A 55,250-nucleotide genomic window follows, 5' to 3' on the forward strand; every position below is an offset into this window, starting at 1 on the left:
CCCGGAATTCCCTACGCCAGAAGCGCCTGCGCCTCGTCCGGCGACAGCGCGGCGGGGCGCTCGCAGGTGGTGGTCAGTTCGACCACCTGGCCGGATTCGGCGGCCTTGAGGATGCCGGTCATCACCTCGACCGCGTGCACGGCGAGGTCGATGTCGCAGCGGTGCTTGCGGCCCTCGGCGATCGCCTGCGCCATGTCGGCGAGGCCGGCGCAGCGGTAATTGGCGAGCGGGCCGTGCTTGGCGTGCTCCTGGTTCGGCTTGCCGAACGGGTGGCCGCGCTCCTCGAGCGGGGCAAGCGCGCCGTCGGTCCCGGCCACTTCCACCTTGCCGCCGAAGAAGTTCGGGTCGGGCACGAAGATCGAGCCGTTCTCGCCGTAGAGCTCCATCGGCGCGTGGCCGTGCGCCCAGACGTCCCAGCTGGCGCCGAGCGTGACGACGGCGCCGTTCTCGAACTGCAGGATCGCGTGGATGTTGGTCGGCGTGTCGACCGGCACGGTCTCGCCCTCGCGGGGGCCGCTGCCGATGGTGCGGGTCGGGAAGGTGGCCGAGGCCATCGCCGTGACCTTCTTCACCGGCCCGATCAGCTGCAGCAGGTTGGTGACGTAGTAGGGGCCCACGTCGAGCACCGGACCGGCGCCGGGCTGGAAGAAGAAGTCCGGGTTGGGGTGCCAGCTTTCCATGCCGTGGCTCATCACGTGGCAGGTGCCGCCGACGATCCGGCCGAGCTGGCCCTCGTCGATCGCCGCCCGCGCCAGCTGGTGCGAGCCGCCGAGGAAGGTGTCGGGCGCCGAGCCGACGCGCAGGCCCTTCTCCTCGGCCAGCCGCTTGAGCGCCTCGCCCTCCTCCAGCGTCAGCACCAGCGGCTTCTCCGAGTAGGCGTGCTTGCCGTGGGTGAGGATGTCGTGGGTGATCTGGTAGTGCACCGCCGGGATGGTGAGGTTCACCACCACGTCGATGTCGTCACGCGCCAGCAGTTCCTCCACCGTCAGCGCCTCGACGCCGAACTCCTCGGCGCGGGCGCGGGCGGCGTCCATGTTGATGTCCGCGACGGCGCGCATCTGGAGCGCCTTGAACAGCGGACCGAGGCGCAGGTAGGCCGCAGAAATGTTGCCGGCTCCGATGATGCCGACTCCGAGCTTGTCCATGTTGTCCGTCCTTCAGAGCGTCTTGAGCGTTTCCATCGAGCGGCGTGCGAAGCGCTCGTGATCCTTCGGGTTGTCGTGCTCGAGCACGTAGTGGTCGATGCCCTTGCCCTGCAGCTTCTCGTGCAGCGCCGGCCAGTCCATGATGCCGTGGCCCACGTCGGCCCAGCCGTCCTCGTCGGTGGCCTCGCCGTCGGGGGCGATGTCCTTGACGTGCACCGCGACGATGCGGTCGGCGTACTTCTCGACCCAGGCGGCCGGGTCGTGGCCGGCGACGCGCACCCAGCCGAGGTCGAGCTCGAGGGCGAGGTCGTCGCTGCCCGCGAGGATCAGGTCGAGCGGCAGGTCGTCGCCGTCCACCTTGTCGAACTCGAATGCGTGGTTGTGCCAGCCGAACTTGTAGCCGGCGTCCAGCACCGGCTTGCCGGCTTCCGCGAGGCGCTTGCCGAAGGCGGACCAGCCGGCGGCGTCGGTCGGGCGCATCTCGGGCGGGATCGCGGGGACGAGCACGGTCGACATGTTCATCGTCCGGGCGACCTCGATGGCCTTCTCCGGCGTGTCCTCGATCATCGGAAGGCCGAAGTGGCCGGTCGTCATCGTGAGGCCGTTCTCGTCGAGCTGCTCCTTGAGCTTGGCCGGGTCGTCGTAGAGCCCGCCGAAGCCTTCGACCTGCTTGAAGCCGAGGCCGGAGAGCATGGACAGCGTGTCGCCCAGCGGCGGGAAGTTGCGCGAGCAATAGAGCTGATAGGAGATGGTGGGCATGTCAGTCCTTTCTGTGTCTGGTCACGCCGTCGTGGCGGCGTGGAGGTCACGCCGCACGAAGGTGGGCGTGGCGTTGGGGTCGGCCGGGGTGAAGGTCACCGTGGAGGTGACGCCGGGGCCGAGGTGGAAGGCGGCCTTGTCGAAGAGGCCGGGGATATCGGCCTCGAAGGTGACGAAGAAGGCCATCGCCTGCGCCGTGACGGTGATCTCGTAGCCGGTCTCGGTGCGCGTGATCTCGTGGGCGAGCCCCGGCTCGGGGAGGTCGTAGCTCTTCCACGGGCGCGGGTTGACGATGTCGCCGGCCCGGGTGCCGTCCGAGCCCTGCCAGCCGATGGTCAGCAGCTCGTCCTCCGCGAGCCCGCCGACCTCGGCGAGCGTCACCGCCGCCGCGCCGACGCTCGCGCGCCCCGTGCCGATTTCGCGGGCGGAGCCGTCGAGCTTGGTGGCGTAGGCCGTCACGCTCAGCTCCACGGGCCCGGCCGTGTCGTTCACCCCGACGAGCCGGAAGCTGTCGCCCTCGGGCACGGCGACGACGCGGACCGGCGCGAAGAAGCTCTTCGCCATGTGGTGCAGCAGCTTCCAGCCGCCGCCGTGGTCGAGCGAGGACCAGGAGCAGACCGGCCAGGTGTCGTTGAGCTGCCAGTAGAGCGTGCCCATGCAGTGGGGCTTGAGCGAGCGCCAGTTCTCCACCGCCGTCTTGATCGCGAGGCCCTGCTGCACCTGGCTGAGCCAGACGAAATCCTCGAACTTCTGCGGGAAGCGGAAGTAGCGGAACATGGTCGCCGCAATGCGCTCGTTGCCGCCCTCGTTCTTCTGGTGGCTCTCGAAGACCGGGGCCGCGATGTTCCAGTCCTTCGGGTCCGCGAAGCGGCGGATCGCCGGCAGCGACGGGTAGGACTGGAAGCCGAATTCGGAGCAGAAGCGGGGCGCGACGTCGCGGTAGTGCTCGAAGTCGCGGTTCTCGTGCCAGACCGACCAGAAGTGCATGTCGCCCGCGCCGTCCTCGTGCCAGCTGTCGCCGAAGTTCATCGGGCCGGGGCAGGGCGACGACGGCCACCAGAGCGCGGTCTCGTCGGTCGCCTTGAGCTCCTCCTCGATGGCGCGGTTGAGCCGGTCGTAGTTGACCAGGTAGCGGTCGCGGTCCTTGACGCTTTCCGGGAACCAGGTCAGCGCGCCGACCAGCTCGTTGTCGCCGCACCAGAGCGCCAGGCAGGCGTGGTGGTGCAGACGGGCGACGTTGTCGCGGACCTCGGCGCGGACCTCGTCGAGGAAGTCGGGGGTCGAGGGGTAGAGGTTGCAGGCGAACATGAAGTCCTGCCAGACCATCAGCCCCATCTCGTCGCAGAGGTCGTAGAACCAGTCCGCCTCGTAGCGGCCGCCGCCCCAGACGCGGATCATGTTCATGTGCGCGTCGACGGCGGATTGCAGCAGGCCCTTCGTGGCCTCGCGGCTGATCCGGCCCGAGAGCGCGTCGGCGGGGATCCAGTTGGCCCCCTTCATGAACACCTCGCGTCCGTTCACCCGGAAGGCGAAGCGGCTGCCCGCCTCGTCCGGGTCGGTCAGCAGCTCGACCTTGCGCAGCCCGATGCGGCGGGCCTCGGATACGTCGCCGACCCGCACGACGAGGTCGTGCAGGGGCTGTCCGCCTTGCCCGGCTGGCCACCAGAGTTCGGGCGTCTCGACGGTGAAGCAAAAGGCCGCGCGACCGTCCTCGCAGACGGTCTCGAGGCTCTGCCCCGCGAAGTCGGCGCTGAGCGTCGCACCGTCCGCGCCCTCGACAAGGGCGGTGACGGAGACCGTCACGCCGTCGGCGTCGTGGTCCTGGCGCACGTCGAGCCGCGCGATGCGCGGGCCGGCCAGCGGCTCGAGCCGCAGCGCGCCGTTCACGCCGAAGGGGGCGAGAGCGATGTTCCAGTCCCAGCCGAAATCGCACTGCACCTTGCGCAGCATGTTGCCGTGCGGGATCGGCGAGTTGCTCGCCTGGTAGGGGATGTAGAACGGCTGAGCCGCCTGCCGCTCGGCGGCGGCGCGGACATTGGAGGGGAAGGCGATCTCCACCTCGTTCTCGCCCGCCCGCGCGACGTCCGACAGGTCCACCCGGTAGGTGCGGAAGCTGTTCTGACCCTCCAGCACCACCTCGCCGTTCCAGCGAACCGTCGCGACCGTGTCGAGTCCCTCGAGCACCAGCGCCATGGCCGAGTCGTCGAGCGTCACGGTGCGGCGCAGGGTCCAGTCGCGCTCGGCGATCCAGCGCAAATCGTACTCGTTGCGGCCCCAGTACGGGTCGGGGATCAGCCCCGCGTCGTGCAGGGCCGAGATCGCGTCACCAGGTAGGGTGGCCGCACAGCTGTAGTCGCCGGCGGCGTCCGTGAGGGTCCAGGCGCCCACGAGGTCGAGGGCGCCCGGGATATGTCGGGATGTCAAAGACGGACCTCACTGGACTTGTCGAACATCGACGCCTTCGCCGGCACCAGGCCGATCGGCAGCCGGTCGCCGGCGTGGACCACGGCCTGCCCGTCCATGCGGATGCGGAACCGCTCGCCCGCGAGCTCGGTGTAGACCAGCGTGTCCGAGCCCATCGGCTCGACCAGCTCGACCAGCACCTCGGTCTGCACCGGCGCGGAGGCGGCGAGTTCGCCGGTCACCACGTGCTCGGGGCGGATACCGATGGTGGCCGGGCCGTCCGACACCTGCGGCGCGGCGTACTCGTAGCCCTCCATCGGCAGCCGCAGCTCGCCGGAGGTGAAGACCCCGCCCTCGAGCCGGCCATCGATGAAGTTCATCGACGGCGAGCCGATGAAGTCGGCGACGTAGCGGTTCTGGGGGCGGTTGTAGATCTCGTCGGGGCTGCCAAGCTGCATGATCTTGCCGCCGCGCATGATCGCGATCCGGTCGGCGAGCGTCATCGCCTCGACCTGGTCGTGGGTGACGTAGATCATCGTGTTCTCGAGCTGGTTGTGCAGCCGCTTGAGCTCGACCCGCAGCTCGGCGCGCAGCTTGGCGTCGAGGTTGGAGAGAGGCTCGTCGAACAGGAACACGTCGACGTCGCGCACCAGCGCCCGGCCGATGGCGACGCGCTGGCGCTGGCCCCCCGAGAGGGCGCCGGGCTTGCGGTCGAGCAGGGGCTCGATCTGCAGGATCTCGGCGGCGCGGGCGACGCGCTTCTCGATCTCCGCCTTCGGCACCCGGGCGTTCTTGAGCCCGAAGCTCAGGTTCCCCTTCACCGTCATCTGCGGATAGAGCGCGTAGGACTGGAACACCATGCCGATGCCGCGCTCCGACGGCTCGGCCCAGGTGACGTTCTTGCCCTTGATGATGATCTGCCCGGCGGTGACCTCGAGCAGGCCGGCGATGCAGTTCAGCAGGGTGGACTTGCCGCAGCCCGACGAGCCGAGAAGGACCAGGAACTCGCCCTCGTGGATGTCGAGGTTGAGGTCCTTGAGCACTTCGACGGCGCCGAACTGGAGGTCGAGGTGGCGGATTTCGACGGAGTGGCCGGCATCGACCTTGGTCATCTCGTTCATGGGTTCAACCTTTCACAGCGCCGGCCGCGATGCCGCGGACGAACAGCTTGCCGGAGAAGAAGTAGATGGTGAGGGGGACGAGGCCGGTCAGCAGCGTCGCGGCCATGTTGACGTTGTATTCCTTCACGCCCTGCACCGAGTTGACGATGTTGTTGAGCTGGACGGTCATCGGGTACTGCTCGGCCCGCGTGTAGACGACGCCGAAGAGGAAGTCGTTCCAGATGCCGGTGACCTGCAAGATCATCGCCACGACGAGGATCGGCATCGACATCGGCAGCATGATCCGGAACAGGATGCCCCAGAAGCCCGCGCCGTCGACCCGCGCCGCCTTGAACAGCTCGTCGGGAATCGAGGCGAAGTAGTTGCGGAACAGCAGCACGAGGATCGGCATCCCGAAGATCGAGTGCACGATCACGAGGCCGGACAGCGAGCCGAAGAGCTGGATGCGGCCCCGGCAGCTGCCCTCGGCGCTGGTGAAGACGCCGCAGGTGGCCTGCCAGATATCGGTGAGGAAGCCGCCGGTGTCGCGCAGCATGATCACGATCGGGTAGAGCATCACCTGGTAGGGGATGAAGGCCCCGATGATGAGGATGGTGAAGAAGGTCTCGCTGCCTTTGAACTTCCACTTCGACAGCGCGTAGCCCGAGATCAGCGCGATGGTGATCGACAGCAGCACCGACGGGATCAGGATGCGCACCGAGTTCCAGAAGCCGCGGCTCAGGCCGTCGCAGTTCACGCCGGTGCAGGCCTCGGCCCAGGCCTTGACCCAGGGCTCGAACGTCACCTCCATCGGCGGCGCGAAGACGTTGCCCATGCGGATCTCGGGCATGCCTTTCACCGAGGTCACGAGCATCACGTAGAGCGGCAGCAGGTAGTAGATCGAGACCAGCGCCAGCGTGCCGTAGAGGAAGATGTTGGCCCGGCTGAAGCTGCGCTTGGGGCGGGGCCCGTGGGGGCCGTCGTCGAGCCGGTCGTGGACGGGCTGTTTCGCGGCGAAGGTGCTCGCGAGGGTTGCTGGGTTAGCCACGCTTGCGTCTCCCGAATTCGAGGTAGGCCCAGGGGACCAGGATGATGACGACGCTCAGCAGCATCATGGTGGAGGCGGCGAAGCCCTGGCCGAGGTTCTGGCCGCCGAACATCGTCTGCATGACGTACTTGGCCGGCACTTCGGAGCTGATGCCCGGCCCGCCCGAGGTCTGGGCGACGACGAGGTCGTAGAGCTTGATGATGCCCGAGGCGATCAGCACGACGGCGGTGACGAAGACGGGCCGCATCATCGGGATGATGATCCGCACGTAGGTCTTCCACGTCGGGATGCCGTCGACGCGGCTGGCCTTCCAAATGTCCTCGTCGATGCCGCGCAGGCCGGCGAGCATGATGCACATGATGAGCCCCGTGCCCTGCCACAGACCGGCGATGAGCAGGCCGAACATGACGATGTCGGGATCGTTGAGCGGATTGAAGGTGAAGCTCTCCCAGCCCATGCTGCGCACCACGCCCTGCACGCCGAAATCGGGGTTCAGGATCCACTGCCAGACGAGGCCGGTGACGATGAAGGACAGGGCGAAGGGATAGAGGAAGATCGTGCGGAACGTGTCCTCGAACCGGATCTTGCGGTCGAGCAGCGCCGCGAGGGTGAAGCCGATGACCAGGGTGAAGACGAGGCTGAAGATGCCGTAGAGCGCGAGGTTCTGGATCGAGACGATCCACTTGGCCGACGACCAGAGCCGCTCGTACTGATCCAGCCCGACCCAGTTGCGCCGGGGCAGGAGGCCCGAGGATGTGAAGGAATAGACCACGGTCCAGAGCGTTCCGCCCAGGAACACCACGAGCGCGGTGGCGATCATCGGGATCAGCGCGATCTTGGGCATCAGGTTGTGGAACAGGCGGAACGGCTTCCTGTCCGCCCTCGGCGACGAGCGCCGCGCGTGCCCTGCCTCTTCGGCTACGGCCATCGGTGTCTCCCGGAATAGTCGTTGTTTCGGTTACGGCTCGGGATGGGCCCGCGGAGGGCCCATCCCGGTCGTGCCGGGTCGATCAGTCCGCGTTGCGGATGATCTCGGCGTAACGCTCCTGGACTTCGGCCGGGGTCATGGACGGCGTGTTCCAGAACTCGGTCATCAGGTCGTTGGTCTGGGTCGTGGTGTCGGGCGACAGCAGCATGTTGCCGTCCGGCAGGGTCTTGCCGTCGGCCAGGAGCTGCAGGCCGACCTCGGTGCACTCGTTGACCGAGGTCAGGTCGACATCGCCGCGGATCGGCAGCGAGCCCTTGGCCGAGTTGAAGGCCACCTGCACTTCGGGGGACAGCAGCAGCGCCGCCAGCTCCTTCTGCGCGGCCTCGACCTCGGGATCGCCGGTGACAGGGAAGTAGAAGGCGTCGCCACCGGTGGAGAGCACGCCCGTCTCGCCGAGACCGGCCAGGCAGGAATAGTCCTCGCCCGCGACCTCGCCGGCGACGGCGAACTCGCCCTGCGCCCAGTCACCCATGATCTGCGCACCGGCGGTGTCTTCGATCACCGCGTTGGTGGCCTGGTTCCAGTCCTGCACGTCCAGCCCCTCGGCCAGCTCGCGCGCCGCGCCGAAGGCTTCGAAGACGCGGGTGTACTCGGGGCCCATGACCACGTCGGCGTCCTTGTCGCGGTTCACCGCGAGCCAGGCTTCCTCGCCGGCCAGCGCGATCGCCATCACACCGAAGGCGCCGCTCTGCTGCCAGGACTGGCCGCCCATCGCCAGCGGAACGATGCCCGCTTCGCGCAGCGCCGGTGCGGTCTCCATGAACTCGGACCAGTTGGTCGGAACCTCGACGCCGGCCTGCTCGTAGGCGTCGTTCGACAGCCACATCCACTGCCAGGAGTGGATGTTCACGGGAGCGCAGTAGATGCGGCCCTCGTAGGTGCAGGCGTCGAGCAGCGAGGAGGGGTTCACGATGTCCTTCCAGCCCTCGGCCTCGGCCACGTCGGTGAGGTCGAGCATCAGGCCGGCCTCGATCAGCTCTTCCGCCTGGCGGCCGTGGTTGAACTGGAACGCCGCCGGCGGGTCGCCACCGATGATGCGGCTGACCATGACCGGGCGCGCGGTGTCGCCGCCGCCGGCGATGGCGCCGTCAATCCAGGTGTGCTCGGTGCGCTCGTTGAGGGCCTCGGCGAACTTGCCGACGGCGGCGGCTTCGCCACCCGAGGTCCACCAGTGCATGACCTCCATCTCGACGGCCTGGGCCGTCCCCGCAGCACCGATGATTGCCGTTGCGGCAAGCAGCTGAGTGGTGAGTTTCACGATTTTCTCCTCCCTGGTTCTAAATCGTTGTCGGCGAGGCTATAACGATTTAGAAATACCTGACAACATATTTTCTGATCCCTGAAGAAAGTGCTGCGAAACGCGGGCGAGGCAGGGGTCGCGAGGGAGGAGGCGTGCTCGGCGCAGGTCGCGCATGTTGAGGGTTTGAGCGACAAATTATCCGACGACGAGGCTGCAGGCGCGCCGGTCAAACCGACGCTGAAGACGATTGCCGAACTCAGCGGCCTCGCCGTCCCGACCGTCAGCCGCGCCCTCAACGATGCCCCCGACATCGGCGTGCGCACCAAGAAGCTGGTACGCGAGATCGCCGACCGAATCGGGTACGTGCCCAACCGCGCCGGCCTGCGGCTGCGCACCGGGCGCACGCAGGTCATCAGCCTCGTGATCTCCACCGAGCACGAGATCATGAACCACACCGCGCGGATGATCTCGTCGATCGCCGGCGGGCTGCGGGGCAGCCAGTTCCACCTCAATGTCACCCCCTACTTCCCCGACGAAGACCCGATGAAGCCGGTGCGCTACATCGTGGCGAATCGCCTCGCCGACGCGGTGATCCTCAACCAGACCCAGCCCGAGGACCCGCGCGTCGCCTACCTGCTCGAGCAGGGCTTCCCCTTCGCCACCCACGGCCGCACCGTCTGGTGCGACCGCCACGCGTACTTCGACTTCGACAACGAGGCCTACGGCAGGCTCGCGGCCGAGCGCCTCATCGCGCGCGGCCGGCGTCACATCACGCTGCTCGCCCCGCCGCTCGACCAAGCCTACGCGCAGCACATGATCGCCGGCGCGACGGCCGCCGCCGAAGAGGTCGGGGCGCAGCTGACGGTGATCGAGGAAGCCTCGACCAACAGCCCGCACGAGCAGATCATCGACGTCATCACCGCCCACGTCCGCGCCAACCGCGACACCGACGGGATCGTCTCCTCGTCGGCCTCCGGCGCGATGGCCGCCGTCGCCGCACTCGAGGCGGAGGGCCTGCGGCTGGGCGAGGACATGGATGTCTGTGGCAAGGAAAGCCTGCCGATCCTGACCCTGTTCCGCCCGCAGATGATCGCCATCGAGGAGAAGGTCTGGGAGGCCGGCGACTTCCTCGCCCGCGCCGCGATGCAGGCGATCCTGCACCCCGCCAAGCCCCCGCTCCAGGGACTCGACATCCCGACCCGCTGAGGCGAGGGTATCCCGGAAACGTTTTCAGTAGCTGTCACGGAGGAATGTGCATGCCATCGCAGATCAAGGGCCCGGCGCTCTTTCTCGCCCAGTTCGCGGGCGACGAGGCACCCTACAACTCGTTGAAGTCCATCGCTGAATGGGCGGCCGGCCTCGGCTACAAGGGGGTCCAGATCCCGACCTTCGACCCGCGCCTGTTCGACCTCGACAAGGCCGCCGAAAGCCAGGACTACGCCGACGAGGTGAAGGGGATCTGCGCCGAGGCCGGTGTCGAGATCACCGAGCTGTCGACCCACTTGCAGGGCCAGCTCGTGGCGGTGAACCCGGCCTACGACACTGCCTTCGACGCCTTCGCCCCGGCCAGCTTCCACGGCAATCCGAAGGCGCGGCAGGAATGGGCCGTCGACCAGGTGAAGAAGGCCGCCATCGCCTCCAAGCGCCTCGGCCTCAGCCACACCGTCAGTTTCTCCGGCGCGCTGGCCTGGCCCTACCTCTACCCGTGGCCGCAGCGCCCCGAGGGGCTGGTCGACGAGGCGTTCGACGAGCTCGCCCGCCGCTGGAAGCCGATCTTCGACCACTACCAGGAGCACGGCCAGGATATCGGCTTCGAGCTGCACCCCGGCGAAGACCTCTTCGACGGTGCGACGTGGGAGATGTTCCTCGACAAGGTCGGCGAGCACCCGGCGGCGATGATCAACTACGACCCGAGCCACTTCGTGCTGCAACAGCTCGACTACGTCGCCTTCATCGACCTCTATCACGACCGCATCAACGCGTTTCACGTGAAAGACGCCGAGTTCAACCCGGATGGCCGGCAAGGCGTCTACTCGGGCTTCCAGGGCTGGGCGCAGCGCGCCGGACGGTTCCGCTCGCTGGGCGACGGGCAGGTCGACTTCAACGCGATCTTCTCCAAGCTCACCCAGTACGGCTACGACAGCTGGGCCGTGCTCGAATGGGAATGCTGCGTGAAATCCGCAGAGCAGGGCGCCGCCGAGGGCGCGCCCTTCATCGCCGCCCACCTCATCGAGGCGCCCGCGCGGGCCTTCGACGACTTCGCCGGCGGCGAACGTGACATCAACCAGATCAAGGGAATGCTGGGACTATGAGCCATCGCGTCAGACTTGGCATGGTCGGCGGCGGGCAGGGGGCCTTCATCGGCGCCGTGCACCGCATCGCCAGCCGCATCGACGACCGTTTCGAACTGGTGGCGGGGGCGCTGTCCTCGACCGCCGAGAAGGCCGCCGCCTCGGCGAAGGAGCTCGGCATCGCGCCCGACCGCTCCTACGCCGACTTCCGCGAGATGGCCAAGGCCGAGGCCGCCCGCGAGGACGGCATCGAGGCGGTGTCCATCGTCACGCCCAACCACATGCACGCCGACCCGGCGATCGCCTTCCTCGAGGCCGGCATCCACGTGATCTGCGACAAGCCGCTGACCGTGTCGATGGAAGAGGCCGAGCGCGTTCGCGCCGCCGTCGAGGCGTCGTCGGCAAAGTTCGTGCTGACCCACAACTACACTGGCTATCCGCTGATCCGTCAGGCCCGCCAGATGATCGAGCGCGGCGACCTCGGCACGATCCGCGTGATCCAGGCCCGCTACGCGCAGGACTGGCTGGCCGAGGCCCCCGAGGAGGACAACAAGCAGGCCGCCTGGCGCACCGATCCCAAGCGCGCGGGTGGCGGCGGCGCCATCGGCGACATCGGCACCCATGCGCTCAACCTCGCCACCTTCGTCACCGGGCTCGAGCCCGAGGCCCTGCTGGCCGACCTCGAGAGCTTCGTGCCGGGCCGCGCGGTCGACGACAATGCCCACATCCTGCTGCGCATGAAGGGCGGCGCGAAGGGGATGCTCTGGGCGAGCCAGGTCGCGGTGGGCAAGGAAAACGGCCTGACCCTCGGCGTCTTCGGCGACAAGGGCGGTATCGAGTGGGATCAGGAGAACCCGAACTACCTGACCTTCACCCGCTTCGGCGAGCCGCGCCAGATCATCACCCGGGGCGGCGCAGGCCTTGGCGGCGGCGCCGGCGACTGGACCCGTGTCCCGCCGGGCCATCCGGAAGGCTACCTTGAGGGGTTCGCCAACGTCTACACCGATGCCGCCGACCTCATCCGGGGCAAGGGCGACGGCGCCCTGCTGCCCGGGATCGACGCCGGGCTCGAGGGCATGTGGTTCATCGAGGCCTGCATCGAGAGCAGCCGCAACGGCGGCACCTGGGTCAAGCGCTGAGGCTCACCCAGCGCCATCGACAGCCCCGCCCGCCGGCGGGGCTGTTTTCGTTTCCCGCCCCCGGTATGACGGAGACGGGAGGACGCTGACGATGACGAACAAGGTTGACGAGTGGTACGCCAAGGACCGGCCGTGGCGGGCCGAGCTGCTCAAGCTGCGCGAGGTCCTGAAGACCACCGGACTCGGCGAGGCCTTCAAGTGGAACGGCCCCTGCTACACCGGCGGCGGCGGCAACATCTGCGCCGTCTGGTCGATGAAGGAAAATTGCGCCCTCGCCTTCTTCAAGGGCGCGCTGCTGACGGACAGCGAGGGCGTCCTCGCCGCGCCGGGGGCCAATTCCCGCTCGATGCGCACGATGCGCTTCACCAGCGTCGCGCAGATCGAGGCCCGGGCCGACACGATCCGCGCCTATGCCGCCGAGGCGATCGCGCTGGAAGCGGCGGGGGCCAAGGTGACGTTCGATGCGGACGACCTCGAGCCGCCCGGAGAGCTGACGGAGGCGCTCGAGGACGATCCGGACCTGCGCGAGGCGTTCGATGCCCTCACCCCGGGCCGGCGGCGCGGCTGGATGCTCCATTTCGCCGGCGCCAAGCAGGCGGCGACGCGGGCGCGGCGGGTCGAGAAGGCCCGGCCGCTGATCCTCGCCGGCAAGGGCTACAACGAGCGCTGAACCGGCGGGGGGAGCGCGGCGTTTGCCTGTCAGCACAGCGACAAGGAGCACCCCGTCATGCCCAGTACCCGAACGATACTCGGCCTCGCCGCGGCCGCCACCGCAGGCTGGGCGCTCTCGCGCATGAGCGCGCGTCCGCGCGATGCGGGCGACGGCAACTTCGTCCGCGACGCCGGTCCCAAGGAGATGCGCGACCCGCCGCGCGAGTGGGACCGGGTCGACGAGCAGGTCGACGAGAGCTTCCCGGCCAGCGATCCGCCCGCGACCTACTGACGGACCGGGGGCCGGCCCCCGGACCCCCGGGATATTTCCAGGACAGAGAAAGCGGGCGCGCTCAGACGATGCCGCCGCCCGCGCCGCTGGCTTCGGGCCGCTCGGCGGCGACGCGGTCGCGGTAGCCGGAGGCGCGGAAGGCGGCGACGGGATCGATGGCGGCGCCCTTGTCGGAGCGCGCCTTCGCGAGGATCGGCTCGACGTCGGTGCGGAAGGCCCGCTTGAGCTCGGCCGTCGCCATCAGCGCGTCGTTGGCCTCCTGCGCCCCCTCGAGCGCGGCGCGGTCGACCAAGAGCGCCTGCGCGTAGGCCCGCTGCACCTCCATCGCCGAGACCATCAGGCTCTCGATCGGGTCGGTGACGTTGTGGCTCTGGTCCAGCATGTGCGCCGGGTCGAAGCCCGGCTTGCCCTCGGCGGCGACGAGTTCGTTGAAGACGAGGAAGAGGCGGTAGGGATCGATGGCGGCGGTGTCGAGGTCGTCGTCGCCGTACTTGGAATCGTTGAAGTGGAAGCCGCCGAGCTTCTTGGCGTGAATCAGCCGGGCGACGATCATCTCGATGTTCACGTTGGGCGCGTGGTGGCCGAGATCGACGAGGCAGAAGGCGCGCTCGCCGAGATGCTGGGCGATCATCAGGTTGGTGCCCCAGTCCTGCACCACCGTCGAGTAGAAGGCCGGCTCGTACATCTTGTGCTCGGTGAAGAGCCGCCAGTCGTCGGGCAGGCCGGCATAGACCGCGCTCATCGCCTCGAGGTAGCGGTCGAACTGGCGGGTGAAGTCGACCTGGCCGGGGAAGTTGGACCCGTCGCCGACCCAGACGGTCAGCGCCGTCGAGCCGATGGCGCGGCCGATCTCGATGCATTCGAGGTTGTGCTCCACTGCCTGCCGGCGCACCGCCGGATCGGCGTGGGAGAGCGAGCCGAACTTGTAGGACAGCGCCTGGCCGGGGCTGTCCTGGAAGGTGTTGGAGTTCATCGCGTCGAAGCCGAGACCGTGCTCTTCCGCCTTGGCGCGCAGCTCGGCCGGGTCGGCCTTGTCCCAGGGGATGTGGAGCGAGACATTGGGCGTCGCGCCCGTCAGGCGGTGGATGACGCCGCAATCGTCGAGCTTGTCGAAGACGTTCGCGGGCTCGCCGCGCCCGGGGAAGCGGGCGAAGCGGGTGCCGCCGGTTCCGACGCCCCAGGACGGGATCGCGACGCCGTAGGCCGCGACCCTGTCCTTCACCTTGTCGATGTCGATGCCGCGCCGGTCGAGCCGCTCCCCCAGCGAATCGTAATCGACCGCGAGATCGGCGGCGCGGCGTTCGTTGTCGTCCTCGATCAGGCTTGCCTTGATCATGTCGGTCTCCTCCCCCGGAAAGGTCAGCGCGTGAACGCTTCCTTGTTGCCCGCGTCCACGTTGATGATGTTGCCGGTCGATTTGGCCGACAGGTCGGAGGCCAGGAAGTAGGCGGCCTCGGCGATGTCCTCGGGCAGGACCGAGCGCTTCAGCAGCGAGCGGTTGCGGTACATCTCCTCCAGCCCCTCCTTGTCGGTCTCGTAGGTGCTGGCGCGCTGGTCGAGCCACTCGCCCGACCAGATCTTGCTGCCCTTGAGCACCGCGTCGGGATTGACCGTGTTGACCCGGATGCCCGCGCCCGCGCCCTCGAGCGCGAGGCAGCGGGCGAGGTGGATCTCGCTGGCCTTGGCGGTGCAGTAGGCCGAGGCGTTGGGCGAGGCGGCGAGGCCGTTCTTGGAGGCGACGAAGACGACGGAGCCGCCCAGACCCTGCCGCTGCATCAGCTTGAAGGCTTCGCGGCTGACGAGGAAGTAGCCCGTCGAGAGGATCGCCATGTTCTTGTTCCACAGCTCCAGCGTGGTCTCCTCGATGGGTGCCGAGGAGGCGATGCCGGCGTTGCTGACGAGGATGTCGAGCCCGCCGAAGGCGACGGCGGCGTCGGCATGGGCGGCGGCGACGGCGGCCTCGTCGGTGACGTTCATCGTCACCGAGCGCACGGCGTCGCGCCCGAACCGCCCGGCGAGCTGCGCCTCGGTGTCGGCCAGCGCGGCCTCGTCGATGTCGGCCAGCATCACGCAGGCGCCCTCCGACAGCAGCCGCGCGGCCGTGGCCGAGCCGATGCCGCCCGCGCCGCCGGTGACCAGCGCGACGCGCCCGGCGAGCGACTTCGGCTTGGGCATGCGCTGCAGCTTGGCCTCCTCGAGCAGCCAGTACTCGATGTCGAACGCCTCCTGCTCGGGAAGCCCCTGGTAGGTGCTGACGGCGGACGCGCCGCGCATCACGTTGATCGCGTTGACGTAGAACTCGCCCGAGATCCGCGCCGTCGCCTTGTCCTTGGCGAAGGTGATCATGCCGACGCCGGGCACGAGGTAGACCACCGCGTTGGGGTCGCGCATCGCGGGCGAGTCGGCATGTTTGCAGCGCTCGTAGTAGGCGGCGTAGTCGGCCCGGTAGGCTTCCACCGACGGCTTCAGGCTCTCCACCACCGCGTCGATGTCGGGCCGGGCCGGGTCGAAGTCGACCACCAGCGGGCGGATCTTGGTGCGCAGGAAGTGGTCGGGGCAGGAGGTGCCGAGGGCGGCGAGCGGCTCCATGTCGTTGGAGTTGACGAACTCGAGCACCGCGTCCTGATCGTCGAAATGGCCGACCATGTGCTGGTTGCCCGAGACCATCCCGCGGATCGCCGGCATCAGCGCGGCGGCGACCTCGCGGCGCTTGTCGGCGGGCAGGCTCTCGTGGCGCGCGCCGCCGAAGGCGGGCTTGCCCTCGGCCTGCGCGGCGAACCAGTCGCTGGCCTTGTTGATCGTCTCGAGGGTCAGCTCGTAACAGGCCTTGGCGTCGTCGTCCCAGGTGAAGAGGCCGTGCGATTCGAGCACGACGCCCTTGGCGTCGGGGTTCTTCTCGCAGAATTCCTCGAGCCACAGGCCCAGTTCGAAGCCCGGCCGCTTCCAGGGCAGCCAGCCGATCTCGTCGCCGAAGATCCGCTGGGTCAGCTCGCGCGAATTTTCGGCGGCCGCGATGGCGATGATCGCGTCGGGGTGCATGTGGTCGACGTGGCGGCGCGGCACGTAGGCGTGGAGCGGCGTGTCGATCGATGCGGCCCGGGGATTGAGGCCGAAGGTGCAGTGCGGCAGGTAGCCGACCATCTCGTCCTCGTGCTCCGGCCCGCGGTAGACGCCCTTCAGCGCGCGCAGCTTGTCCATGTAGAGCGTCGCGAAGCCGTCCATCTTGATCGAGCCGACGTCGCCGCCCGAGCCCTTGACCCAGAGCACCTCGACGCTCTCGCCCGTCAGCGGGTCCGTCTCCTGCGCCTTGGCCGAGGTGTTGCCGCCGCCGTAGTTGGTGATTCGCTTGTCCGAGCCGAGCAGGTTGGAGCGGTAGAGCAGCTTCTCCGGCTCGCTCATGGCGCGGGCCTCGCTGTCGTCCCAGAGGCTCTGCAGGCGGCTGTCGGCGGTCATGGCGGGGGTCTCCTCCGGTCGGCTGGGGCGGACGGCCCGCCTCGTAATCGCGCTCACGTTCGAGCGAATTCGCTCAGAAGTCAATCATCTTCGCTCACGTTGCGCCGTTTTGCAGCTGCAGCATGATTGAAGATGATCGAAAATGATTGACAGGCTGCGGCGCGCCGACGCAGGCTGAGGGGCAGGGAGGACGACGATGCACGAGAAGGAACGCCACAGGGTCATTCTGTCCGCTGTGCAGGATCGTCCGGTCGCCACGGTCGCCGAGCTGGTCGCGATGACCGGGTCGTCCGAAGCGACGGTGCGGCGCGACATCGCCGAGCTGCACGTCCAGAAACGCCTGCGCCGGGTGCGCGGTGGCGCCGAGTCGCTCAGCCCGCCGGCCTTCCCCGGCCTCGCGGGGCGGCCGTTCGCGGTGAACCAGTCGATCAACACCGCCCAGAAGCAGGCCATCGCCCGGGAGGCCGTGGCGCTGTGCGACGAGGGCGAGCCGATCATCATCAACGGCGGCACCACCACCTTCCAGATGGTCCACCCGCTCGCGACGCGGCGGCTTCAGGTGATGACGAATTCGTTTCCCATCGCCGAGCACCTGCTGAAGCACTCCAAGAACACCGTGATGCTCCCCGGCGGCGCGATCTACCGGGAGCAGAACATCATCCTGAGCCCGTTCGACGGCGACATCACCCGCAATTTCTACGCCCGGAAAATGTTCATGGGCGCGCAGGGGCTGGGGCCGCTGGGGCTGATGGAGACCGATCCGCTGCTGATCCAGGCCGAGGAGAAGCTGATCGGGCAGGCGGACGAGCTCATCGTGCTGATCGACAGCACCAAGTTCGAGAACCGTTCGAGCCTGATCCTGTGCCCGCTGGAACGGATCGGCACGGTCATCACCGACGACAACGTTTCCGACCGCGCCGCGGCGATGCTCGAGGCGGCGGAAATCAAGCTGATCGTGGCGCATCCCACCGCCGCAGGCCAGCAAGGCCGGGCCTGAGGCCCGGAAGTGGGATATTGCTCAAGGGAGGATTAACATGAGCATCAAGAGACGCACTTTCACCACCCTCACCGCCGCCGCCGCGCTTTTCGCGGGCAACGCCGCGCTGGCACAGGACGACGTCCGCATCGCGCTGGTCGTCAAGGCGCTGGGCATCGGCTTCTTCGAGGCCGCCGCCGAGGGCGCCGAGCAGGCCGCCGAGGAGCTCGGCAACGTCGAGATCATCTACACCGGCCCCACCGACACCACCGCCGAAGGCCAGATCGAGGTGATCAACAGCCTGATCGCCCAGCAGGTCGACGCCATCGCCATCTCCGCCAACGACCCCGACGCCGTGGCCCCGGCGCTCCAGCGCGCCATGCAGCGCGGCATCACCGTGATCTCCTGGGACAGCGGCGTCGCGCCGGAGGGCCGCGAGATGCACCTCAACCCGTCCTCGAACCCGCTGATCGGGCGCACGATCATCCAGCTCGCCGCCGATCACCTGCCCGAGGGCGGCCAGGTGGCGCTGCTGTCGGCGACCACGACCTCGACCAACCAGAACATCTGGATCGAGGAGATGAACAAGGTGATGGGCGACTATCCCGACATCGAGGTGGTCGGCACGGTCTACGGCGACGATCTCGCCGACAAGTCCTACCGCGAGGCACAGGGCCTGATGCAGACCTACCCCGACCTCGATGCGATCATCGCGCCCACGTCGGTCGGCATCGTCGCCGCCGCGCAGGCGGTGGTCGACGCCGGCAAGGTCGGCGAAGTCAACGTGACCGGCCTCGGCCTGCCTTCCGAAATGGCCGGCGCGATCGAGAGCGGCGCGTCCAGGTCCTTCGCGATCTGGAACCCGATCGACCTCGGCTACGCCGCCACGATGCTGGCCTACAACCTCGCCACCGATGCCGCCGAGGCGGGGCCCGGGGCCGAGGTCGGCATGGGCCGGCTCGGCAACGCCACCCTCGACGACAACAACGAGGCGGCAATGGCGGAGCCGTTCACCTACGACGCCTCCAACATCGACCAGTTCAAGGACATCTTCTGATCCTTCGAGCCACCGGCCCGGCGCGCCTCGTTCGCGCCGGGCCGACACCGGGGAGGGTGTCGATGAACATGCAGGCAGTCGAGGCCGCGACGCGCGAGAGCGCGCCGGTGCTGACGCTGGAGGGGATCACCAAGACCTTCCCCGGCGTGCGCGCGCTGTCGGAGGTGGGGCTTGATCTCTACCCCGGCCAGGTCACCGCGCTGGTCGGCGAGAACGGCGCGGGCAAGTCCACCATCGTCAAGATCCTCACCGGCATCTACCAGCCCGACGGCGGCCGCATCCGTCTCGACGGGCAGGACGTCCACTTCCCCACCGCGCAGCACGCCACCACCGCCGGGATCACCGCGATCCACCAGGAGACGGTGCTGTTCGACGAGCTGTCGGTGGCGGAGAACATCTTCCTCGGCCACGCCCCGCGCGGCCGCTTCGGGCTGATCGACACCGCCCGGATGCAGCGCGACGCCCGCGCCCTGCTCGAGCGCATCGGCGCTCGGCTCGACCCGGCGCTGCCGCTCAAGGAGCTCGGCATCGCCAACCGCCACCTCGTCGCCATCGCCCGCGCGCTGTCGGTCGAGGCGCGCGTCGTGGTCATGGACGAGCCGACCGCCGCGCTGAGCCAGAAGGAGATCGAGGAGCTCTACGAGCTGGTCGAGCGGCTCAAGGCCGAGGGCCGCGCGATCCTGTTCATCTCCCACAAGTTCGACGAGATCTTCCGCATCGCCGACCGCTACACCGTCTTCCGCGACGGCGAGCTCGTCGGCCACGGCGCGATGGCCGACGTCGACGAGTCCGAACTGGTGCGCCTGATGGTCGGCCGCTCCGTCGACCAGATCTTCCCGCAGCGCGTCTCCGCGCCCGGCCCCGAGGTGCTGCGCGTCGAGGGCTATTCGCACCCGACCGAGTTCGACGACATCTCCTTCACCCTGCGCCGGGGCGAGATCCTCGGCTTCTACGGCCTCGTCGGCGCCGGCCGTTCCGAGCTGATGCAGGCGCTGTTCGGCGTCACCCGGCCGTCGCGCGGCGCGGTGCATCTCGACGACGCGCCCCACGCCATCCGCACGCCCGCCGACGCCATCGAGGCCGGGATCGTCTACGTTCCGGAAGACCGTGGCCTGCAGGGCGCGGTGCGGGGGCTGCCGATCTTCCAGAACGTCACGCTGCCCTCGCTCCGCGAGACCTCGCGCCGCGGCTTCCTGCGCATGGCCGAGGAGTTCGCCCTGACGCGGCGCTACACCGACCGCCTCGAGCTGCGGGCCGCCGCTCTGGATCAGGACGTGGCCGAGCTGTCGGGCGGCAACCAGCAGAAGGTGGTGATCGCCAAGTGGCTGGCGACCAAGCCGCGCGTCATCATCCTCGACGAGCCGACCAAGGGCATCGACATCGGCTCCAAGGCCGCCGTCCACGCCTTCATGGCCGAGCTCGCCGCCGAGGGGCTGGCGGTGATCATGGTGAGCTCGGAGATCCCCGAGATCCTCGGCATGTCCGACCGGGTGATCGTGATGCGCGAGGGGCGCATGGCGGCCGAGCTCGAGGGCGAGGCGCTGACACCGGAAACGCTGGTGCGCCACGCCGCCGGCATAGGGGAGGGGGGCTAACATGGCGTTCCTGAAGAGCCGCGAGGCGATCCTCGCCGGGGCGATCCTGCTGCTGCTCGCGCTCATCGCGTGGCGCTTCCCGGGCTTCGTCGCGCCCGACAACCTCGCGCGGGTGTTCAACGACACCTCGCCGCTGATCCTGCTGGCGCTGGGCCAGATGGCGGTGATCCTGACCCGCTGCATCGACCTCTCCGTCGCCGCCAACCTCGCGCTCACGGGGATGGTCTGCGCCATGGTCAACGCCGCCGCGCCGGGCCTGCCGGTGCCGGTCATCATCGCCATGGCGCTGGCGCTGGGCGCGCTGATGGGGGCGGTCAACGGCCTGCTCGTCTGGACGCTGGCGATCCCGCCCATCGTGGTGACGCTCGGCACGATGACGATCTACCGCGGCATCATCTTCGTCATTTCCGACGGCCAGTGGGTCAACTCCCACGAGATGTCGGACGCCTTCAAGGCGCTGCCCCGGGCGGAGCTGCTCGGCCTGCCCGTGCTGAGCTGGATCGCGCTGGTGGTGGTGGCGCTGTTCGCGCTGCTGATCGTGCGCACGCCGCTGGGGCGGGCCTTCTACGCCGTCGGCGGCAACCCGGGCGCGGCGGTCTATGCCGGGCTCAATGTCGGGCGGACGCAGTTCTGGGCTTTCACCCTGTCGGGCACCCTCGCGGGGCTGACCGGCTACCTCTGGGTGTCGCGCTACGCGGTCGCCTATGTCGACATCGCCAGCGGCTTCGAGCTCGAGGTGGTCGCCGCCTGCGTGATCGGCGGCATCTCCATCGCCGGCGGCGCCGGCACCGTCACCGGTGTCGTGCTCGGGGCGCTGTTCCTCGGCATCATCAAGAACGCCCTGCCGGTGGTGAACGTCTCGCCGTTCTACCAGCTCGCCATCTCCGGCGGCGCGATCATCATCGCCGTCGCCTTCAACGCCCGCGCCAGCCGCAGCCGCGGCCGGGTCATCCTCAAGTCAGCGGAGCACGCCTCATGAGCCTCGCCGAGCGCGCCACCATCCCCGACCGGCTCAACTCGCGTCTGCAGCGGGCGGCGACGAGCTGGGAGCTCTTGCTGTTCCTCGTCGCGGTGGCGATCTTCATCGCCAACAGCTTCGCCTCGCCCTATTTCCTCAACGCCTGGAACCTCAGCGACGCCACCTTCAACTTCACCGAGAAGGCGCTGATCGCCTTCGCCATGGCGCTGCTGATCATCTCCGGCGAGATCGACCTCTCCGTCGCCTCGATCATCGCGCTCGCCTCGACCGCGATGGGCGCGGCGGTGCAGCTCGGGGCCGGCACGCCGGTGCTGGTCTTCGTCGGGCTGGCGACGGGGCTGGCCTGCGGGGCGTTCAACGGCGCGCTGGTGACCCGGCTGGGGCTGCCCTCGATCGTCGTCACCATCGGCACCATGAGCCTGTTCCGCGGCATCTCCTACATCGTCCTCGGCGACGGGGCCTACCGCGGCTACCCGGCGAGCTTCTCCTACTTCGGGCAGGGCTACGTCTTCTGGGTCGTGTCGTTCGAGCTGGTGCTCTTCGCCCTGTTCGCGCTGACCTACTACGTGGTGCTGCACCGCACCAACTTCGGCCGCGCGATCTTCGCCATCGGCAACAACCCGACCGCCGCGCTGTTCTCGGGGCTGCGGGTGCGGCGGATCAAGTTCGTGCTGTTCCTGCTGACCGGCCTGATGTCGGGGATCGCCGCCATCTGCCTGACCGCCCGGCTCGGCTCGACCCGCCCCTCCATCGGCTTCGGCTGGGAGCTCGAGGTGGTGACGATGGTGGTGCTCGGCGGGGTCAACATCCTCGGCGGCTCGGGCTCGATCCCCGGCGTCGTCATCGCCGCGTTCGTCATGGGGCTCGTGACTTTCGGCCTCGGATTGCTCAACGTACCGGGGATCGTCATGTCGATCTTCATCGGCCTGCTGCTCATCGGGGTCATCGCGCTGCCCCGCCTCTGGACCATCGCAAGGACACGGTGATGCAAAAGTACGCCTTCCGCATGAACCTCCACCCGGGCAAGGCGGAGGAGTACAAGTCGCGCCACGACGAGATCTGGCCCGAACTGGTGGAGCTGCTGAAGTCGGCCGGGGTGAGCGACTACTCGATCCACCTCGACGAGGAGACCGACCACCTGTTCGCCGTGCTCTGGCGCACCAACGACCACGCGATGGGCGAGCTGGGCGAGCACCAGGTGATGCAGAAATGGTGGCAGCACATGGCCGACCTGATGGAGACCGACGCGTCCGGCGCGCCGGTCGTCGTCGACCTGCAGCCGATGTTCCACATGCCATGAGGGAAGGACACGTCGCCGTCATCGACATCGGCAAGACCAACGCCAAGGTCGCGCTGGTCACGCCCAAGCGGCTCGCCGAAGTCGCCGTGCGCACCCGCCCCAACGTGGTGCTGACCGATCCGCCCTATCCGCATTTCGACATCGACGGCCTCTGGGACTTCATCCTCGACTCGCTCGCCGCGCTGAACCGGGAGCACCCGATCGGCGCGATCAGCGTCACCACCCACGGCGCCTCGGCGGTGCTGCTCGACGCCGAGAGCGGGCTCGCGGCGCCGATGCTCGACTACGAGCACACCGGCCCCGACGACCTCGCCGAGGCCTACGACGCCCTGCGCCCCGACTTCGCCCTGACCGGCTCGCCGCGCCTGCCGATGGGGCTCAACGTGGGCGCGCAGCTGCACTGGCTGTTCGAGACCCAGCCCGGCCTGCGCGAGCGCGTGGCGCAGGTGGTCACCTACCCGCAATTCTGGTCGGGCCGGCTGACCGGGGGCTACAGCGTCGAGGCTACCTCGCTCGGCTGCCACACCGACCTCTGGGAGCCGCTCGCCGGCCGGCCCTCGCCGCTCGTCGCCGCGCTGGGGCTGGAGGGAAAGCTGCCGCCGCTCACCCGCGCCTCCGACACCGTCGGCACCCTGCGCCCCGAGCTCGCCGCCCGCACCGGACTCTCCGAGCGCACGCCCGTCGTCAGCGGCATTCACGATTCCAACGCGTCGCTCTATCCCCACCTGCTGCGCCGCGAGCCGCCCTTCACCATCGTCTCGACCGGGACGTGGGTGATCTGCATGTCCGTCGGCGGCGCCGAGGTGGCGCTCGATCCGGAGCGCGACACGCTCATCAACGTCGCCGCCAACGGCGCGCCGGTCCGCTCGGCGCGGTTCATGGGCGGGCGCGAGTACGAGATCGTGCGCGCCGGCGAGGAGCGGCGGCCGACCCCTGCCGACGGCGCGTCGGTGCTCGCGCGCGGGATCATGCTGCTGCCCAGCGTCGAGCCCGGCTCCGGCCCGTTCCCCGGCCGCCCTGCGCGCTGGTCGGTGGACGAAAGCGCCCTGCGCCCCGGCGAGCGGCTGGCGGCGCTGTCGTTCTACCTCGCGCTGATGACCAACACCTGCCTCGACCTCATCGGCGCAGAGGGCGACATCGTCGTCGAGGGGCCGTTCGGGCGGAATCCGCTCTACCAGCAGATGCTCGCCGCCGCGACGGGCCGCCCGGTGATCGGCGGCGGCGGCTCGGCGACCGGGACCAGCATCGGCGCGGCGATGCTCGTCGCGCCCGGCAAGAACGGCCAGCGCGCCCCCGCTGCGGTGCGGGGCGGCGACGCTCGCATGGCCGCCTACGCCGACATCTGGCGCGCGCAGGTCGGCTGACGCCCGCAGCTAGCCGAGGTGCCGCTCGCCCCGTGCCCGCGCCAGCGCGATCTGGCGCTGCCGTTCGCGAAACCGCGCCTTGTCGGCGTCGCTCGTCTGATGGGCGCAATGGTGGCAGGCCACCCCCTCCTCGTACTCCGCCCGCGCGCGATCCTCCGGCAGGATCGGCCGCCGACAGGCATGGCACAGCACGTGCGGCCCCTCGCTCAGCCCGTGCCCGACCGAGACCCGCCCGTCGAACACGAAGCACGACCCGTGCCACAGGCTGCGCTCCTCGGGCACCTCCTCGAGGTACTTCAGGATGCCGCCCTCGAGGTGAAACACCTCCTCGACGCCCTGCGACATCAGGTAGTTCGTCGACTTCTCGCACCGGATCCCGCCGGTGCAGAACATCGCGATCCGCTTGCCCGCGAACCGCTCGCGGTTCTGCTCCCACCAGGCGGGGAAATCGCCGAAGGCGGCGGTGCGCGGATCCTCGGCGCCCTCGAAGCTGCCGATGGCGACTTCATAGTCGTTGCGCGTGTCGATCACCGCCACGTCGGGCGCGGAGATCAGCGCGTTCCACTCGGCGGGAGCGACGTAGCGCCCCGTCCCCTCGCGGGGCGCGACATCCGGCCGGCCCATCGTCACGATCTCGCGCTTCAGGCGCACCTTGAGCTTGCCGAACGGCATTTCGGCGGCGTGGCTCACCTTGGGCTCCAGGTCGGCGCAGCCGGGCAGGGCACGGATATGGGCGAGCGCCGCGGTGATTCCCTCGGCACGTCCGGCGATGGTTCCGTTGATCCCCTCGGGGGCGAGCAGCAACGTCCCGCGCACGCCCGCGGCGGCGCAGGCGGCCCGCAGGGGCTCGCGAATGCCCGCGGGATCGGCAAACGGCGTGAATTTGTACAGGGCGGCGACGGTGAACACGGCGCAGAGCCTTACGGAATGGGCGGATTGCCGGCAAGTGGGGTGAAACACTGGACGGGGCCCGAGCGTTCTGTCCTAATCCAGGCATCGGCAACGGAGGAATAGCATGGGACGTCATCTGATCGACCAGCCGAAGGCCCGCACCGACGCGCTGCGACTGCGCCAGTTCCTGCAGGTCCAGCGCGCCCAGCTCCCGGCCCGCGCCAGCCTCGCGCTGCAGCGCCGCATGCGCAAGAGCGAGGGCTCCGCGCGCACCCGCGAGTATCTGCGTATCCTGCGCGGCTCGCTCACCTGACGCGACACGCGTTCACCGCCGGGTAAGACATTTCGGCCATTCTCGCGGAAAGATTCGCGAGGATGGCCTCTTGGCTGACGCTATCGATACATTGCAGCGCCCCACCGCGGTCGAGGCCGATTTTCCGGTGGAGGCGCTATTCTTCTCCCGCACCGACGAGCGGGCGATCATCCGCGGCGGCAACACCGCCCTGTCGGAGATATCCGGCTTCGGCTTCGACGAACTGATCGGCGAGCCGCACAACATCTTCCGCACCCCGACAGCCCGCGCGGTCAGTTTCCGCCTGCAGTGGGACATCCTGAGCGCGGCCGCCCCTTCGCCGCCTACGTCAGAACATCACCCGCAGCGGCCACTTCTACTGGGCCTTCGCGTGGTCGTTCCGGTCGCCGGTGGCTTTGTCTCGATCCGCTCAAGCCGCTGAGCTCGCTGCGCGGCAAGGTGGAGCAGCTCTACGAGCGCTGCGTGCGGCGGAGCGCGACGGCGCCACGCCCGAGGCCTCGCGCGACCAGCTGCTCGCCGGCATCGCCGCCGAAGGCATCCCCGACTACGCCGCCTTCCAGGCGGGCGCGCTGGGCCGCGAGCTGCGCGCGCGGGACGACGCGCTGCAGCGGCCGCCCGATCCCCGCCTCGCCGGCTTCTTCGCGATGAACAGCGCGCTGTCGCAGATGGAGCGGGCCGCCAGCGACGTGCTCGCCGCCTTCGATGCCAGCCGCACGATCCCTCTCAACATGCGCCTCATCGCCTCGCGGCTCGGCACGGCGGGCGGCGCGATCAGCACGATGTCGATCAACTACAGCGCCATGTCCGACGACATGGCCGGCTGGATCCGCCGCTTCGTCGGCAAGCAGGACAGCGTCTCGGCCCGCATTCGCGAGGCCGCGGTTGGCGGGCTGTTCATGACGTCGCTGGCCAAGCTCGCGCAGGAGATGCTCGAGCGCTTCGAGGCGGAAGAGCCGTGCACCGGCGTCGACGCGGCCACCGAGCGCAAGACCCTCGCCGCCATCGTGGCGAGCAGCCGCGAGGCCAGCGTCGAGCACCTGCGCCAGGTGGAGCTCGAGGCGGCGCAGCTCGGCCGCAACGTGCTCGACCTCAAGCGGCACACCACCGGCCTCGGTTCGGTGCGGATGATGTGCCGGATCGAGAGCGCCAGCCTGCCCCGCGCCGACGCCGCGCTGACGGCCATCGTGGAGCAGCTCGACGCCTGCCAGAACATGATCGAGCGCCACCTCGACCGCATCATCGCCCTCAATCACGAGGTGCAGGGCGCGTCCGCCTCCCTGCGCACGCGGCGGCAGCGCGCGCCGCCGCTGCCGGGCGAAGAGGATCAGGCCCGCACGAGCGCCTCGTAAGAGGTCACCATCTCGCGCGCCAGCGCGCCGACCTCGAAGCTGTAGTCGCCGATCTGCCCGACGGGCGTGACCTCGGCGGCGGTGCCGGTCAGCCAGCATTGCTCGAAGCTCTCGAGCTCCTCGGGCATGATATGGCGCTCGTTCACCTTCACCTGCCGGTCCTCGAGCAGGCCGATCACCGTCTGCCGGGTCAGGCCGTTGAGGAAGCAGTCGGGCTTGGGCGTGTGCACCTCGCCGTCCTTGACGAAGAAGATGTTCGCGCCCGTCGCCTCGGCGATGTAGCCGCGATAGTCGAACATCATCGCGTCCGAGCAGCCCTTGGCCTCGGCCTCGTGCTTGGACATGGTGCAGATCATGTAGAGCCCGGCCGCCTTGGCGTGGCTCGGCGCGGTCTCGGGCGAGGGCCGCTTCCACTTGGCGATATCGAGCTTGGCGCCCTTCATCTTGGCGTCGCCGTAATAGGCGCCCCATTCCCAGGCGGCGATGGCGACGCAGACCGGGTTGCGCCGCGAGGCGACGCCCATGTCCTCGCCCGCCCCGCGCCACGCCACGGCGCGCACGTAGCCGTCGCTCAGCCCGTTGGCGGCGAGCACCTCCTGCTTGGCGGCCTCCAGCTCTTCGACGGTGTAGGGCACTTCGAAGTCGAGGCACTGGGCCGAGTAGCGCAGCCGCTCGGAATGTTCGCGGCTCTTGAAGATCTTGCCGCCATAGGCGCGCTCGCCTTCAAACACCGAGCTGGCATAGTGCATGGCATGGGTCAGGATGTGCACGTTGGCCGCGCGCCAGTCGGTCAGCGCCCCGTCCATCCAGATTTTCCCGTCGCGATCGTCGTATCCGCCCGCCATACCGGCCTCCCGAAGTGTCAAAAGTTACACAACACCGGCACCCAGCGACATGATGTTGCGTAAAGCTGTCAGACTCGCTACCAGTGGCCCCTTGGAATGTCAACAAGGCTGACGTATTCTTGCCCGGAGCGAGAGCGAGGACGGACGATGGCGACCAACGACCCGGCGCGCGAAGGCGAGAACCTGCTGTTCCTGACGGACGAGCAGCTGCGCAAGGGGATCGAGGCGATGTTCTTCGCCTATCGCGGCTTCACCGCCGACCCCGACCGCATCCTCGCCGATTACGGCCTCGGCCGCGCCCACCACCGCGCGCTGCACTTCATCCACCGCAGCCCCGGCACCACCGTCAACAACCTGCTGTCGATCCTCGGCGTCACCAAGCAATCGCTCAACCGGGTGCTGCGCACGCTCGTCGAGGAGGGGCTCGTCGAGAGCCGCGTCGGCCAGCGCGACCGGCGCGAGCGCCACCTGCGGCTCACCGAGGCCGGACGGACGCTCGAGCAGCGCCTGTCCGACGCCCAGCGCGACCGTATGCGCGCCGCCTACCGCTCCGCCGGCCCCGCCGCCGTCGCCGGATTCCGGCAGGTGCTCGAGGCGATGATGGACGAAGAGACCCGCCCCAGCTACGAAACCCTGAGGGACGGAGGCGGCTGATACGCCGCGAAAGGGAGGACAGACAGGATGGACGAGGCGCATATCCTGATCGTCGACGACGACGAGCGCATACGCGGATTGCTTCAGAAGTTCCTGTTGCGCAACGGCTTCCTCGTCAGCGTCGCCCGCGACGGCGCGCATGCGCGGCGGCTGCTCGACGGGCTGGAATTCGATCTGATCGTGCTCGACGTGATGATGCCCGGCGAAGACGGCGTCAGCCTCTGCCGCGACCTGCGCGGCCGCCTCAAGACGCCGATCCTGCTGCTCACCGCCAAGGGCGAGACCACCGACCGCATCGCCGGGCTCGAGGCCGGGGCCGACGACTACCTCGCCAAGCCGTTCGAGCCGAAGGAGCTGCTGCTGCGCATCAACGCAATCCTGCGCCGCGTCCCCGCCGCCGAGCCCGCCCCGGTGACGCCGAAGGTGCTGCTGCTCGGCCCCTGCCGCTACGACATCGAGCGCGGCGAGATGTGGTGCGGCGAGGAGCTGGTGCGGCTGACCGCGACCGAGAACCACCTGATGCGCATCTTCTCCGCCCGCCCCGGCGAGGCGCTGAGCCGCAACATGCTCGTAGAGGAGCTCGGCCGTGCCGGCGGGCAGGCGCAGGAGCGCGCCGTCGACGTCCAGATCACCCGCCTGCGGCGCAAGCTCGAAGCCGATCCCAAGCAGCCCCGCTACCTGCAGACGGTGCGTGGCGCGGGCTACATGCTCGCGCCCGACTGAGGCTGCGACCGGGGCTCAGTAGCAGCCCTCGGGCACGGTGAAGGTGTCGTCCCTGAACTCGGTGACCGGCAGCGCGGGCAGCGGCGCGGCGACCTCGCGGCGGCTGCCGTCGTCGCGCTCGATGATGCCGCGCCCGGTGAGCAGGTTGAAGTCGCAGGTGCCGCCGGTGTTGTCGATCGTGTCGTACCACCCGTAGGTGATCCCGGCGACGCGGTAGGCGCCGTCGCGGTGGGCGATGGTCAGCGCCTGCCGCCAGCGGCTGCGCCCGATCGCCTCGTTCATCGAGATCACCTGCACCGACCCGTTGGGCAGCACCGCGAGCTCCGGCTCCTGCCCGATGCCGCCCTTCCAGGCGATGCTCTCGGCGTGGATCACGCTGCGCCCCGCCTCGATGCGCAGGTCGGCGGTGCCGTCGCCGCTGTCGAGCAGGGTGAAGGTCTCGGCCGCGCCATCGCCGTCGAGGTCGGAGACGACGGGGGCGGTGAAGCCCTGTGCCGCCAGCGGGCCGGCGAGCAGGGCGGCGGCGCAGAGGCCGGGCAGAAGACGCATCGGGGGAATCCTCCTTGATCGAACGCGAGCTTTGGCATTGTTTGCGGGGATGTCCACGGCTCTTATCACTCACCCCGACTGTCTCGATCACGTCACGCCTCCGGGCCATCCCGAGCAGGTCGCGCGCCTCGACGCGGTGCTCGGCGCGCTCGAGGGGCTCGACCTCGTGCGCATTCCCGCGCCCATGGCGGCCGACGACGATCTGCTGCGCGTCCATCCCCGCGTCCATCTCTCCGCGTTGAAGTCGGCGCTGCCCGACAGCGGCTGGCGCACGCTCGACGCCGACACGCACCTGTCGCCCGGCTCGCTCGCCGCCGCCTACCGCGCCGCCGGCGCGGTGGTGAAGGCGGTCGACATGGTGCTGTCGGGCGAGGTGGCCAACGCCTTCGCCGCCGTGCGCCCGCCCGGCCACCACGCCGAGCGCGAGACGCCGATGGGGTTCTGCCTGTTCGGCTCGGTGGCGGTGGGGGCCAAGGTGGCGCTCGACCATCACGGGCTGAAGCGGGTCGCGGTGGTCGATTTCGACGTCCACCACGGCAACGGCACGCAGGACCTGCTCGAGGACGAGCCGCGCGCGCTGTTCTGCTCGACCCACCAGATGCCGCTCTACCCCGGCACCGGCTTCGCCCACGAGACGGGGCCGCATGACACGATTGTGAACGTGCCGCTCGACGAGGGCGCGGCGGGCACGGCATTTCGCGACGCGATGGAGCGCCTGGTGCTGCCCCGCGTCGACGCGTTCCGCCCCGAGCTCATCATTGTCTCCGCCGGCTTCGACGCCCACGCCGACGACCCGCTCGCCGGGTTGCAACTCGTCGAGGACGACTTCGCCTGGATCACCCACCAGCTCTGCGACCTCGCCGACGCCCATTGCGGCGGCAAGGTGGTGTCTGCGCTCGAGGGAGGATACGATCTCGACGCCCTCGGCCGCAGCGCCCGGGCGCATGTGGACGTTTTGATGGAGCGCGGACGATGAGCAGCGACAGACCCGTCGAGGAGATGAGCTTCGAAGAGGCGATGAAGGAGCTCGAGGCCGTCGTCGGCAAGCTCGAGCACGGCGAGGTGCCGCTCGAGGAATCGATCTCGCTCTACGAGCGTGGCGCGGCGCTGAAGGCGCGCTGCGAGGCGAAGCTGAAGGAGGCCGAGGAGAAGGTCGCGCGGCTGACCCTCGACGCCGACGGCAACCCGGTGGGCACCGCGCCGCTCGATGCCGGCTGACTTCGACGCCGCGCTTGCCGCGGCGCGCGACGCGGTGGCGGCCCGGCTGGCGGCGCGCCCGCGCGGCGTGTCCGGCCCGCTCGAGGCGGCGAGCGACTACGCGCTCGAGGGCGGCAAGGGCCTGCGGGCGTTCCTCGTGCTCGAGGGCGCGCGGCTCTGCGGCCTCGCGCCCGGGGCGGCGCTGGGCGCGGCGGCGGCCATCGAGTGCGTCCACGCCTACAGCCTCGTCCACGACGACCTGCCCGCGATGGACGACGACGACATCCGCCGCGGCCGCCCCACCGTGCACAAGGCGTGGGACGAGGCCACCGCGATTCTCGTCGGCGACGCCCTGCAGGCGCTGGCCTTCGAAGAGGTGCTCGCCTGCGACGCCCCGCCCGAGCGGCTGGTAGCGCTGGCGCGCGGTCTCGCCGAGGCCGCGGGGGCGCGCGGCATGGTGGCGGGCCAGATGCTCGACATCGCCGCCGAGAGCGCCGTCGCCCCGATGACGCTGGCCGACGTGGAGCGCATCCAGTCGCACAAGACCGGGGCGCTGATCGTCTGGTCGGCGACCGCCGGCGCGCACCTCGCTGGGGCCGATCCCGCACCCTTCGCCCGCTACGGCGCGGCGCTCGGCCTCGCCTTCCAGATTGCCGACGATCTGCTCGACGCGACCGGCGACGCCGCCGAGGTCGGCAAGGCCGTCGACAAGGACGCGGCGGCGGGCAAGGCGACCTTCGTGTCGCTCCAGGGCGTGGCGGCGGCGAAGGGTCGCGCAGAAGAGCTGGTGGAAGTGGCGTGCAACGTCCTATCTCCCTTTGGTGAACAGGCCGCGACCTTGCGGGAGGCCGCCCGGTTCGTTATCGCCCGCCGGAAATGACCGATATGACAGATCGCCCGCCGACCCCGACCCTCGACAAGGTCCACCTGCCCGCCGATCTCCGGCGGCTGTCGGATGGCGAGCTGCACAAGCTGGCCCACGAGCTGCGCGCCGAGACCATCTCGGCGGTGAGCGAGACCGGCGGACATCTCGGGGCCGGGCTCGGCGTGATCGAGCTCACCGTGGCGCTGCACGCGGTCTTCGAGACGCCGCGCGACAAGCTGATCTGGGACGTCAGCCACCAGAGCTACCCGCACAAGATCCTCACCGGCCGCCGCGACCGCATCCGCACCCTGCGCCAGAAGGACGGGCTGTCCGGCTTCTGCAAGCGCTCCGAGTCGCCCTACGATCCATTCGGCGCGGCGCATTCCTCGACCTCGATCAGCGCCGCGCTCGGCTTCGCCGCCGCCCGCGACCTCGGCGGCGATGCCGGCGACGCGATCGCGGTGATCGGCGACGGCGCGATGAGCGCGGGCATGGCCTACGAGGCGATGAACAACGCCGGCCACCTCGGCAAGCGGCTGATCGTCATCCTCAACGACAACGAAATGTCCATCGCGCCCCCCGTCGGTGCGATGTCCTCCTACCTCTCCCGGCTCTATGCCGGCGCCCCGTTCCAAGAGCTCAAGGCCGCCGCCAAGGGCGCGGTGAGCTTCCTGCCGCCCCCGTTCCAGCAGGGCGCGAAACGGGCCAAGGAGATGCTCAAGCACCTCGCCGTCGGCGGCACCCTGTTCGAGGAGCTCGGCTTCTCCTACGTCGGCCCCATCGACGGCCACGACCTCGAGCAGCTTCTGGCGGTGCTGCGCACGGTCAAGGCGCGTGCCGACGGGCCGATCCTGATCCACGCGATCACCAGGAAGGGCAAGGGCTACGCCCCCGCCGAGGGTGCGGCCGACAAGGGCCACGGCGTGTCGAAGTTCGACGTCATCACTGGTGAGCAGAAGAAGGCGAAGAGCAACGCGCCCTCCTACACGTCCGTCTTCGCCAAGGCGCTGATCGCCGAGGCGGCGCGGGACGACAAGGTGGTGGCGGTGACCGCGGCGATGCCCGACGGGACCGGGCTCAAGAGCTTCATGGAGCGCTACGCCTCGCGCTGCTTCGACGTCGGCATCGCCGAGCAGCACGCCGTCACCTTCGCCGCCGGCATGGCCGCGGGCGGGATGAAGCCGTTCTGCGCGATCTACTCCACCTTCCTGCAGCGCGGCTACGACCAGGTGGTGCACGACGTCGCGATCCAGCGGCTGCCGGTGCGCTTCGCCATCGACCGCGCCGGCCTCGTCGGCGCCGACGGCGCCACCCATGCCGGCGCGTTCGACGTCGCCTACCTCGCCAACCTGCCGGGCTTCACCGTCATGGCCGCCGCCGACGAGGCCGAGCTGGTGCGCATGGTGGCCACCGCCGCGGCGCACGACGACGGCCCCATCGCCTTCCGCTTTCCGCGCGGCGAGGGCGTCGGCGTCGAGATGCCCGCCGATCCGCAGCCGCTCGAGATCGGCAAGGGCCGGATCGTGCGCGAGGGCAGCCGCGTCGCCATCCTGTCCTTCGGCACCCGCCTGCAGGAGGCCGAGACCGCCTGCGAGCGCCTCGCCGGCCGCGGCATCACCCCGACGCTCGCCGACGCGCGCTTCGCCAAGCCGCTGGACGAAGAGCTGATCCTGCGCCTCGCCCGAGAGCACGACGCGCTGATCACGCTCGAGGAGGGCGCCATCGGCGGCTTCGGCAGCCATGTCGCGCAGCTGCTCGCCGAGAAGGGCGTGTTCGACGGCGGCCTCGCCTACCGCTCGATGGTGCTGCCCGACATCTTCATCGACCAGGCCTCGCCGCGCGACATGTACGACGTCGCCGGCCTCAATGCCGAGCATATCGAGCAGAAGGTGCTCGAGGCGCTGGGCGTCAACCTCCTCTCCCGGCGGGCCTGACCGGCCGGCGTCACGCCGCCGGTGACGGCCCGCACGGCCCGTGATAGGCGACCGCATGGCCCGCATACCCTCGAAAGACGAGATCCTGCAGTGGATCTCTGAAAACCCGACCCAGACCGCCAAGCGCGACATCGCCCGGGCCTTCGGCCTCAAGGGCGCGGAGCGGATCGACCTGAAGCGCCTCCTGCGCGAGCTGGAGGACGAGGGGCACCTCGCCAAGCGCAAGAAAAGCTATCGCGACCCCGACCGGCTGCCGCCGGTGTCGGTACTGCAGGTCCTGCCTCCCGACGACGCGGGCGACCTGTTCGCCAAGCCGCTCGAGTGGCACGGCACCGGCCCCGAGCCCCGCGTGCTGGTGATCGCCCGCGAGTCCGACCCCGCGCTGGGCGGCGGCGACCGCATCCTCGCCAAGCTCACCGAGGTGAAGGACGAGCCGCACGATTACGAGGCACGCCTGATCCGCAAGATCGGCTCCAATCCCGTCGCGCTGCTCGGCATCTACCGCGCCGGGGCCGAGGGCGGGCGGATCTTGCCGGTCGAGAAGGGCTCGGACAAGGAATGGATCGTGCCCAAGGGGCAGGAGCACGGTGCGAAGGAGGGCGAACTGGTCGAGGCCGAGCTCGCCGGTCCGCGCAACCGGATGGGCCTGCCCAAGGCGCGGGTCACCGCCCGGCTCGGCGATCCCGGCGCGCCGCGCGCGGTGAGCCTGATCGCCATCCACCAACACGGCATCCCGGTGCAGTTTCCCGATGAGGTCATCGCCCAGGCCGACCGCGCCAAGCCCGCCGGCCTGAAGGGCCGTGAAGACCTGCGCGACGTGCCGCTGGTGACGATCGACCCTTCCGACGCCCGCGACCACGACGACGCGATCTTCGCCGAGCCCGACCCGGACCCGAAGAACCCCGGCGGCCACATCCTCTGGGTCGCCATCGCCGACGTGGCCCACTACGTCACCCCCGGCTCCGCCCTCGACCGCGAGGCGCGCCGGCGCGGCAATTCGACCTATTTCCCCGACCGCGTCGTGCCGATGCTCCCCGACCGGCTCTCGGGCGACCTGTGCTCGCTGCACGAGGGCGTTCCGCGCGCCTGCATCGCGGTGCGCATGGTGATCGATGCCGACGGCAACAAGACAACCCACGACTTCCATCGCGGCCTGATGCGCTCGCCCGCGTCGCTGAACTACGAGGAGGTTCAGGCCGGTATGGACGGCGCGCCCAACGACAAGGTCGCGCCGCTGATGGATCCAGTGATCCGCCCGCTCTACGCCGCCTACGACGCGCTGAAGGAGGCCCGCGCCACGCGCCAGCCGCTCGAGCTCGACCTGCCCGAGCGCCAGATCGTGCTGTCGGACGAGGGCGAAGTGGTCAGCGTCGACTACAAGGACCGGCTCGACGCCCATAAGCTGATCGAGGAGTTCATGGTGCTGGCCAACGTCGCCGCCGCCGAGACCCTCGTCGCCAAGCGCACGCCGCTGCTGTTCCGCGTCCACGAGGAGCCCAACCCCGACAAGCTCGACGCCCTGCGCGAGACGGCGCAGTCGGCGGGGATGGTGCTGGCCAAGGGGCAGGTGCTCAAGACGGCGCACCTCAACAAGCTGCTGTCCCAGGCCGAGGGTACCGACCACGACGAGCTGATCAACATGGCGACCCTGCGCTCGATGACGCAGGCCTACTACAACCGCGAGAACTTCGGCCATTTCGGCCTCGCGCTGCGCAACTACGCGCACTTCACCTCGCCGATCCGGCGCTACTCCGACCTGATCGTCCACCGGGCGCTGATCAGCGCCCACGGCTGGGGCAAGGACGGGCTGTCGGACGAGGAGATCGAACGGCTCGACGACACCGCGCAGCACATCTCCGACACCGAGCGCCGCTCGATGATGGCCGAGCGCGACACCACCGACCGCTACCTCGCCGCGTTCCTCTCCGAGCGCGTCGGCACCGAAGTCGGCGGGCGGATCAGCGGCGTCGCGAAGTTCGGCCTGTTCGTGAAGCTCGACGGCACCGGCGCCGACGGAATGATCCCGATCCGCACGCTGGGGGCGGAGTACTTCCACTTCGACCGCGACGAGCAAAGCCTCGTCGGGGCCGACAGCGGCACCGTGCTGCGGCTCGGCCAGCGCGTCACCGTCAAGCTGGTGGAGGCCGCCCCGGTGACGGGCGGGCTGATCCTCGAGCTGCTGGCGCTGGAGGGGGAGCAGATGCCGTCGGGCGGTGGCGGGGGCGGCGGCCGCCGGGGCCGCGCGCCGGGCAAGCCGCCCCGTCGCAAGGCGGGCGCGGCGAAGAAGAAGCACGACAAGACCGCCCGCAAGGTCAAGCGCAGCCGCAAGTAGGCGCGGACAATCGCGCGCGGCGGCGGCGATTGGCTGACGTGGCGACAGCGGCCCGGCCTCCGCCCGCCCCCGGCGCTTGCCCTCGGGCGGGCCATCCGCAATGGATAGCGCCACAGCGATCCGACGGAGCCCTCATGTCTGCCGACGAGCAACGGTCCTTCACCGACTGGCACGCCGCCTTCCGCGAGCGCGCCCGCCAGCGCGGCAATGTCGGCCCCGCCGCGCTGGCCGCGTTCGACGCGCTGACGCCCGACCCGGAGGTGCTGCAGCGTGACCGCAGCCAGGCCGAGCTGGTCCGCCCGATCTGGGACTACCTCGACCGCGCCGTCACCGACGCGCGCGTCGACGCCGGCCGGGCGCTGCTGTCGGAGCGGCGGGAGCTCTTCGGCCGCATCTCCGAGCGCTACGGCGTCGCGCCGGAGATCGTCGTCGCGATCTGGGGCGTCGAGACGGGCTACGGCCGCGACCGGGGCCGCTTCGACGTGCTGCGCGCGCTCGCCACGCTGGCCGCCGACGGCCGCCGCCGCGGCCTGTTCGAGGCGCAGCTCATGGCGGCGTTGCGCATCCACGAGGACGGCGACGCGCGCGAGATGCGGGGCAGCTGGGCCGGCGCGATGGGGCACACCCAGTTCATGCCCACCTCCTACCTCGCCTACGCCGTCGACTTCGACGGCGACGGCCGGCGCGACATCTGGAGCGACGATCCCACCGACGCACTCGCCTCCACCGCCGCCTACCTCGCCCGCTTCGGCTGGCAGAGCGGCGCGCCTTGGGGTCACGAGGTGCGGCTGCCGGAAGGGTTCGACCTCCGCCTCGCTGACCGCCGCACCCGGCGCGGCGGAGCCGACTGGGCGCGCCTCGGCGTCGCCCGCGCCGATGGCGGCCTGCTCGACGAGGCCGGCGAGGGGGCGCTGCTGCTGCCCGCGGGCGCGGAGGGCGTCGCCTTCCTGGCGCTCGACAACTTCCGGGTCGTCGAGCGCTACAACCGCGCCGTTTCCTACGTGCTCGCCGTCGGCCACCTTGCCGACCGCCTCGCCGGTCGGGGCCCGCTCGTCGGCACGTGGCCCCGGCAGGCGCGGGTGCTTGAGACCCAAGAGCGGCGCGAACTGCAGGAGCGGCTGACCTCCGCCGGCTTCTGCACCCGGGGCGCGGACGGGCTGATCGGGCCCGACACGGTCGCCGCCGTGCGCGCCTACCAGCTCGCCCACGGGCTGCGGCCCGACGGCTACGCCTCGGTCTGCCTGCTTGAGCGGCTGCGCTAGCCGGCCTCTCCGCAGGCCTCGCCCGCGAGGCAGGCTTCCAGCGTCGCGACGGTGTCGGCGGAAGGGTCGGTGAAGACGTTGGCGAAGCAGGGATCGAGCGCCAGCGTCAGCGCGCCGTCCTCCAGCCGCACGAAGGCGAGCACCTCGCCGCCGGGCTCGATCCGCCCGCACCACGGACCGGCGCATTCCGGCTGCAGCGTCACCGGCCCGCTGTAAGGGCGGGTGCCGCCGGCCGGGTCGTAGGCGATCCCCTGGAAGTCCGCCGGCACCGCGTCGGCGGCGGCAACGCCATCGCCAGACTGCACCGCCGGCGGCAGCGCGGCGGCGTCGAAGCGGAAGGCGCCTTGCAGGATCACGTAGCTGTCCGCGCTCTCGGCGGCGTCGCGGTAGGCGCGGGAGATGTCGGAGGGCAGACAGCTCAGCGCGGCGGACTGGGTCGCGGCGAGCAGGGCGGCGGCGGTGAGGGCAGGGCGCAGGATCATCGGGACAGGGCTCCGGGATGAGGTTTCGCCCAGTATGACGCAGCCCACCGGCGAATCCTTGGCCGATTTCCAGCGCCGGCTCAAATCCGCGGACCGAGCTCCTCGAGCATCGCGGCGTAGACCGGGCGTTTGAACGGCACGATCCGCTCGAGCGCCTCGTCGGGTCGCACCCACGCCCAGGCGCTGAACTCGGGGTGGTCGGTGTCGATGCGGATGTCGGTGTCGGCGCCGGTGAAGCGCAGCAGCACCCATTTCTGCTTCTGGCCGCGATAGCGCCCGCCCCAGCGGGTGGGAATCACCTCGGCGGGCAGGTCGTAGGTCAGCCAGTCCGCCGTCTCGGCCACCATCTCGACCCGGTCCGCGCCGACGCCCGTTTCCTCGACCAGCTCGCGCAGCGCCGCCTCGCGCACGCTCTCGCCCGCGTCTAGCCCGCCCTGCGGCATCTGCCAGGCCGGCTCGTCGCGGTCGGCGCGCTGGCCGACGAAGACCTCGCCCCGCGCATTGGCGAGCACGACGCCGACGCAGGGACGGTAGGGGAGGCGTGCGATGTCGTCGGGGGTCATGGCGTGCGCGCTCGTGCTGTGGGAGGCCGGGCTGAAGCCCGGCCTACGGGCGGTATGCGATTACTGCGCGGCCTGGCCGAGGGTGATCGCGTTGGGGCCGAGGGCGGAGAGGCCCTTCAGGATGTCGATGGCGTAGGCCAGCTGGTAATCGTCCTCGCGCAGCGCCGCGGCGGCCTCGGCGCGCAGCCGCTCCGACTCGAGCTGCTCGAGCTCCTCGTCGCTGAGGCTGTCATTGCTCAGCGCGCCGCGCAGGTCGGCCTCGGTGCGGAAGCGGGGCGGCGTCGCGTCGTCCTCCTCCTCGTCCTCGGTGGCGACGGGCGGGCGCGGCTGCTCGACGATGATGTCGGGCGAGATCCCGAGCGCCTGGATCGACCGGCCCGAGGGGGTGTAGTAGCGCGCGGTGGTCAGCCGCATCGCGGCGTCGCCGCGCAGGGGCATGACGGTCTGGACCGAGCCCTTGCCGAACGACTGGGTGCCCACGACGATGGCGCGGCGGTGGTCCTGCAGCGCGCCGGCGACGATTTCGGACGCCGAGGCGGAGCCGCCGTTGATGAGCACGACGATCGGCAGGCCCGAGGCGAGGTCGCCGGGGCGGGCGTTGAAGCGCTCGCCGTCGATGTCACGGCCGCGGGTGGACACGATCTCGCCGGCCTCGAGGAAGGCGTCGGTCACCCGGATCGCCTGGTCGAGCAGGCCGCCCGGGTTGTTGCGCAGGTCGAGCACGATGCCGTTGACGTTGTCGATCCCGCCGGCGGCCTCGATCTGCTCCTCCAGCCCGTCGGTGAGGTTGGGATAGGTCTGGTCGTTGAAGGTCGTCACCCGCAGCACCACCGTCTCGCCCTCGGTGCGGGCGCGGACGGCGGTAAGGCGGATCGTGTCGCGGATGATCGACACGTCGAACGGCTCGGCGGTGTCCTCGCGCACCACGGTGACGATGATCTCCGAGCCGACCGGCCCGCGCATCAGGTCGACCGCCTCATCGAGGGTCAGGCCGAGGATGCTCTCGCCGTCGACGGCGGTGATGAAGTCGCCCGCGAGGATGCCCGCGGCGTCGGCCGGGGTGCCGTCCATCGGCGAGACGACCTTCACGAAGCCCTCTTCCTGGGTGACCTCGATCCCGAGCCCGCCGAACTCGCCGCGGGTCTGCACGCGCATGTCGGCGGCGTCCTCGGCGGAGAGGTAGGAGGAGTGCGGATCGAGCGAGGTCAGCATGCCGTCGATGGCGGCCTCGATCAGCTCGGCCTCGTCGACCTCCTCGACGTACTGGGCCCGGATCCGCTCGAAGATGTCGCCGAACAGGTCGAGCTGCTCGTAGACGCTGGCGGAGCGGCTCTCCTGCGCCAGGAGCGGGCCGGCGATCTGCGTCGTCGCGATCACCCCGCCGAGGATGCCGGCGACGCTGGCCATGGCGAATTTCTTCATTCCGTTCCTCCAAATTCGGCGAACCAGGTTCCCGGATCGACGGTCTCCTGCGCTTCTCTGACCTCCACATACAGCGTCTCCGACAACGGCGCATCCGCGCCGCCCGCCGTTTCGGTCAAAATCGCGTCAATGTCGGCAGACGCGCCACCCATCACCCCAAGCGGCGCGCCCTCGGGGACGACCTCGCCGGTGGCGCCGTAGACCTCGCCGAGGCCGGCGAAGACGAACAGCACGTCGCTCGCGGGCTCGATGATGACGACGTTGCCGTAATCGAGCAACGGCCCCGCGTAGCGTACGGTGGCGGCGACGGGGGCGGTGACGAGGGTCTGGGCGCGGGTGGCGATCAGCCAGCCGGGCCGGGCGACGCCGGCGGCGTCGGCCTGAGCGTAGCCGCGCAGCACTCGGCCCTGCGCAGGCAGCGCCAGCGTGCCCTTGCGGGCGGTCGCGTCGGGGCTGGGGCCGGGCAGTTCCTCGCCCACGGTCTCGGCGAGGCCGCCGGCGAAGGCGGTGAGGGTTTCCGTCGAGGCCAGCAGCGAGGCCATCGCGGCGCGGTCCTCGGTGTAGCGGCGGGGCAGGTCGCGGCGCTCGGCGATGGCCTGGCTCAGCGCGGCGCGCGCCTCCTGCGCGCCGAGCAGCCCGGCCTCGAGCGTGTCGGCGGCGCTGGTCTGGAGCGCGCGCAGCAGCTCCAGCTCCTCGAGCTGCTCCGTCAGCCGCGCCACCTCGCGCTGCAGCGCGGGCGTGGCCTCGGAGAGGATCATGCCCGAGCGGGCGGTGCCGGTTGGGCCGGAGGGGTGTAGCAGCAGCAGCGGCGTCGGCGCGGTGCTGAGCGTGGTGAGCACACCGAGCAGGCGCGACAGCTCACCGCGCCGCGCGGCGAACTCGACCGACAGGGTCCGCTCACGGATCGCCGCACGGCGCAGGCCGTCGCGCATCGCGTCGAGCCCGTCTTCGTAGGCGCGTACCGTCTCGGTCAGCGCGGCGACCTGGTCGGAGCCGCTCTCCGCCTCCGCCAGCAGCCGCGCCGCCCGGTCGAGCCGCTCGGCGGCGGCCTCGGCGGCGGCGGCGGGGCCGGTCTGGGCGGCCGCCGGCGCGGCGGCGAGCAGCAGCAGGAGCGCGAGGGCGCGGATCATCGCTGGATCAGGCTCTTTCCGGTCATCTCCGGCGGTTGATCGAGGCCCATCAGGTCGAGCACCGTCGGCGCGAGGTCGGCCAGCCGCCCCTCGCGCAGCGTCGCCTCCTCGGGGCCGCCCACGACGATTACCGGTACCGGGTTGAGCGTGTGCGCGGTGTGCGGCCCGCCCGTCTCCGGGTCGACCATGGTCTCGCAGTTGCCGTGGTCGGCGGTGACGACAATGGCGCCCCCGGCCGCCTCGAGCGCCTCGAGCGCCCGGCCGAGGCCGGCGTCGACCGCCTCGCAGGCCTTGATCGCCGCGTCGAGATCGCCGGTGTGGCCGACCATGTCCGGATTCGCGTAGTTGACGACGATGAGGTCGTAGCCCGCCTCGATGGCGCCGACGAAGGCGTCCGACACCTCGCCCGCCGACATCACGGGCTGCAGGTCGTAGGTCGCCACCTTCGGCGACTTCGGCATCTTGCGGTCCTCGCCCGCCTCGGGCTCTTCCTTGCCGCCGTTGAGGAAGAACGTGACGTGCGGGTACTTCTCCGTCTCCGCCAGCCGGAACTGCCGCAGCCCCTGCGCGGCGACCCAGGCGCCGAGCGTGTTCCGGATCGCCTTCTTCGGGAAGACGCTCTCGTACCAGGCGTTGTGGTCGCTCGAATAGTCGACCATCCCGAGGCGCGCGGCGAGCGCGGGCGTTTCGCGCGCGAAGCCGTCGAACTCCGGGTCGGCGAGGGCGCGCAGGATCTCGCGGGCCCGGTCGGCGCGGAAGTTGAGGCAGAACAACCCGTCGGCCTCGCGCAGCCCGTCGTAGCCCTCGATGACGGTGGCGGGGATGAACTCGTCGGTCATGTCGGCGTCGTAGGCGGCCTCGACGGCGGCGACCGGATCGGCGGCCTCGGACTCGCCCTTGCCCTCGGCGATGGCGCGGTAGGCGGTCTCGATCCGCTCCCAGCGCTCGTCGCGGTCCATCGCGTAGTAGCGCCCGATCACGGTGCCGACGGTCGCGCTGCCGGGCAGCTCTTCGACCAGCCGCTCCACGAAGCCCTTGCCCGAGGTCGGCGCCACGTCGCGCCCGTCGGTCATCGCGTGGACGACGACCGGCACGCCCTCGGCGTCGAGAATGCGGGCGGTCTCGAGCAGGTGGGCGATGTGGCCGTGCACGCCGCCGTCCGACACCACCGCCAGCAGGTGCGCCCGCCCGCCGCTGTCCTTCAGCGTGGCGATGAAATCCTTCAGGGGCGGTTGCTCGGCGTAGGTGCCTTCCTCGAGCGCGAGGTCGATCTGGCCGAGGTCCATCGCCACGACGCGGCCGGCGCCGATGTTGGTGTGGCCGACCTCCGAATTGCCCATCTGCCCCTCGGGCAGCCCGGCGTCGCGGCCGTGGGTGGTCAGCGTGGCGTGCGGGCAGTCGCGCCAGATGCGGTCGAAGTTCGGGGTCTCGGCGAGGGCGGGCGCGTTGGCCTCGCGCTCCTCGCGCAAGCCCCACCCGTCGAGGATGCAGAGGACGACTGGTTTGGGCGCGGTCATGGGCGGTCTCCGTCTTGTCGTGGCGGTTCTATCCCGCCCGGCGGGACGATTGAACCGGGATTGCGGATCAGCGGTGTTCTCCGTCGGGCCGGGGCGCTATCTGGTGCGCCGATGAGCATCCACGACCGATACGCGGCGCGCGTCGCCGAAGGCAGCATCACGGCCGATCCCGACCAGCAGGGCGTCCTCGACGAGCTCGAGCGGGTTCGCACGGCGATGGCCGAGGCCCCGCCGCCCCCGGGCAAGGCCCGCGGCTTCTTCCGCAAGGCCGCGCCCGCCCCCGAACCCGCCACCGGCCTCTACCTCTGGGGCGGCGTCGGGGTCGGCAAGTCGATGCTCATGGACCTGCTCTACGAGGCGGTCGACGCGCCCAAGGAGCGGCACCACTTCCACGCCTTCATGCAGCAGGTCCACGCCGGCATGAACGCCGCCCGCGCGCGCGGCGTCGACGACGCGATCAGGCCCGTCGCCGAGGACATCGCCGGCCGCCTGCGCTTCCTCGCCTTCGACGAGATGCAGATCACCGACATCGCCGACGCGATGATCGTCGGCCGGCTGTTCGAGCGGCTGTTCGAGGGCGGCGTCACCGTCGTCACCACCTCCAACCGGGTGCCCGACGATCTCTACAAGGACGGCCTCAACCGCCAGCTCTTCCTGCCGTTCATCGAGCTGCTCAAGACGCGGATGAAGGTCGTCGAGCTCGGCGGCAGCGATCACCGGCAGGGGCGGCTGAAGGGCGCGGAGACCTACTTCACCCCCGACAACGCCGCCAGCCGCGCCGCGCTCGAGGACGTCTGGCAGAGCCTGACCGGCGGCGAGGGCGATCCGCTCGTGCTGCGCGTGCAGGGGCGCGACGTGACGATCCCGGGGTTCCACAACGGCGTTGCGCGGGCGCGCTTCTACGACCTCTGCGGCCGCCCGCTTGGCCCGGCCGACTACCTCGCGCTCGCCGAGGCGGCGCGGGTGCTGATCCTGTCCGACATCCCCCGGCTCGGGCGGCACAATTTCAACGAGGCCAAGCGCTTCGTGACGCTGATCGACGCGCTCTACGAAGCCAAGGTGCGGCTTTTCTGCTCGGCGGCGGCGGAGCCGGAATACCTCTACGTCGAGGGCGCGGGGGCGTTCGAGTTCGAGCGCACCACCAGCCGCCTGCGCGAGATGCAGGCCGACGGCTGGGGCGCGGGCTGAGGCCTATTCGGGCAGCACCAGCTCCAGCCCCACATGCAGCACCTCCACATCGCCCAGCCGCGCGCGGTTGGCGGCGACGATGCGGGTGTAGGCGTCCGGATCGCCGTAATGCGCCTCGGCGATGGAGCTGAGGCTGTCGCCGGGCCGCACCACGTAGGTCTCGGGCGTGGCGGTGGCGGCGGGCGCGGCCAGCGCGGGCGCGTCGTCCTCGGGCTGCGGCGCGGCGGTCTGGCGGGGGGCGATCGGTGCGAGCGGCTCGGGCGCGTCGGGCTCCTCCTCGCGCGCCACCAGCTCCAGCGCCACCGGCGCCGCGCTCTCGGGCGCGCCGGGCAGCAGCGGGCGCAGGTCGACGACGCCGCCGGCGATGGCGATGCTCTCGGGCAGGTCTAGGCCCGGCACCGTCGCGGCGCGGGCGAGCAGGTCGCGGATGTCGGCGTCGGGCCGGCCGGCGGTCAGCGCCCGCACCAGCGCGCTGCGCAGCGCGCCGTTGGTCTGCGGGATCGGATCGACGAAGCTCGGCCCGTCGGCGAGGTCGAGCGGCGCGAGGCGCGGTTCAACGGCGGGCATGTCGGCGACGGGCATCTTCGCAAGCAGTTGCGCCGTATCGCGCAGCGCGGCGGCGGCGGCGGACGGGTCGCCAGTGAACAGCGGCTGGCTCTCGGCGCGCGTGACCTGCGGCGCGGGGGCCGGGTCGTCGCCCCAGTAGAGCACCAGCGCGATCACCCCGAGCGCGGCGGCGAAGACGGCGAGGACCATGCGGATCAAGGGCGGGCTCCAGAAAAAAAGCGCCCCGCGCGGCAGGCCCGGGGCAACGACATCTAGGGCAAGAACCGATTCGCGGTCAACAGCGCGGGCCTCAGCCGAGGTTCTCGCGGATCACGTGCCCGGCGAGGTAGAGCGAGCCGCAGATCAGGATCCGCCCGTCGGGATGGCGCTCGGCGATGCGCGCGATGGCGCTGTCGATGTCGGGCGCCTCCGACACCTCGGCGAAGCCCACCGCGCGCGCCTCGGTGGCGGTGACCTCGGCGGGCAGGGTGGCGGTCTCGTCGGGGATCTCGAAGGCCGTCAGGCTCTCGGCCAGCGCCGCGAGGGGGCGCAGGTAGCCGGCGACGTCCTTCGTGGAGAGCATCCCGCAGATGATGTGCGTCGGCCGCCTCGGCATCTGCTCCAGCGTCGCCGCGAGCGCCAGCCCGGCGGCGGGGTTGTGGCCGCCGTCGAGCCACAGCTCGCAGGGCGCGGCGAGCTCGACGAGCCGGCCCTCGCGCAGCCGCTGCATGCGCGCCGGCCACTCGGCGCGCGTCACCGCCGCCTCGCAGGCCGTCTCGCCGAAGCCGAGCAGCCGCAGCGCCGCGATGGCGCCGCCGGCGTTGGCCACCTGGTGCGGGCCGGGCAGCACGGGGCGGGGCAGGTCGAGCAGGCCGGTCTCGTCCTGGTAGACCATCCGCCCGGCCTCCTCGCCGACGTGCCAGTGCTGGCCGTGCACCAGCAGCGGCGCGCCGAGCGTCGCGGCCCTGGCCTCGATCACCTCGAGCGCCTCGTCGTGCTGCGGCCCGACGATGCACGGCACCCCGCGGCGCAGGATGCCGGCCTTCTCGCCGGCGATGTCGGCGAGCCGGTCGCCGAGATATTGCTGGTGGTCGAAATCGACCGACGTGACGATCGTCGCCGCCGGCTCGGCGACCACGTTGGTCGCGTCGAGCCGCCCGCCGAGGCCGACCTCGAGCAGCGTGTAGTCCGCCGGCGTCTCGGACATCGCCAGCAGCGCGGCACAGGTGGTGATCTCGAAGTAGGTGATTGGCTCGCCGCCGTTGGCCGCGTAGCAGCGGTCGAGCACCTCGCTCAGCGCCTTTTCCGAGATCAGCTCCCCGGCGATGCGGATGCGCTCGTGGAAGCGGGCGAGGTGGGGCGAGGTGTAGGCGTGGACGACCTTGCCCTCGGCCTCGAGCCCGGCGCGGATCATCGCCTGCGTCGAGCCCTTGCCGTTGGTCCCGGCGACGTGGATCACCGGCGGCAGGCGGTCCTGCGGGTTGTCGAGCGCGGCGAGCAGCCGCCAAACCCGGTCCAGCGTGAGGTCGATGATCTTGGGGTGGAGCGTCAGCATCCTCTGCAGGATGACATCCGACCCCTCGGTCACCGGCGGACGTCCTTCGCGGCCCCGGCCTCGGGCGGCGCGGGCGTGTCGGTGCGCGCGCCGGTGCCCTCGCCCCCGGCGGGCGCGTCGGGCGGCGGCGCGGCATCGGCATCGGCATCGGCGGGCGCTGGCGCGGGCAGGTCGCCCTGCACGGCCGGGTCGAGCCCCATCAGCATCCGGGTGATGGTGACCAGCTCGGCCTTCATCTCCAGCCGCGTCGTCACCCGGTCGAGCATCCCGTGGTCGAGCAGGTACTCGGCGCGCTGGAAGCCCTCGGGCAGCTTCTCGCGGATCGTCTGCTCGATCACGCGCGGGCCGGCGAAGCAGATCAGCGCGTTCGGCTCGGCGATCTGCACATCGCCCAGCATCGCGTACGACGCCGTGACCCCGCCCGTCGTCGGGTGCGTCAGCACCACGATGTAGGGCAGCCGCGCCTCCTTGAGCATGTCGACCGCGATGGTGGTGCGCGGCATCTGCATCAGCGCCAGGATCCCCTCCTGCATCCGCGCGCCGCCGGCGGCTGAGAACAGGATCAGCGGCCGCTTCAGCTCGACCGCGCGCTCGGCGGCGGCGATGATGGCGTTGCCGACATACATCGACAGCGAGCCGCCGATGAAGGTGAAGTCCTGCGCGGCCGCGACGATCGGGGTGCGCCCGATCTCGCCCTCGGCGACGAGCATCGCCTCCTTCTCGCCGGTCGCCTTCTGCGCGGCCTTCAGCCGGTCGGGGTAGCGCTTCTGGTCACGAAAATGCAGCGGGTCGGCGATCGGCTCGGGGACCTTCACCTCGGTGAAGATGCCGCCGTCGAACAGCGCCTTGAAACGCGCCCGCGGCGTGATCGCCATGTGGTGTCCGCAATTGGTGCAGACATTGAGGTTGTCGGCGAGTTCCCTGTGGAACAGCATCGTGCCGCATTCGTCGCACTTGGTCCACAGGTTCTCGGGCACTTCCCGCCGCGAGAAGATGGAGTTGATGCGGGGGCGGACGTAGTTGGTGATCCAGTTCATGGGGCCCTCATGACGCTCCGGCCCGATCTAAGACGCCCGCCGCGGGAATGCAATCAAGCCGGCCGCGCCGCGGCGAGGCGCAGCACCTCGCCGTAGCCGCGCGCGGTGGTCATCCGCGGGCCGAGCCCGCGGGCGACGAGCAGCGCATGCAGGCGCGGCAGGTTGCGGGCCGGGATGTGCATCACGAGGTGGTGCTCCAGGTGCCAGTTCACCCAGTAGGGCGCGAAGAAGGTGCGCTCCAGCCAGTTGGCGCGGGTGGTGCGCACGTTGCGGAACGGGTCCTCGCTGCGCTCCACCGCGCCGTGCTCGGCGATGTTGCGCACCCGCAGCACCAGCTGGAACCAGGTGAGCAGCGGCAACAGCCAGAAGGCGAGGTACCACCACCACGCGCCCGCGGCCCACAGCAGCGCGAAGATCACGGCGTTGGCGAGCAGGCCCCGGTTCAGCTGGCGGACGAAATAGCCGATCGTCAGGTCGAGCTCCGCCGGGTCGTCCTCCGCCTCGCCGGCCAGGCGCAGATGGTAGGCGAGGCGGATCGCCATCAGCTTCAGCCCGGTGCGCCCGGTCAGGTCGCGCAGCAGCTTGCGCGCCATCGAGGCGCGGGTGGTCGGGTAGCTCGACGACAAGGCGAGGTCGGGGTCAGCGTCGGTCTGGGTGAAGCGGTGATGCTGCAGGTGGTAGCGGCGGTAGGCGGGCAGGTCGGCGAGGATCGGCCGGCCGCAGAGCCACTCGCCGGCCCACTCGTTGAGCCGCCGGTTCGCGAACAGCGCGTTGTGCGCCGCCTCGTGCATCAGGATCGCGAGGCCGAGCTGGCGCGATCCGATCAGCGCCACCGCCAGCAGGAAGGTCAGCGGGTTCGGCCAGAGCGCGAACAGCGCCACGGCCCCGGCGATCATTCCCCAGCAATGGACCAGCAGCGCCACGCCCCACAGGTCCGACCGCGCCGACAGCGCGCGGATCTCGTCGGGGCTCACGTAGCTGCGTCCGGGTTGCATCGCCGCCTCCTCGCGACGCGCCCAGCATAGCAGGACTCCGCCCTGCCGTCGCATCAAGTCTCTGTTCTCGAAGTATCCTCGGGGGGTGAATTGGCCCCGCCGGGGCCAAGAGGGGGGCAGACGGCCCCCCTGCGCCGCGCTCCCCGCCCTTGCCCGCCTGCCGGGGCGGGGCTACAGAGTTGCCGCAACGAGACCGAGGGGAATGCACGTTATGCTCAAGGGCAAGCTGGACAAGTCGAAACTGCCGAGCCGCCATGTGACCGACGGTCCGGCCCGCGCGCCGCATCGGTCCTACCTCTACGCGATGGGCCTCTCGGACGAGGAGATCGCGCAGCCGCTGGTCGGCGTCGCCACCTGCTGGAACGAGGCCGCGCCCTGCAACATCGCGCTGAACCGGCAGGCGCAGTCGGTCAAGCTGGGCGTGCGCGCCGCCTCGGGCACGCCGCGCGAGTTCACCACGATCACCGTCACCGACGGGATCGCCATGGGCCACGAGGGGATGCGCTCGTCGCTGGCGAGCCGCGAGGCGATCGCCGACACCGTCGAGCTGACCATGCGCGGCCATTGCTACGACGCGCTCGTCGGGCTCGCGGGCTGCGACAAGTCGCTGCCGGGGATGATGATGGCGATGGTGCGGCTCAACGTGCCGTCGGTGTTCATCTACGGCGGCTCGATCCTGCCGGGCAAGGTGCCGGCCGGCGCCGACGTCCCGGCCGACTTCGCCACCCGCGACCTGACCGTGCAGGACATGTTCGAGGCGGTCGGCCGGCACCAGGCCGGCGATCTGTCCGATGCCGCGCTCGACGTGCTCGAGCGGGTCGCCTGCCCCTCCGCCGGGGCCTGCGGCGGCCAGTTCACCGCCAACACCATGGCCTGCGTCTCCGAGGCGATCGGCCTGGCGCTGATGAACTCCTCCGGCGCGCCCGCGCCCTACGAGAGCCGCGACCAGTACAGCGTCGCCTCGGGCGAGGCGGTGATGAAGCTTCTCGAGAGCAACATCCGCGCCCGCGACGTCGTCACCCGCAAGAGCCTCGAGAACGCCGCCCGGGTCGTCGCCTGCACCGGCGGCTCGACCAACGCCGGCCTGCACCTGCCGGCCATCGCGCACGAGGCGGGGATCGACTTCGACCTGTTCGACGTCTGCGACATCTTCCGCGACACCCCCTACTTCGTCGACCTCAAGCCCGGCGGCCAGTACGTGGCTAAGGACCTGTTCGAGGCCGGCGGCGTGCCCGTGGTGATGAAGGAGCTGCGCAAGGCCGGGCTGCTGCACGAGGACTGCATCACCGCCAGCGGCGAGACGCTCGGCGAGGCGCTCGACAAGATCACCGGCGAGGCCGACGGCCGCGTCATCCATCCCGTCGCCACCCCGATCAGCAAGACCGGCGGCGTCGTCGGGCTGAAGGGCAACCTCGCCCCGGAAGGTGCGATCGTGAAGGTTGCCGGCATGGACGCCGAGCAGCAGGTCTTCACCGGCCCGGCGCGGGTGTTCGAGTGCGAGGAGGACGCCTTCGAGGCGGTCAAGGCGCGCAGCTACAAGGAAGGCGAGGTCATCGTCATCCGCAACGAGGGCCCCGCCGGCGGCCCCGGCATGCGCGAGATGCTGGCCACCACCGCCGCGCTCTCCGGGCAGGGCATGGGCAAGAAGGTCGCGCTCATCACCGACGGCCGCTTCTCGGGCGCGACGCGCGGCTTCTGCGTCGGCCATGTCGGCCCCGAGGCCGCCCATGGCGGGCCGATCGCGATGCTCGAGAATGGCGACATGATCACCATCGACGCCATCAAGGGCGAGATCTCCGTCGCGCTGACCGAGGAGCAGTTCGCCGAGCGCAAGGCCGCCTGGCCGGGCGCGCGCAAGACGGACTACGCCTCGGGCGCGCTGTGGAAGTACGCCCAGCTCGTCGGCTCCACCCGTCTCGGCGCGGTGACCCATCCGGGCGCGAAGGCGGAGACGCACGTCTACATGGATCTCTGAACGAACGTCGGGGCGGGGTTTGCGCTTTGTGAACTCCGCCCTGATAGTGGAGCGGGCAGCGACACAGGCGGCGGGGCAGGCATGGCGGGCAAGGACGGTCCGATCGAGCGGACGCTGCACCGGGCGACGATGGTCCGCTGGCGGCGCGCGGCCCGGCAGGCCTGGAAGACGAGCCTCCCCGTCCTGCGGCGCCGCTCCAACGCCGCCCGCGCCCTGCGCCAGCACCTCGACGAGCTGCTCCACGTCGCCGGCGAGCGCCTCGCGATGCCGCGCATCGGGAGCGACGCCTTTCCCCGCCCGCACGGCACCGACTGGTCTTGGCGCCCGCAGCTCTGGCGCGGGCCGCTGCCGGTCCGCGGCCGCGCCGGGGTGCCGAGCGGCGAGGCGGTCGGCGACGAGGTGACGGTCTTCCACGATTGCACCATCAGCGAGCTCACCGTCCGCCAGCTGCGCAACCAGCGCGAGGCCGATCTCGCGCCCTACGGGTTGCGGCTGGACGTGTTCCGCTTCGACGGCTCGTTCCTGTCGGTGGTGCTCGACCTGCCGCCCGACGCCGCCGCCAACCTCAGGAAGCGCCACCTGTTGCGGCTCGATGCCATCGTCGAGACGGAGTACCCGCTCGAGATCTTCGCCCGGCTCAACATCCGGCACGGGCCCAACACCGAGCAGGTCCTGCGCGAGATCCCCGCGGGCTCCAGGGAGGTGACGGTCGAGTTCGACGTCGCCTACACCAAGCTCAACGAGAAGCGCGCCGAGAAGCTGTGGATCGACCTGATCTTCGAGAACCCGGAGATGAACCAGATCACGATCCGCGACCTGACCTTCTGCCGCTACCCGCGCGCCGAGCTTTGAGAGGCCGACCATGCCCCGGATGACCCTCACCAAGACCCGCCTCGCCGACGGCACATGGGAAGGCGTGCTCACGGGCGCCGACGACGCGCCGCCGGAGATCGAGGCGCGGCACGGCGAGCAGGTGCTCGGGGGCGTCGAGGTGCGCGCGCTGAGCGAGGGGCAGGGGCACCTGGTCCGGGTGCCGGTCCCGGCGTCGCTCATCGCCGACGGGGTGCAGACGGTGCTGCTGTGTGACAAGGCCACGGGCGCGCGGCTGGCGAGCTTCGCGCTGCTCGCCGGGGACAGCCTCGACGACGACCTGCGCGCCGAGATCGACCTGCTGCGCGCCGAGCTCGACATGCTCAAGAGCGCCTTCCGCCGCCACTGCCAGGAGACCCGCTGACGTTTCCCCCGTGGTGACGATGCGGGCCGACTCCCCCGTATTGTCCGGCTTTGCCCCAATTGCCGCCCCAATCGTGCGCCAGAAACAGCCCTGTTCGATGGCACAAGCACAAAGGGCCGCAGATGGATCGCCTTACGGAAATGGAAGCTTTCGCGACGGTCGTCGACCAGGGCGGCTTCACGGACGCAGCCAAGAAGATGGGCATCTCCAAGTCGGCGGTCTCCAAGCACGTCTCCTCGCTCGAGGCCCGCCTCGGCGCCCGGCTCCTCAACCGCACCACCCGCCGCGTCTCGCCGACCGAGATCGGGCTCGCCTACTACGACCGCGCCCGCCGCGTGCTCAACGATGCCGGCGAGGCCGACGCGCTCGTCACCTCGATGCAATCCGCGCCCTCTGGGCTGCTGCGGATCTCGGTGGCGACGGATTTCGGTGTCAATCACCTGTCGCCGGTGCTGGGGGACTTCCTGCAGGAATTCCCCGAGATCACCGTCAACATGGTCCTCAACAACCGCTACGTCGAGCTGATCTCCGAGGGCTTCGACATGGCCGTTCGGATCGGCGAGCTCGAGGATTCGACCCTGCGCGCCCGCAAGCTCACCGACACCACCAAGCGGATGATCGCGGCGCCCTCCTACTTCGAGGAGTACGGCCGCCCCGAGCGCATCGACGATCTCAACGAGCACAAGCTGCTGCACTATTCCAACCAGTCCAACGGCTCCGTCTGGAAGCTCACCGCCCCCTCCGGCGAGAAGCGCCAGGTGCGCACCGCCGGATGGCTGACGGTCAACGACGGGCAGTCGCTGCTCAACGCCTGCATCAGCGGGCTGGGCATCGCCTACCTGCCCTCGTTCCTCTATGCCGACGCGCTCGCCAAGGGGCTCGTCGAGGTGGCGATACCGGATCTGCCGGTCGAGACGCAGGGCATCTACGCCGTCTACCCGCCGGGCCGCTTCACCCAGCCGAAGGTCCGCGCCTTCATCGATTTCCTCGTGCACACGTTCGCCGAGAGGGGCCCGGACGACTGGTAGCCCGTCTGAACGTGTGTTTGCCAACTGAGCGCGGCCTCGCGGGGCCGCGCCTTTTTCGTTGCGCTCACTCGGTCGAGACGAGGACCGCCTCCACCCGCCGGTTGGCCTCGCGGCCCTCGGGGGTGAGGTTGGACGCGACCGGGGCGAGGTAGCCGACGCCGTCGGCCGTCAGTTGCGCCGGGTCGGTGCCGTGCTCCGCGATCAGGCGGGTGCGCACCTGGTCGGCGCGGCGGCGGGAGAGGGAGATGTTGCCCGCGAGGCTGCCCTGGCTGTCGGTGTGGCCGACGAGCACGACGCGGCGGGCGGGCGCGGCCGCGAGGTAGCGGGCGAGGGCGTCGAGCGAGGCGAAGCTGCCGGGGCCGAGCCGGGCGGAGCCGGTTTCGAAGTCGAGATCGCCGAGGACGACGTGTCCGCGCGCCTCCAGCTCGGCGCCGAGCCCGCCAGTGACGGCGGGCGCTTCGGCGGCGTCGATGCTGACGGCGGCGGCGCCTTCGGGCGCGATCCGGGTGAGCTGCACGAACCCGGCGCGGCTCGTGGTGCTGACGAGCAGCGCGAGGTGCTCCGCCCCCTTCTGCGCCGACAGGTAGCGGTAGTCGCCGAGGCCGACATGCATGTCGGGCGCGGGCAGCACCTCGAGCGCGAAGCGGAAATCGAAGCCGCCGCACTCGCGCGCCGCGCAGGTGAACAGCACCTCGTAGCCTGCCGCCTCGAGCTGGTCGCGTAGCGGCGCGAGGAGCTGGAGCGTCGTCAGCCCCGCCGCCTCCACCCGCCACGCCCGCAGCGTGACGGCCCCCTCCGGGCGGCGCAGCGGCACCGAAGCGCCGTCGAACGGGCCGGTGGCGATGGGGGAGGTGTCGAGCGGGCGGCTGAGGGTGCGGGTGGTCTCGCCGGGAACGTCGAGCGTCAGGGCCGCCGCGGCGGCGGGCGCGAGCAGGAGCGCGAGGAGCGGGCCCCGGATCATCGCGACGGGCGCCGGAGGCCCGGTACGGGCGGGGCGGGGGACGAAAGGCGCGTCATCGGCTCCGGGTCAGGGCGCGCGTCAGGGCGCGTCGGGGTGGATGCGGTAATGGTAGGCCGTGGCGCGCGCGAATCCCATAGAGGCGTAGAGCGCGGTCGCCGCCCGGTTGGCGCGCGTCGCGAGCACGGCGAGCCGAGTGGCATCGTGGGCGTCGGCCCAGCGGCCGACGCCGGAGACGAGCGCATAGCCGAGCCCGCAGCGCCGGTGCGGCAGCGCCACCTCCAGCGCGTGCAGCATCGCCACCTCGCCGTGGCGCGCGACGAAGACGGTGCCGGCGGGCGTGTCGTCGTGGCGGCCGAGCAGCGTGGTCTTGGGGCTGGCCGCGCGCTCCATGATCGCGAGCCGCGACGGACCGATGCCGCCGGCGGCCCAGATCTCGCGCTGGATCGCCAGCGGCGGCCAGGAGGGCGCGACGGCGAGGCGGGGGATCGGGCGGATCACGCTCGCCGTTGGCGCGGCGTAGCCGACGGTCGGATCCTTGACCCGGTAGCCCGCCGCCGCGAGCGTCGCGTCGAGCGCGTCCTCGCCCTCGCGCACCATGAACAGCGGCGGCTGCCCGAGGTCGCGCATCGCGGCCTCGGCCTTCGCGATGTCGGCGTCGGATCCGGGCACGGCCAGCGTCGCCGCGCTGACCCGGCTGCCGCCGCCACCGCCCTCGCGGATCGTCCAGCCGTCGATCTCGCGGCGCGAGACGGCGGGCCAGGTGGCGTCGAGCAGGCCGGTGAGGGTGGCGGCGTCGATCACGCGGGGAACAGCGCGTTGAGCCGCACCATCGCCGCGTCGAGCCGGGCCGCGTCGGTGCCGCGCACGACGACGTTGCTGCCGAACGCGCCGTCGCGCTGGAACGGGTAGGAGCCGAAGCTGAGGTCGGGGAATTCCTCGGCCAGCGCGCGCAGCGGCGCGGCGATGTCGCCCTCGCCGCGCTCGATGCGCAGGCTCTGCGACAGCAGCGGCGTGCCGTGGGCGAGCTTGGTCAGCACCGAGGCGACCATCGCCTCGAAGATCGACGGCACCCCGGCCATGACGTGCACGTTGCCCAGCGTGAAGCCCGGCGCGACGCTGATCGGGTTGTCGATCAGCCGCGCCCCCTCGGGGATGCGCGCCATCCGCAGCCGCGCCTCGGTCAGCTCGGCGCCGGTGCGGGCATAGTGCTCGGCGAGCAGCTGGCGGGCATCGTCGCGCACGTCGATACCCACCCCGAAGGCGCGGGCGATGCACTCGGCGGTGATGTCGTCGTGGGTCGGGCCGATGCCGCCGCTGGTGAACACCTCGTCGTAGCGCTCGCGCAGCGCGTTCACCGCCGCGACGATGGCGTCGGGGTCATCGGCCACCACGCGCGCCTCGCGCAGGTCGATCCCGACCTTGGTCAGTTCGCAGGCGAGGTGATGGGTGTTGGAATCGCGGGTGCGGCCCGAGAGGATCTCGTCGCCGATGACGAGCATGGCGGCGCTGGGGTTCGGCATCTGGCCCTCCTGTTTCTCCAAGGGTATAGGGTCGCGCCATGCGCTTTGCCACTCCCCTGGTCCGCGGCCGCCTGATCCGGCGCTACATGCGGTTCCTCGCCGACGTGCGGCTCGAGGAGAGCGGCGAGGTGGTGAAGGTCCACTGCCCCAACCCCGGCGCGATGACCGGGCTGAAGACGCCGGGCCTGCCGGTCTGGCTCGAGCGCAACGACGACCCGAAGAAGAAGCTCGACTGGGGCTGGCGGCTCGCCGAGCTGCCCGGCGGCCACTGGGCGGGGATCGACACCGCCGTGCCCAACCGCGTCGTCGCCGAGGCGCTGGCGGCGCGGGCGATCCCCGAGCTGCTGCCCTACGAGCGGGTCCGCCCCGAGGTGCGCTACGGCACCAACAGCCGCATCGACTTCCTGCTCGAGGGGCCCGAGGGCGCGACGTGGGTCGAGGTCAAGAACGTCCACCTGCGCCGCGAGGGCGACTGCGCGGAGTTCCCCGATTCGGTGACCGCGCGCGGCGCCAAGCACCTCGTCGAGCTCGCGGAGCGGGCGCGGCAGGGCGATCAGGCGGTGATGCTCTACCTCGTCCAGCGCAGCGACTGCGCCCGGTTCCGCCTCGCCGGCGACATCGATCGCACCTACGCCCGCGCCTTCGATGCGGCGCGTTCGGCCGGGGTCGAGATGCTGTGCTACGGCACCCGGATCGATGCCGGCGGCGTCGCGCTCGGCCGGCGTCTGCCCGTCGATCCCGCGCCGCAGGCACCGGGGTTGGCAATTGTCGACGAAAGCTCCTAGATTCCCCCTGACACCGACGGATTGATACTCTTGGACAACACCCGTGGAAGACTGACGAAGGACGGGATTCGCATCTATGACGATGCGGACTTCGCAGGCATGCGCGCCGCCGGCAAGCTTGCCGCCGAGCTGCTCGACCGGATCGCCCCGCACGTCCGGCCCGGCCAGTCGACAGGCGAGCTCGACCGGCTCATCACCGAGTGGATCGACGCCGCCGGCGCGACTTCGGCGACGATCGGCTACAAGGGCTACCAGCACGCCAGCTGCATCAGCGTGAACCACGTCGTCTGCCACGGCATCCCGGGGCCGAAGGTCCTCAAGGACGGCGACATCCTCAACATCGACATCACCGTCATCGTCGACGGCTGGTACGGCGACAGCTCGCGGATGTACGTCGCCGGCAAGCTCAGCCGCAAGGCGGCGCGGCTCATCGACGTCACCCACGAGTCGCTGATGAAGGGCATCGAGGCCGCGCGGCCGGGCAACACGTTCGGCGACATCGGCCACGCGATCCAGACCTACGCCGAGGCGAACCGGATGTCGGTGGTGCGCGATTTCTGCGGCCACGGGCTCGGCCAGGTGTTCCACGCGCCGCCCAACGTGCTCCACTACGGCCGC

54 protein-coding genes (1 of these 54 only partly in view) are annotated in these 55,250 nt (G+C 70.5%); 30 read left to right on the plus strand and 24 right to left on the minus strand.

The features are described 5' to 3' along the window. Nucleotides 1-11 precede the first annotated feature (11 nt). From OG2516_RS11935 to OG2516_RS11965, 7 genes are all read right to left on the minus strand, one after another. Entirely contained in the window at nt 12-1,145 is a 1,134-nt protein-coding gene (locus tag OG2516_RS11935; RefSeq protein WP_007255935.1) for a Gfo/Idh/MocA family protein, read from the minus strand. A 12-nt stretch (nt 1,146-1,157) separates the two neighbouring features. Continuing rightward, complete coding sequence (locus OG2516_RS11940) at nt 1,158-1,904, minus strand: sugar phosphate isomerase/epimerase family protein (protein ID WP_007255936.1); 747 nt, start codon at nt 1,902-1,904, stop codon at nt 1,158-1,160. A 21-nt stretch (nt 1,905-1,925) separates the two neighbouring features. After that, nucleotides 1,926-4,328, minus strand: a complete 2,403-nt coding sequence (locus tag OG2516_RS11945) for a beta-mannosidase (RefSeq protein ID WP_040615178.1) — start codon at nt 4,326-4,328, stop codon at nt 1,926-1,928. Next, nucleotides 4,325-5,428 (minus strand): ABC transporter ATP-binding protein, encoded by a 1,104-nt coding sequence (locus tag OG2516_RS11950; RefSeq protein WP_007255938.1) that lies wholly within the window; start codon nt 5,426-5,428, stop codon nt 4,325-4,327. Before OG2516_RS11950 ends, OG2516_RS11945 begins: the two co-directional genes overlap by 4 nt. Nucleotides 5,429-5,432: 4 nt before the next feature. Continuing rightward, nucleotides 5,433-6,455: a carbohydrate ABC transporter permease gene (locus OG2516_RS11955; protein ID WP_007255939.1), complete on the minus strand. Its 1,023-nt coding sequence runs from the start codon at nt 6,453-6,455 to the stop codon at nt 5,433-5,435. Beyond that, nucleotides 6,448-7,383, minus strand: coding sequence for a carbohydrate ABC transporter permease (locus tag OG2516_RS11960; RefSeq protein WP_040615179.1), 936 nt, complete (start codon nt 7,381-7,383; stop codon nt 6,448-6,450). The genes OG2516_RS11955 and OG2516_RS11960 overlap by 8 nt, the downstream gene beginning before the upstream one ends. Nucleotides 7,384-7,465: 82 nt before the next feature. Further along, nucleotides 7,466-8,701, minus strand: coding sequence for an ABC transporter substrate-binding protein (locus OG2516_RS11965; protein WP_040615181.1), 1,236 nt, complete (start codon nt 8,699-8,701; stop codon nt 7,466-7,468). Between the two features lie 165 nt (nt 8,702-8,866). Between OG2516_RS11965 and OG2516_RS11970 the strand changes: the two genes are divergently transcribed. The 5 genes from OG2516_RS11970 to OG2516_RS11990 all read left to right on the plus strand — a co-directional run bounded on the left by OG2516_RS11970 (nt 8,867) and on the right by OG2516_RS11990 (nt 13,056). Next, nucleotides 8,867-9,889, plus strand: a complete 1,023-nt coding sequence (locus tag OG2516_RS11970) for a LacI family transcriptional regulator (protein ID WP_007255942.1) — start codon at nt 8,867-8,869, stop codon at nt 9,887-9,889. 50 nt (nt 9,890-9,939) lie between these two features. Beyond that, nucleotides 9,940-10,995 carry a sugar phosphate isomerase/epimerase family protein gene (locus OG2516_RS11975; RefSeq protein ID WP_007255943.1) on the plus strand — a complete coding sequence of 352 codons (1,056 nt, stop codon included), beginning with the start codon at nt 9,940-9,942 and terminating at the stop codon, nt 10,993-10,995. Nucleotides 10,996-11,015: 20 nt separating this feature from the next. Beyond that, nucleotides 11,016-12,113 (plus strand): Gfo/Idh/MocA family protein, encoded by a 1,098-nt coding sequence (locus OG2516_RS11980; RefSeq protein WP_007255944.1) that lies wholly within the window; start codon nt 11,016-11,018, stop codon nt 12,111-12,113. Between the two features lie 91 nt (nt 12,114-12,204). Next, nucleotides 12,205-12,783 (plus strand): YdeI/OmpD-associated family protein, encoded by a 579-nt coding sequence (locus OG2516_RS11985; RefSeq protein ID WP_007255945.1) that lies wholly within the window; start codon nt 12,205-12,207, stop codon nt 12,781-12,783. A gap of 57 nt (nt 12,784-12,840) precedes the next feature. After that, nucleotides 12,841-13,056 (plus strand): hypothetical protein, encoded by a 216-nt coding sequence (locus OG2516_RS11990; RefSeq protein ID WP_007255946.1) that lies wholly within the window; start codon nt 12,841-12,843, stop codon nt 13,054-13,056. 61 nt (nt 13,057-13,117) lie between these two features. Here the strand turns inward: OG2516_RS11990 and rhaI are convergent, their stop codons facing one another. Next, on the minus strand, nt 13,118-14,392 hold the full coding sequence (gene rhaI / locus OG2516_RS11995; protein ID WP_007255947.1) for an L-rhamnose catabolism isomerase: 1,275 nt from the start codon (nt 14,390-14,392) through the stop codon (nt 13,118-13,120). A 23-nt stretch (nt 14,393-14,415) separates the two neighbouring features. Continuing rightward, nucleotides 14,416-16,509 (minus strand): bifunctional rhamnulose-1-phosphate aldolase/short-chain dehydrogenase, encoded by a 2,094-nt coding sequence (locus OG2516_RS12000; protein ID WP_007255948.1) that lies wholly within the window; start codon nt 16,507-16,509, stop codon nt 14,416-14,418. A gap of 196 nt (nt 16,510-16,705) precedes the next feature. Here OG2516_RS12000 and OG2516_RS12005 point away from each other — a divergent pair, with 196 nt between their 5' ends. The 7 genes from OG2516_RS12005 to OG2516_RS12035 all read left to right on the plus strand — a co-directional run bounded on the left by OG2516_RS12005 (nt 16,706) and on the right by OG2516_RS12035 (nt 23,780). Beyond that, nucleotides 16,706-17,506 (plus strand): DeoR/GlpR family DNA-binding transcription regulator, encoded by an 801-nt coding sequence (locus OG2516_RS12005; RefSeq protein ID WP_007255949.1) that lies wholly within the window; start codon nt 16,706-16,708, stop codon nt 17,504-17,506. 37 nt (nt 17,507-17,543) lie between these two features. Beyond that, nucleotides 17,544-18,542, plus strand: a complete 999-nt coding sequence (gene rhaS, locus OG2516_RS12010) for a rhamnose ABC transporter substrate-binding protein (RefSeq protein WP_007255950.1) — start codon at nt 17,544-17,546, stop codon at nt 18,540-18,542. A 62-nt stretch (nt 18,543-18,604) separates the two neighbouring features. Continuing rightward, a complete protein-coding gene (locus OG2516_RS12015) occupies nt 18,605-20,137 on the plus strand; it encodes a sugar ABC transporter ATP-binding protein (protein ID WP_007255951.1) in 1,533 nt (510 codons plus the stop codon). A 1-nt stretch (nt 20,138) separates the two neighbouring features. Continuing rightward, nucleotides 20,139-21,116 (plus strand): ABC transporter permease, encoded by a 978-nt coding sequence (locus OG2516_RS12020; RefSeq protein WP_007255952.1) that lies wholly within the window; start codon nt 20,139-20,141, stop codon nt 21,114-21,116. After that, nucleotides 21,113-22,102: an ABC transporter permease gene (locus OG2516_RS12025; protein WP_007255953.1), complete on the plus strand. Its 990-nt coding sequence runs from the start codon at nt 21,113-21,115 to the stop codon at nt 22,100-22,102. Before OG2516_RS12020 ends, OG2516_RS12025 begins: the two co-directional genes overlap by 4 nt. After that, a complete protein-coding gene (rhaM, locus tag OG2516_RS12030; protein WP_007255954.1) occupies nt 22,102-22,416 on the plus strand; it encodes an L-rhamnose mutarotase in 315 nt (104 codons plus the stop codon). Before OG2516_RS12025 ends, rhaM begins: the two co-directional genes overlap by 1 nt. Continuing rightward, nucleotides 22,413-23,780 (plus strand): FGGY-family carbohydrate kinase, encoded by a 1,368-nt coding sequence (locus tag OG2516_RS12035; protein WP_007255955.1) that lies wholly within the window; start codon nt 22,413-22,415, stop codon nt 23,778-23,780. The genes rhaM and OG2516_RS12035 overlap by 4 nt, the downstream gene beginning before the upstream one ends. A 9-nt stretch (nt 23,781-23,789) precedes the next feature. Here the strand turns inward: OG2516_RS12035 and trhO are convergent, their stop codons facing one another. Further along, nucleotides 23,790-24,689: an oxygen-dependent tRNA uridine(34) hydroxylase TrhO gene (gene trhO / locus OG2516_RS12040; protein ID WP_007255956.1), complete on the minus strand. Its 900-nt coding sequence runs from the start codon at nt 24,687-24,689 to the stop codon at nt 23,790-23,792. A 106-nt stretch (nt 24,690-24,795) separates the two neighbouring features. On the opposite strand from trhO, the gene OG2516_RS12045 reads away from it, so the two are divergent. The 3 genes from OG2516_RS12045 to OG2516_RS12055 all read left to right on the plus strand — a co-directional run bounded on the left by OG2516_RS12045 (nt 24,796) and on the right by OG2516_RS12055 (nt 26,333). Then, nucleotides 24,796-24,984, plus strand: coding sequence for a hypothetical protein (locus OG2516_RS12045; protein ID WP_007255957.1), 189 nt, complete (start codon nt 24,796-24,798; stop codon nt 24,982-24,984). Between the two features lie 70 nt (nt 24,985-25,054). Next, the gene (locus OG2516_RS12050; protein WP_007255958.1) at nt 25,055-25,405 is read left to right on the plus strand and encodes a hypothetical protein; all 351 of its coding nucleotides are present in this window, start codon (nt 25,055-25,057) and stop codon (nt 25,403-25,405) included. Continuing rightward, complete coding sequence (locus tag OG2516_RS12055) at nt 25,380-26,333, plus strand: hypothetical protein (RefSeq protein ID WP_007255959.1); 954 nt, start codon at nt 25,380-25,382, stop codon at nt 26,331-26,333. The genes OG2516_RS12050 and OG2516_RS12055 overlap by 26 nt, the downstream gene beginning before the upstream one ends. Here OG2516_RS12055 and OG2516_RS12060 read toward each other — a convergent pair. Next, nucleotides 26,309-27,178 carry a branched-chain amino acid aminotransferase gene (locus OG2516_RS12060; RefSeq protein WP_007255960.1) on the minus strand — a complete coding sequence of 290 codons (870 nt, stop codon included), beginning with the start codon at nt 27,176-27,178 and terminating at the stop codon, nt 26,309-26,311. The genes OG2516_RS12055 and OG2516_RS12060 overlap by 25 nt on opposite strands. 147 nt (nt 27,179-27,325) lie before the next feature. On the opposite strand from OG2516_RS12060, the gene OG2516_RS12065 reads away from it, so the two are divergent. Both OG2516_RS12065 and OG2516_RS12070 read left to right on the plus strand, forming a co-directional pair. Continuing rightward, complete coding sequence (locus OG2516_RS12065) at nt 27,326-27,832, plus strand: MarR family winged helix-turn-helix transcriptional regulator (RefSeq protein WP_007255961.1); 507 nt, start codon at nt 27,326-27,328, stop codon at nt 27,830-27,832. Between the two features lie 27 nt (nt 27,833-27,859). Continuing rightward, a complete protein-coding gene (locus tag OG2516_RS12070) occupies nt 27,860-28,555 on the plus strand; it encodes a response regulator (RefSeq protein ID WP_007255962.1) in 696 nt (231 codons plus the stop codon). A gap of 15 nt (nt 28,556-28,570) precedes the next feature. On the opposite strand, the gene OG2516_RS19025 is transcribed toward OG2516_RS12070, so the two are convergent. Beyond that, the gene (locus OG2516_RS19025) at nt 28,571-29,104 is read right to left on the minus strand and encodes a hypothetical protein (RefSeq protein ID WP_007255963.1); all 534 of its coding nucleotides are present in this window, start codon (nt 29,102-29,104) and stop codon (nt 28,571-28,573) included. 49 nt (nt 29,105-29,153) lie between these two features. On the opposite strand from OG2516_RS19025, the gene OG2516_RS12080 reads away from it, so the two are divergent. The 6 genes from OG2516_RS12080 (at nt 29,154) to OG2516_RS12105 (ending at nt 36,694) form a co-directional block, all read left to right on the plus strand. After that, nucleotides 29,154-30,080 carry a histone deacetylase family protein gene (locus OG2516_RS12080; RefSeq protein WP_007255964.1) on the plus strand — a complete coding sequence of 309 codons (927 nt, stop codon included), beginning with the start codon at nt 29,154-29,156 and terminating at the stop codon, nt 30,078-30,080. Further along, complete coding sequence (locus tag OG2516_RS12085; RefSeq protein WP_007255965.1) at nt 30,077-30,322, plus strand: exodeoxyribonuclease VII small subunit; 246 nt, start codon at nt 30,077-30,079, stop codon at nt 30,320-30,322. The genes OG2516_RS12080 and OG2516_RS12085 overlap by 4 nt, the downstream gene beginning before the upstream one ends. Continuing rightward, nucleotides 30,312-31,181: a polyprenyl synthetase family protein gene (locus OG2516_RS12090; RefSeq protein ID WP_007255966.1), complete on the plus strand. Its 870-nt coding sequence runs from the start codon at nt 30,312-30,314 to the stop codon at nt 31,179-31,181. The genes OG2516_RS12085 and OG2516_RS12090 overlap by 11 nt, the downstream gene beginning before the upstream one ends. 5 nt (nt 31,182-31,186) lie before the next feature. Then, nucleotides 31,187-33,100 carry a 1-deoxy-D-xylulose-5-phosphate synthase gene (dxs, locus tag OG2516_RS12095; protein ID WP_007255967.1) on the plus strand — a complete coding sequence of 638 codons (1,914 nt, stop codon included), beginning with the start codon at nt 31,187-31,189 and terminating at the stop codon, nt 33,098-33,100. A 55-nt stretch (nt 33,101-33,155) separates the two neighbouring features. Further along, nucleotides 33,156-35,432 (plus strand): ribonuclease R, encoded by a 2,277-nt coding sequence (rnr, locus tag OG2516_RS12100; protein WP_007255968.1) that lies wholly within the window; start codon nt 33,156-33,158, stop codon nt 35,430-35,432. A gap of 134 nt (nt 35,433-35,566) precedes the next feature. Next, nucleotides 35,567-36,694, plus strand: a complete 1,128-nt coding sequence (locus OG2516_RS12105) for a lytic murein transglycosylase (protein ID WP_007255969.1) — start codon at nt 35,567-35,569, stop codon at nt 36,692-36,694. Here OG2516_RS12105 and OG2516_RS12110 read toward each other — a convergent pair. From OG2516_RS12110 to gpmI, 5 genes are all read right to left on the minus strand, one after another. Next, nucleotides 36,691-37,176 carry a hypothetical protein gene (locus OG2516_RS12110; RefSeq protein ID WP_007255970.1) on the minus strand — a complete coding sequence of 162 codons (486 nt, stop codon included), beginning with the start codon at nt 37,174-37,176 and terminating at the stop codon, nt 36,691-36,693. The two genes, OG2516_RS12105 and OG2516_RS12110, sit on opposite strands and share 4 nt — an antisense overlap. A gap of 80 nt (nt 37,177-37,256) precedes the next feature. Beyond that, nucleotides 37,257-37,739 carry an RNA pyrophosphohydrolase gene (locus OG2516_RS12115; RefSeq protein WP_007255971.1) on the minus strand — a complete coding sequence of 161 codons (483 nt, stop codon included), beginning with the start codon at nt 37,737-37,739 and terminating at the stop codon, nt 37,257-37,259. A 60-nt stretch (nt 37,740-37,799) separates the two neighbouring features. Continuing rightward, nucleotides 37,800-39,161, minus strand: a complete 1,362-nt coding sequence (locus OG2516_RS12120; protein ID WP_007255972.1) for a S41 family peptidase — start codon at nt 39,159-39,161, stop codon at nt 37,800-37,802. Beyond that, nucleotides 39,158-40,291, minus strand: a complete 1,134-nt coding sequence (locus tag OG2516_RS12125; protein ID WP_007255973.1) for a murein hydrolase activator EnvC family protein — start codon at nt 40,289-40,291, stop codon at nt 39,158-39,160. Before OG2516_RS12125 ends, OG2516_RS12120 begins: the two co-directional genes overlap by 4 nt. After that, on the minus strand, nt 40,288-41,808 hold the full coding sequence (gene gpmI, locus OG2516_RS12130) for a 2,3-bisphosphoglycerate-independent phosphoglycerate mutase (protein WP_007255974.1): 1,521 nt from the start codon (nt 41,806-41,808) through the stop codon (nt 40,288-40,290). Before gpmI ends, OG2516_RS12125 begins: the two co-directional genes overlap by 4 nt. Before the next feature lie 111 nt (nt 41,809-41,919). Here gpmI and zapE point away from each other — a divergent pair, with 111 nt between their 5' ends. Then, nucleotides 41,920-42,996 (plus strand): cell division protein ZapE, encoded by a 1,077-nt coding sequence (gene zapE, locus OG2516_RS12135; RefSeq protein ID WP_007255975.1) that lies wholly within the window; start codon nt 41,920-41,922, stop codon nt 42,994-42,996. Nucleotides 42,997-42,999: 3 nt separating this feature from the next. On the opposite strand, the gene OG2516_RS12140 is transcribed toward zapE, so the two are convergent. The 4 genes from OG2516_RS12140 to OG2516_RS12155 form a co-directional block, all read right to left on the minus strand. Beyond that, nucleotides 43,000-43,761 (minus strand): LysM peptidoglycan-binding domain-containing protein, encoded by a 762-nt coding sequence (locus tag OG2516_RS12140; RefSeq protein WP_007255976.1) that lies wholly within the window; start codon nt 43,759-43,761, stop codon nt 43,000-43,002. A 91-nt stretch (nt 43,762-43,852) separates the two neighbouring features. Beyond that, nucleotides 43,853-45,130, minus strand: coding sequence for a bifunctional folylpolyglutamate synthase/dihydrofolate synthase (locus tag OG2516_RS12145; protein WP_007255977.1), 1,278 nt, complete (start codon nt 45,128-45,130; stop codon nt 43,853-43,855). Further along, complete coding sequence (gene accD, locus OG2516_RS12150; RefSeq protein WP_007255978.1) at nt 45,127-46,134, minus strand: acetyl-CoA carboxylase, carboxyltransferase subunit beta; 1,008 nt, start codon at nt 46,132-46,134, stop codon at nt 45,127-45,129. The genes OG2516_RS12145 and accD overlap by 4 nt, the downstream gene beginning before the upstream one ends. 53 nt (nt 46,135-46,187) lie before the next feature. Then, complete coding sequence (locus tag OG2516_RS12155) at nt 46,188-47,129, minus strand: fatty acid desaturase family protein (protein ID WP_007255979.1); 942 nt, start codon at nt 47,127-47,129, stop codon at nt 46,188-46,190. 211 nt (nt 47,130-47,340) lie between these two features. Here OG2516_RS12155 and ilvD point away from each other — a divergent pair, with 211 nt between their 5' ends. From ilvD to OG2516_RS12175, 4 genes are all read left to right on the plus strand, one after another. Next, the gene (gene ilvD / locus OG2516_RS12160) at nt 47,341-49,104 is read left to right on the plus strand and encodes a dihydroxy-acid dehydratase (protein WP_007255980.1); all 1,764 of its coding nucleotides are present in this window, start codon (nt 47,341-47,343) and stop codon (nt 49,102-49,104) included. A gap of 81 nt (nt 49,105-49,185) precedes the next feature. Further along, the gene (locus tag OG2516_RS12165) at nt 49,186-49,956 is read left to right on the plus strand and encodes a DUF6478 family protein (protein WP_007255981.1); all 771 of its coding nucleotides are present in this window, start codon (nt 49,186-49,188) and stop codon (nt 49,954-49,956) included. A gap of 10 nt (nt 49,957-49,966) precedes the next feature. Continuing rightward, entirely contained in the window at nt 49,967-50,338 is a 372-nt protein-coding gene (locus tag OG2516_RS12170; protein ID WP_040615187.1) for a hypothetical protein, read from the plus strand. Between the two features lie 122 nt (nt 50,339-50,460). Next, on the plus strand, nt 50,461-51,366 hold the full coding sequence (locus OG2516_RS12175; RefSeq protein ID WP_040615189.1) for a LysR family transcriptional regulator: 906 nt from the start codon (nt 50,461-50,463) through the stop codon (nt 51,364-51,366). Nucleotides 51,367-51,430: 64 nt separating this feature from the next. On the opposite strand, the gene OG2516_RS12180 is transcribed toward OG2516_RS12175, so the two are convergent. The 3 genes from OG2516_RS12180 to OG2516_RS12190 all read right to left on the minus strand — a co-directional run bounded on the left by OG2516_RS12180 (nt 51,431) and on the right by OG2516_RS12190 (nt 53,847). Continuing rightward, nucleotides 51,431-52,327, minus strand: a complete 897-nt coding sequence (locus OG2516_RS12180; protein ID WP_007255984.1) for an OmpA family protein — start codon at nt 52,325-52,327, stop codon at nt 51,431-51,433. 78 nt (nt 52,328-52,405) lie between these two features. Then, complete coding sequence (locus OG2516_RS12185; protein WP_007255985.1) at nt 52,406-53,128, minus strand: GNAT family N-acetyltransferase; 723 nt, start codon at nt 53,126-53,128, stop codon at nt 52,406-52,408. Beyond that, nucleotides 53,125-53,847 (minus strand): competence/damage-inducible protein A, encoded by a 723-nt coding sequence (locus OG2516_RS12190; protein WP_007255986.1) that lies wholly within the window; start codon nt 53,845-53,847, stop codon nt 53,125-53,127. The genes OG2516_RS12185 and OG2516_RS12190 overlap by 4 nt, the downstream gene beginning before the upstream one ends. 38 nt (nt 53,848-53,885) lie before the next feature. On the opposite strand from OG2516_RS12190, the gene sfsA reads away from it, so the two are divergent. Together sfsA and map are read left to right on the plus strand one after the other, a co-directional pair. Continuing rightward, nucleotides 53,886-54,632 (plus strand): DNA/RNA nuclease SfsA, encoded by a 747-nt coding sequence (sfsA, locus tag OG2516_RS12195; protein ID WP_007255987.1) that lies wholly within the window; start codon nt 53,886-53,888, stop codon nt 54,630-54,632. Between the two features lie 30 nt (nt 54,633-54,662). Beyond that, nucleotides 54,663-55,250, plus strand: partial view of a type I methionyl aminopeptidase gene (gene map, locus OG2516_RS12200; protein WP_040615192.1) — the 5' portion only. It continues 222 nt past the right edge of the window; the window shows 588 of its 810 coding nt (coding positions 1-588); it begins with the start codon at nt 54,663-54,665; its stop codon lies off the right edge, out of view.

Origin of the sequence: Oceanicola granulosus HTCC2516 (assembly GCF_000153305.1) — a bacterium.
Classification (GTDB): Bacteria; Pseudomonadota; Alphaproteobacteria; order Rhodobacterales; family Rhodobacteraceae; genus Oceanicola; species Oceanicola granulosus.

Coding starts and splice junctions, on each gene's coding strand:
- OG2516_RS11935 (WP_007255935.1), bottom strand. CDS start 1,145: ATGGACAAGCTCGGAGTCGGCATCATCGGAGCCGGCAACATTTCTGCG.
- OG2516_RS11940 (WP_007255936.1), bottom strand. CDS start 1,904: ATGCCCACCATCTCCTATCAGCTCTATTGCTCGCGCAACTTCCCGCCG.
- OG2516_RS11950 (WP_007255938.1), bottom strand. CDS start 5,428: ATGAACGAGATGACCAAGGTCGATGCCGGCCACTCCGTCGAAATCCGC.
- OG2516_RS11960 (WP_040615179.1), bottom strand. CDS start 7,383: ATGGCCGTAGCCGAAGAGGCAGGGCACGCGCGGCGCTCGTCGCCGAGG.
- OG2516_RS11975 (WP_007255943.1), top strand. CDS start 9,940: ATGCCATCGCAGATCAAGGGCCCGGCGCTCTTTCTCGCCCAGTTCGCG.
- OG2516_RS11980 (WP_007255944.1), top strand. CDS start 11,016: ATGGTCGGCGGCGGGCAGGGGGCCTTCATCGGCGCCGTGCACCGCATC.
- OG2516_RS11985 (WP_007255945.1), top strand. CDS start 12,205: ATGACGAACAAGGTTGACGAGTGGTACGCCAAGGACCGGCCGTGGCGG.
- OG2516_RS11990 (WP_007255946.1), top strand. CDS start 12,841: ATGCCCAGTACCCGAACGATACTCGGCCTCGCCGCGGCCGCCACCGCA.
- rhaI (WP_007255947.1), bottom strand. CDS start 14,392: ATGATCAAGGCAAGCCTGATCGAGGACGACAACGAACGCCGCGCCGCC.
- OG2516_RS12000 (WP_007255948.1), bottom strand. CDS start 16,509: ATGACCGCCGACAGCCGCCTGCAGAGCCTCTGGGACGACAGCGAGGCC.
- OG2516_RS12005 (WP_007255949.1), top strand. CDS start 16,706: ATGCACGAGAAGGAACGCCACAGGGTCATTCTGTCCGCTGTGCAGGAT.
- rhaS (WP_007255950.1), top strand. CDS start 17,544: ATGAGCATCAAGAGACGCACTTTCACCACCCTCACCGCCGCCGCCGCG.
- OG2516_RS12015 (WP_007255951.1), top strand. CDS start 18,605: ATGAACATGCAGGCAGTCGAGGCCGCGACGCGCGAGAGCGCGCCGGTG.
- OG2516_RS12020 (WP_007255952.1), top strand. CDS start 20,139: ATGGCGTTCCTGAAGAGCCGCGAGGCGATCCTCGCCGGGGCGATCCTG.
- OG2516_RS12025 (WP_007255953.1), top strand. CDS start 21,113: ATGAGCCTCGCCGAGCGCGCCACCATCCCCGACCGGCTCAACTCGCGT.
- rhaM (WP_007255954.1), top strand. CDS start 22,102: ATGCAAAAGTACGCCTTCCGCATGAACCTCCACCCGGGCAAGGCGGAG.
- OG2516_RS12035 (WP_007255955.1), top strand. CDS start 22,413: ATGAGGGAAGGACACGTCGCCGTCATCGACATCGGCAAGACCAACGCC.
- OG2516_RS12045 (WP_007255957.1), top strand. CDS start 24,796: ATGGGACGTCATCTGATCGACCAGCCGAAGGCCCGCACCGACGCGCTG.
- OG2516_RS12060 (WP_007255960.1), bottom strand. CDS start 27,178: ATGGCGGGCGGATACGACGATCGCGACGGGAAAATCTGGATGGACGGG.
- OG2516_RS12065 (WP_007255961.1), top strand. CDS start 27,326: ATGGCGACCAACGACCCGGCGCGCGAAGGCGAGAACCTGCTGTTCCTG.
- OG2516_RS12070 (WP_007255962.1), top strand. CDS start 27,860: ATGGACGAGGCGCATATCCTGATCGTCGACGACGACGAGCGCATACGC.
- OG2516_RS19025 (WP_007255963.1), bottom strand. CDS start 29,104: ATGCGTCTTCTGCCCGGCCTCTGCGCCGCCGCCCTGCTCGCCGGCCCG.
- OG2516_RS12080 (WP_007255964.1), top strand. CDS start 29,154: ATGTCCACGGCTCTTATCACTCACCCCGACTGTCTCGATCACGTCACG.
- OG2516_RS12085 (WP_007255965.1), top strand. CDS start 30,077: ATGAGCAGCGACAGACCCGTCGAGGAGATGAGCTTCGAAGAGGCGATG.
- OG2516_RS12090 (WP_007255966.1), top strand. CDS start 30,312: ATGCCGGCTGACTTCGACGCCGCGCTTGCCGCGGCGCGCGACGCGGTG.
- dxs (WP_007255967.1), top strand. CDS start 31,187: ATGACAGATCGCCCGCCGACCCCGACCCTCGACAAGGTCCACCTGCCC.
- rnr (WP_007255968.1), top strand. CDS start 33,156: ATGGCCCGCATACCCTCGAAAGACGAGATCCTGCAGTGGATCTCTGAA.
- OG2516_RS12105 (WP_007255969.1), top strand. CDS start 35,567: ATGTCTGCCGACGAGCAACGGTCCTTCACCGACTGGCACGCCGCCTTC.
- OG2516_RS12110 (WP_007255970.1), bottom strand. CDS start 37,176: ATGATCCTGCGCCCTGCCCTCACCGCCGCCGCCCTGCTCGCCGCGACC.
- OG2516_RS12115 (WP_007255971.1), bottom strand. CDS start 37,739: ATGACCCCCGACGACATCGCACGCCTCCCCTACCGTCCCTGCGTCGGC.
- OG2516_RS12120 (WP_007255972.1), bottom strand. CDS start 39,161: ATGAAGAAATTCGCCATGGCCAGCGTCGCCGGCATCCTCGGCGGGGTG.
- OG2516_RS12125 (WP_007255973.1), bottom strand. CDS start 40,291: ATGATCCGCGCCCTCGCGCTCCTGCTGCTGCTCGCCGCCGCGCCGGCG.
- gpmI (WP_007255974.1), bottom strand. CDS start 41,808: ATGACCGCGCCCAAACCAGTCGTCCTCTGCATCCTCGACGGGTGGGGC.
- zapE (WP_007255975.1), top strand. CDS start 41,920: ATGAGCATCCACGACCGATACGCGGCGCGCGTCGCCGAAGGCAGCATC.
- accD (WP_007255978.1), bottom strand. CDS start 46,134: ATGAACTGGATCACCAACTACGTCCGCCCCCGCATCAACTCCATCTTC.
- OG2516_RS12155 (WP_007255979.1), bottom strand. CDS start 47,129: ATGCAACCCGGACGCAGCTACGTGAGCCCCGACGAGATCCGCGCGCTG.
- ilvD (WP_007255980.1), top strand. CDS start 47,341: ATGCTCAAGGGCAAGCTGGACAAGTCGAAACTGCCGAGCCGCCATGTG.
- OG2516_RS12165 (WP_007255981.1), top strand. CDS start 49,186: ATGGCGGGCAAGGACGGTCCGATCGAGCGGACGCTGCACCGGGCGACG.
- OG2516_RS12170 (WP_040615187.1), top strand. CDS start 49,967: ATGCCCCGGATGACCCTCACCAAGACCCGCCTCGCCGACGGCACATGG.
- OG2516_RS12175 (WP_040615189.1), top strand. CDS start 50,461: ATGGATCGCCTTACGGAAATGGAAGCTTTCGCGACGGTCGTCGACCAG.
- OG2516_RS12180 (WP_007255984.1), bottom strand. CDS start 52,327: ATGATCCGGGGCCCGCTCCTCGCGCTCCTGCTCGCGCCCGCCGCCGCG.
- OG2516_RS12190 (WP_007255986.1), bottom strand. CDS start 53,847: ATGCCGAACCCCAGCGCCGCCATGCTCGTCATCGGCGACGAGATCCTC.
- sfsA (WP_007255987.1), top strand. CDS start 53,886: ATGCGCTTTGCCACTCCCCTGGTCCGCGGCCGCCTGATCCGGCGCTAC.